The sequence below is a fragment of the Spirilliplanes yamanashiensis genome, assembly GCF_016863475.1.
In the GTDB taxonomy this organism is placed as follows: Bacteria; Actinomycetota; Actinomycetes; order Mycobacteriales; family Micromonosporaceae; genus Spirilliplanes; species Spirilliplanes yamanashiensis.
Genome location: NZ_BOOY01000043.1, coordinates 55,775 through 108,089, shown reverse-complemented (window position 1 = coordinate 108,089; position 52,315 = coordinate 55,775). Strand labels below are relative to the sequence as shown.

The 52,315-nt window shown below is 71.2% G+C and carries 56 protein-coding genes (1 of these 56 only partly in view); 28 read left to right on the top strand and 28 right to left on the bottom strand.

Translation table 11 applies throughout. The features are described 5' to 3' along the window. Positions 1–114 precede the first annotated feature (114 nt). From Sya03_RS30030 to Sya03_RS29985, 10 genes are all read left to right on the top strand, one after another. Positions 115–522 (top strand): four-helix bundle copper-binding protein, encoded by a 408-nt coding sequence (locus Sya03_RS30030; protein ID WP_239107953.1) that lies wholly within the window; start codon positions 115–117, stop codon positions 520–522. Positions 523–606: 84 nt separating this feature from the next. Then, positions 607–1,176: a DUF305 domain-containing protein gene (locus Sya03_RS30025; RefSeq protein WP_203941815.1), complete on the top strand. Its 570-nt coding sequence runs from the start codon at positions 607–609 to the stop codon at positions 1,174–1,176. Positions 1,177–1,593: 417 nt separating this feature from the next. Further along, entirely contained in the window at positions 1,594–1,935 is a 342-nt protein-coding gene (locus Sya03_RS30020; RefSeq protein WP_370872055.1) for an NADH-quinone oxidoreductase subunit A, read from the top strand. Continuing rightward, a complete protein-coding gene (locus Sya03_RS30015) occupies positions 1,926–3,542 on the top strand; it encodes a hypothetical protein (protein ID WP_203941814.1) in 1,617 nt (538 codons plus the stop codon). Before Sya03_RS30020 ends, Sya03_RS30015 begins: the two co-directional genes overlap by 10 nt. Next, complete coding sequence (locus Sya03_RS30010) at positions 3,535–4,476, top strand: NADH-quinone oxidoreductase subunit H (protein ID WP_203941813.1); 942 nt, start codon at positions 3,535–3,537, stop codon at positions 4,474–4,476. Before Sya03_RS30015 ends, Sya03_RS30010 begins: the two co-directional genes overlap by 8 nt. Before the next feature lie 10 nt (positions 4,477–4,486). Beyond that, positions 4,487–5,068: an NADH-quinone oxidoreductase subunit J gene (locus Sya03_RS30005; RefSeq protein ID WP_203941812.1), complete on the top strand. Its 582-nt coding sequence runs from the start codon at positions 4,487–4,489 to the stop codon at positions 5,066–5,068. Further along, the gene (locus Sya03_RS30000) at positions 5,065–5,382 is read left to right on the top strand and encodes an NADH-quinone oxidoreductase subunit NuoK (protein WP_203941811.1); all 318 of its coding nucleotides are present in this window, start codon (positions 5,065–5,067) and stop codon (positions 5,380–5,382) included. Before Sya03_RS30005 ends, Sya03_RS30000 begins: the two co-directional genes overlap by 4 nt. Continuing rightward, positions 5,379–7,244 carry a proton-conducting transporter transmembrane domain-containing protein gene (locus Sya03_RS29995; protein ID WP_203941810.1) on the top strand — a complete coding sequence of 622 codons (1,866 nt, stop codon included), beginning with the start codon at positions 5,379–5,381 and terminating at the stop codon, positions 7,242–7,244. Before Sya03_RS30000 ends, Sya03_RS29995 begins: the two co-directional genes overlap by 4 nt. A gap of 5 nt (positions 7,245–7,249) precedes the next feature. Then, positions 7,250–8,851, top strand: a complete 1,602-nt coding sequence (locus Sya03_RS29990; RefSeq protein ID WP_203941829.1) for a complex I subunit 4 family protein — start codon at positions 7,250–7,252, stop codon at positions 8,849–8,851. Further along, positions 8,848–10,311, top strand: a complete 1,464-nt coding sequence (locus tag Sya03_RS29985; RefSeq protein WP_203941809.1) for an NADH-quinone oxidoreductase subunit N — start codon at positions 8,848–8,850, stop codon at positions 10,309–10,311. The genes Sya03_RS29990 and Sya03_RS29985 overlap by 4 nt, the downstream gene beginning before the upstream one ends. Positions 10,312–10,439: 128 nt before the next feature. On the opposite strand, the gene Sya03_RS29980 is transcribed toward Sya03_RS29985, so the two are convergent. Then, the gene (locus Sya03_RS29980; RefSeq protein WP_203941808.1) at positions 10,440–11,069 is read right to left on the bottom strand and encodes a DUF305 domain-containing protein; all 630 of its coding nucleotides are present in this window, start codon (positions 11,067–11,069) and stop codon (positions 10,440–10,442) included. An 823-nt stretch (positions 11,070–11,892) separates the two neighbouring features. Here Sya03_RS29980 and Sya03_RS29975 point away from each other — a divergent pair. Together Sya03_RS29975 and Sya03_RS29970 are read left to right on the top strand one after the other, a co-directional pair. Further along, the gene (locus tag Sya03_RS29975; protein WP_203941807.1) at positions 11,893–12,324 is read left to right on the top strand and encodes a hypothetical protein; all 432 of its coding nucleotides are present in this window, start codon (positions 11,893–11,895) and stop codon (positions 12,322–12,324) included. A gap of 197 nt (positions 12,325–12,521) precedes the next feature. After that, a complete protein-coding gene (locus Sya03_RS29970; RefSeq protein WP_203941806.1) occupies positions 12,522–13,286 on the top strand; it encodes a nucleotidyltransferase domain-containing protein in 765 nt (254 codons plus the stop codon). Between the two features lie 11 nt (positions 13,287–13,297). On the opposite strand, the gene Sya03_RS29965 is transcribed toward Sya03_RS29970, so the two are convergent. Both Sya03_RS29965 and Sya03_RS29960 read right to left on the bottom strand, forming a co-directional pair. Beyond that, the gene (locus Sya03_RS29965) at positions 13,298–13,876 is read right to left on the bottom strand and encodes a TVP38/TMEM64 family protein (RefSeq protein WP_239107960.1); all 579 of its coding nucleotides are present in this window, start codon (positions 13,874–13,876) and stop codon (positions 13,298–13,300) included. Positions 13,877–13,989: 113 nt separating this feature from the next. Then, positions 13,990–15,258, bottom strand: coding sequence for a YibE/F family protein (locus tag Sya03_RS29960; RefSeq protein ID WP_203941804.1), 1,269 nt, complete (start codon positions 15,256–15,258; stop codon positions 13,990–13,992). A 125-nt stretch (positions 15,259–15,383) separates the two neighbouring features. On the opposite strand from Sya03_RS29960, the gene Sya03_RS31945 reads away from it, so the two are divergent. After that, a complete protein-coding gene (locus Sya03_RS31945) occupies positions 15,384–15,884 on the top strand; it encodes a cupredoxin domain-containing protein (protein ID WP_370872053.1) in 501 nt (166 codons plus the stop codon). Between the two features lie 74 nt (positions 15,885–15,958). Further along, positions 15,959–16,444, top strand: coding sequence for a Rieske (2Fe-2S) protein (locus tag Sya03_RS29950; protein ID WP_203941802.1), 486 nt, complete (start codon positions 15,959–15,961; stop codon positions 16,442–16,444). Here the strand turns inward: Sya03_RS29950 and Sya03_RS29945 are convergent. Together Sya03_RS29945 and Sya03_RS29940 are read right to left on the bottom strand one after the other, a co-directional pair. Next, positions 16,432–18,054: a cytochrome c biogenesis protein ResB gene (locus Sya03_RS29945; protein ID WP_370872052.1), complete on the bottom strand. Its 1,623-nt coding sequence runs from the start codon at positions 18,052–18,054 to the stop codon at positions 16,432–16,434. The genes Sya03_RS29950 and Sya03_RS29945 overlap by 13 nt on opposite strands. Before the next feature lie 112 nt (positions 18,055–18,166). After that, positions 18,167–19,159 carry a hypothetical protein gene (locus tag Sya03_RS29940; RefSeq protein WP_370872051.1) on the bottom strand — a complete coding sequence of 331 codons (993 nt, stop codon included), beginning with the start codon at positions 19,157–19,159 and terminating at the stop codon, positions 18,167–18,169. Between the two features lie 245 nt (positions 19,160–19,404). Here Sya03_RS29940 and Sya03_RS29935 point away from each other — a divergent pair, with 245 nt between their 5' ends. Together Sya03_RS29935 and Sya03_RS29930 are read left to right on the top strand one after the other, a co-directional pair. Beyond that, positions 19,405–19,836, top strand: a complete 432-nt coding sequence (locus Sya03_RS29935; RefSeq protein ID WP_203941800.1) for a DUF6153 family protein — start codon at positions 19,405–19,407, stop codon at positions 19,834–19,836. An 84-nt stretch (positions 19,837–19,920) separates the two neighbouring features. Next, complete coding sequence (locus Sya03_RS29930; protein WP_203941799.1) at positions 19,921–20,544, top strand: DUF305 domain-containing protein; 624 nt, start codon at positions 19,921–19,923, stop codon at positions 20,542–20,544. Positions 20,545–20,608: 64 nt separating this feature from the next. Here Sya03_RS29930 and Sya03_RS29925 read toward each other — a convergent pair whose 3' ends face one another. From Sya03_RS29925 to Sya03_RS29880, 10 genes are all read right to left on the bottom strand, one after another. Then, entirely contained in the window at positions 20,609–21,430 is an 822-nt protein-coding gene (locus Sya03_RS29925; RefSeq protein WP_239107950.1) for a F510_1955 family glycosylhydrolase, read from the bottom strand. A 134-nt stretch (positions 21,431–21,564) separates the two neighbouring features. Beyond that, a complete protein-coding gene (locus Sya03_RS29920; RefSeq protein WP_239107949.1) occupies positions 21,565–21,771 on the bottom strand; it encodes a cation transporter in 207 nt (68 codons plus the stop codon). Positions 21,772–21,797: 26 nt separating this feature from the next. Next, complete coding sequence (locus tag Sya03_RS29915; protein WP_203941798.1) at positions 21,798–22,868, bottom strand: urease accessory protein UreH domain-containing protein; 1,071 nt, start codon at positions 22,866–22,868, stop codon at positions 21,798–21,800. A gap of 18 nt (positions 22,869–22,886) precedes the next feature. After that, on the bottom strand, positions 22,887–23,672 hold the full coding sequence (locus Sya03_RS29910) for a cytochrome c biogenesis CcdA family protein (protein WP_203941797.1): 786 nt from the start codon (positions 23,670–23,672) through the stop codon (positions 22,887–22,889). Continuing rightward, entirely contained in the window at positions 23,665–24,261 is a 597-nt protein-coding gene (locus Sya03_RS29905; protein WP_203941796.1) for a TlpA family protein disulfide reductase, read from the bottom strand. The genes Sya03_RS29910 and Sya03_RS29905 overlap by 8 nt, the downstream gene beginning before the upstream one ends. Before the next feature lie 256 nt (positions 24,262–24,517). After that, positions 24,518–25,471, bottom strand: coding sequence for a M56 family metallopeptidase (locus Sya03_RS29900; protein WP_203941795.1), 954 nt, complete (start codon positions 25,469–25,471; stop codon positions 24,518–24,520). Beyond that, complete coding sequence (locus tag Sya03_RS29895; protein ID WP_239107948.1) at positions 25,468–25,836, bottom strand: BlaI/MecI/CopY family transcriptional regulator; 369 nt, start codon at positions 25,834–25,836, stop codon at positions 25,468–25,470. The genes Sya03_RS29900 and Sya03_RS29895 overlap by 4 nt, the downstream gene beginning before the upstream one ends. Positions 25,837–25,976: 140 nt before the next feature. Next, on the bottom strand, positions 25,977–27,851 hold the full coding sequence (gene asnB / locus Sya03_RS29890; protein ID WP_203941794.1) for an asparagine synthase (glutamine-hydrolyzing): 1,875 nt from the start codon (positions 27,849–27,851) through the stop codon (positions 25,977–25,979). 287 nt (positions 27,852–28,138) lie between these two features. Further along, positions 28,139–28,531 carry a hypothetical protein gene (locus tag Sya03_RS29885; RefSeq protein ID WP_203941793.1) on the bottom strand — a complete coding sequence of 131 codons (393 nt, stop codon included), beginning with the start codon at positions 28,529–28,531 and terminating at the stop codon, positions 28,139–28,141. 239 nt (positions 28,532–28,770) lie between these two features. Beyond that, entirely contained in the window at positions 28,771–29,364 is a 594-nt protein-coding gene (locus Sya03_RS29880) for a DUF305 domain-containing protein (RefSeq protein WP_203941792.1), read from the bottom strand. Between the two features lie 177 nt (positions 29,365–29,541). Here Sya03_RS29880 and Sya03_RS29875 point away from each other — a divergent pair, with 177 nt between their 5' ends. The 4 genes from Sya03_RS29875 (at position 29,542) to Sya03_RS29860 (ending at position 33,479) form a co-directional block, all read left to right on the top strand. Further along, positions 29,542–29,931: an ArsR/SmtB family transcription factor gene (locus Sya03_RS29875; protein ID WP_203941791.1), complete on the top strand. Its 390-nt coding sequence runs from the start codon at positions 29,542–29,544 to the stop codon at positions 29,929–29,931. A gap of 104 nt (positions 29,932–30,035) precedes the next feature. Further along, a complete protein-coding gene (locus Sya03_RS29870) occupies positions 30,036–30,242 on the top strand; it encodes a heavy-metal-associated domain-containing protein (protein WP_203941790.1) in 207 nt (68 codons plus the stop codon). Beyond that, positions 30,239–31,207, top strand: coding sequence for a DUF8832 domain-containing protein (locus tag Sya03_RS29865; protein WP_370872050.1), 969 nt, complete (start codon positions 30,239–30,241; stop codon positions 31,205–31,207). Before Sya03_RS29870 ends, Sya03_RS29865 begins: the two co-directional genes overlap by 4 nt. Before the next feature lie 10 nt (positions 31,208–31,217). Further along, the gene (locus Sya03_RS29860) at positions 31,218–33,479 is read left to right on the top strand and encodes a heavy metal translocating P-type ATPase (RefSeq protein WP_203941789.1); all 2,262 of its coding nucleotides are present in this window, start codon (positions 31,218–31,220) and stop codon (positions 33,477–33,479) included. An 82-nt stretch (positions 33,480–33,561) separates the two neighbouring features. Here the strand turns inward: Sya03_RS29860 and Sya03_RS29855 are convergent, their stop codons facing one another. Further along, a complete protein-coding gene (locus Sya03_RS29855; protein ID WP_203941788.1) occupies positions 33,562–33,861 on the bottom strand; it encodes a metal-sensitive transcriptional regulator in 300 nt (99 codons plus the stop codon). Positions 33,862–34,187: 326 nt separating this feature from the next. On the opposite strand from Sya03_RS29855, the gene Sya03_RS29850 reads away from it, so the two are divergent. Further along, positions 34,188–34,658 carry a DUF2752 domain-containing protein gene (locus Sya03_RS29850; protein WP_203941787.1) on the top strand — a complete coding sequence of 157 codons (471 nt, stop codon included), beginning with the start codon at positions 34,188–34,190 and terminating at the stop codon, positions 34,656–34,658. A 46-nt stretch (positions 34,659–34,704) separates the two neighbouring features. After that, positions 34,705–35,787, top strand: coding sequence for a hypothetical protein (locus Sya03_RS29845; RefSeq protein WP_203941786.1), 1,083 nt, complete (start codon positions 34,705–34,707; stop codon positions 35,785–35,787). A gap of 65 nt (positions 35,788–35,852) precedes the next feature. On the opposite strand, the gene Sya03_RS29840 is transcribed toward Sya03_RS29845, so the two are convergent. The 3 genes from Sya03_RS29840 to Sya03_RS29830 form a co-directional block, all read right to left on the bottom strand. Continuing rightward, complete coding sequence (locus Sya03_RS29840) at positions 35,853–37,091, bottom strand: GGDEF domain-containing protein (RefSeq protein ID WP_203941785.1); 1,239 nt, start codon at positions 37,089–37,091, stop codon at positions 35,853–35,855. A 207-nt stretch (positions 37,092–37,298) separates the two neighbouring features. Next, positions 37,299–37,568: a hypothetical protein gene (locus Sya03_RS29835; RefSeq protein WP_203941784.1), complete on the bottom strand. Its 270-nt coding sequence runs from the start codon at positions 37,566–37,568 to the stop codon at positions 37,299–37,301. Positions 37,569–37,782: 214 nt separating this feature from the next. Beyond that, positions 37,783–38,754 carry a hypothetical protein gene (locus Sya03_RS29830; RefSeq protein WP_203941783.1) on the bottom strand — a complete coding sequence of 324 codons (972 nt, stop codon included), beginning with the start codon at positions 38,752–38,754 and terminating at the stop codon, positions 37,783–37,785. Between the two features lie 754 nt (positions 38,755–39,508). Here Sya03_RS29830 and Sya03_RS29825 point away from each other — a divergent pair. The 5 genes from Sya03_RS29825 to Sya03_RS29805 all read left to right on the top strand — a co-directional run bounded on the left by Sya03_RS29825 (position 39,509) and on the right by Sya03_RS29805 (position 45,273). After that, positions 39,509–40,387: a L,D-transpeptidase gene (locus Sya03_RS29825; protein ID WP_239107946.1), complete on the top strand. Its 879-nt coding sequence runs from the start codon at positions 39,509–39,511 to the stop codon at positions 40,385–40,387. 268 nt (positions 40,388–40,655) lie between these two features. Beyond that, positions 40,656–41,183, top strand: coding sequence for a hypothetical protein (locus Sya03_RS29820; protein ID WP_203941782.1), 528 nt, complete (start codon positions 40,656–40,658; stop codon positions 41,181–41,183). Between the two features lie 603 nt (positions 41,184–41,786). Further along, complete coding sequence (locus Sya03_RS29815) at positions 41,787–42,503, top strand: DUF1775 domain-containing protein (RefSeq protein ID WP_203941781.1); 717 nt, start codon at positions 41,787–41,789, stop codon at positions 42,501–42,503. A 155-nt stretch (positions 42,504–42,658) separates the two neighbouring features. Beyond that, complete coding sequence (locus tag Sya03_RS29810; protein WP_203941780.1) at positions 42,659–43,576, top strand: cation diffusion facilitator family transporter; 918 nt, start codon at positions 42,659–42,661, stop codon at positions 43,574–43,576. A gap of 32 nt (positions 43,577–43,608) precedes the next feature. Then, positions 43,609–45,273: a copper resistance CopC/CopD family protein gene (locus tag Sya03_RS29805; protein ID WP_239107945.1), complete on the top strand. Its 1,665-nt coding sequence runs from the start codon at positions 43,609–43,611 to the stop codon at positions 45,271–45,273. On the opposite strand, the gene Sya03_RS29800 is transcribed toward Sya03_RS29805, so the two are convergent. Continuing rightward, on the bottom strand, positions 45,225–46,001 hold the full coding sequence (locus Sya03_RS29800; protein WP_203941779.1) for an SURF1 family cytochrome oxidase biogenesis protein: 777 nt from the start codon (positions 45,999–46,001) through the stop codon (positions 45,225–45,227). The two genes, Sya03_RS29805 and Sya03_RS29800, sit on opposite strands and share 49 nt — an antisense overlap. 154 nt (positions 46,002–46,155) lie before the next feature. Here Sya03_RS29800 and Sya03_RS31430 point away from each other — a divergent pair, with 154 nt between their 5' ends. Then, positions 46,156–46,962 (top strand): M23 family metallopeptidase, encoded by an 807-nt coding sequence (locus tag Sya03_RS31430; RefSeq protein WP_239107944.1) that lies wholly within the window; start codon positions 46,156–46,158, stop codon positions 46,960–46,962. A 129-nt stretch (positions 46,963–47,091) separates the two neighbouring features. On the opposite strand, the gene Sya03_RS29790 is transcribed toward Sya03_RS31430, so the two are convergent. From Sya03_RS29790 to Sya03_RS29755, 8 genes are all read right to left on the bottom strand, one after another. Next, a complete protein-coding gene (locus Sya03_RS29790) occupies positions 47,092–47,685 on the bottom strand; it encodes a hypothetical protein (protein ID WP_203941778.1) in 594 nt (197 codons plus the stop codon). An 80-nt stretch (positions 47,686–47,765) separates the two neighbouring features. Then, positions 47,766–48,722 (bottom strand): thioredoxin-disulfide reductase, encoded by a 957-nt coding sequence (gene trxB, locus Sya03_RS29785; protein WP_203941777.1) that lies wholly within the window; start codon positions 48,720–48,722, stop codon positions 47,766–47,768. 2 nt (positions 48,723–48,724) lie between these two features. Continuing rightward, positions 48,725–49,132: an arsenate reductase ArsC gene (locus Sya03_RS29780; RefSeq protein ID WP_203941776.1), complete on the bottom strand. Its 408-nt coding sequence runs from the start codon at positions 49,130–49,132 to the stop codon at positions 48,725–48,727. Continuing rightward, entirely contained in the window at positions 49,125–49,763 is a 639-nt protein-coding gene (locus Sya03_RS29775; protein ID WP_203941775.1) for an arsenate-mycothiol transferase ArsC, read from the bottom strand. The genes Sya03_RS29780 and Sya03_RS29775 overlap by 8 nt, the downstream gene beginning before the upstream one ends. Continuing rightward, complete coding sequence (locus Sya03_RS29770; RefSeq protein ID WP_203941774.1) at positions 49,760–50,506, bottom strand: aquaporin; 747 nt, start codon at positions 50,504–50,506, stop codon at positions 49,760–49,762. Before Sya03_RS29770 ends, Sya03_RS29775 begins: the two co-directional genes overlap by 4 nt. Before the next feature lie 63 nt (positions 50,507–50,569). After that, the gene (locus Sya03_RS29765) at positions 50,570–51,250 is read right to left on the bottom strand and encodes an arsenate reductase ArsC (RefSeq protein WP_203941773.1); all 681 of its coding nucleotides are present in this window, start codon (positions 51,248–51,250) and stop codon (positions 50,570–50,572) included. Beyond that, positions 51,247–51,933 (bottom strand): arsenate reductase/protein-tyrosine-phosphatase family protein, encoded by a 687-nt coding sequence (locus Sya03_RS29760; protein WP_203941772.1) that lies wholly within the window; start codon positions 51,931–51,933, stop codon positions 51,247–51,249. The genes Sya03_RS29765 and Sya03_RS29760 overlap by 4 nt, the downstream gene beginning before the upstream one ends. Positions 51,934–51,955: 22 nt before the next feature. Continuing rightward, positions 51,956–52,315, bottom strand: the 3' portion of a protein-coding gene (locus Sya03_RS29755) for an MFS transporter (RefSeq protein WP_239107943.1). It continues 885 nt past the right edge of the window; the window shows 360 of its 1,245 coding nt (coding positions 886–1,245); the start codon falls outside the window, past its right edge — the gene reads right to left on this strand; it ends in the stop codon at positions 51,956–51,958.

Genomic DNA, 52,315 nt, shown 5'->3' with positions numbered 1-52,315 from the left:
GAATGAAGTTTCCCTGACGCCGGCCGTTACTTGTCGTGGGGGTGGGGTAAGGCGGCCAACACCTACTAAGCGAAGTAGGAGCTGGCCCAGTTGGCCGTCATGAAGGAGGATCCCGTGAGTCACGTGTCCCAGATGCTCGACACCTACCCCGCCGATCTCGGTGGGGTCGACAAGCAGGCATTGGCCGAGTGCATCGAGGCCTGTTTCGCCTGTGCGCAGACGTGCACCGCCTGTGCGGACGCCTGCCTGAGTGAGGAGATGGTCGCCGAACTCGTCAAGTGCGTGCGGACGAACCTGGACTGTGCGGACGTGTGTGACACCACCGGGCGGGTGTTGTCGCGGCACACCGGGTACGACGCGAACGTCACCCGGGCGGTGCTCGAGGCCTGCGCGGCCGCGTGCAAGGCGTGCGGCGACGAGTGCGAGCGGCACGCCGGCATGCACGAGCACTGCCGGATCTGTGCCGAGGCGTGCCGTCGTTGCGAGCAGGCCTGCCTGACCCTGTTGAAGGCGCTGGGCTGACAGCGGTCCGTGCCGCAGGAACCGCAAGGCCCCACCCCCGGGGCAACCTGCGCTGATTGCCCTACGGAAACCCAGGAGTCCCCCATGTACGGACGAACGATGCGTGTACTGCGCGTGCTGGCGGCATCATTGGCCGCCGGCGTTCTACTGGTGCCCACTGCGGGCGCCGCCGCGACGCCAAGCCGGGACAGCCGACACGGCGACAGCCGTACGGTCCGCCACGACGTCACTTACATCGCCATGTTCCTGCCGCACCACCAGACCGCCGTGCAGATGGCCACCGTGGCGCGCGACAAGGCCACCAACCCGCAGGTGCGGCGCCTGGCGGCACACATCGTGGAGGAGCAGAGCCGTCAGATCGCGCAGATGCGGGCGTGGCTGCGCAAGCATGACGCCGAGCCGATGCCGCCGCCGGCGCCGGTGCGCGAGATGAACCGGCAGGACATCGACATGCTGCGTGACGCGCGCGGCGTCCAGGTCGACCGGCTGTTCCTCATGATGATGCGCCCGCACCACGCGCAAGGGGTGGCCGAGTCCGAGGACGAGGTCGAGCACGGTCGGAACGCCTTCGCCGTGAACCTCGCCCGCACGTCGGTGGCTGACCAGTCCCGCGAGATCGCCCTGATGAACGACCTGCTCGCCGCCCTGACCTGATCCTGCCCTGCACAAGCTCGCTGCCCGTCGCCGACACGTCACGGCGACGGGCAGCTGCCTCTACCCGTACCGGGTATGGGAATGGTATACGTGTAGTGCGCGTGTGGCGGCCCTTCGCCCACGGGGGAAGGGAACCATGTCCGGGGGTGTCGCAGGCGTCGTGGAGACAGGCAGGCCGACGCGTCGGCCTGCGCGGCCCCGCGGGAGCGGGCATTCAACGGAATGCTCCCCCGGATCGGGCGACCGCCGTTGGGTAGGACGTACGTGGGCGAGCCGCTCCGCGAATCAAGCTGGCCGGCGCCGTCAGGCTGCGCGCCTCCGCTGCGGCGATGTAAGTCGCCCGCAGCCACGGGAAGGACTTATGGCCTGGGGTGAGATAACTGGTCGACCTTGCCGCGGTCGGAAAGGGGAGTTACTGTGCCCGCTGTCCTGTCATTGCTCGCAGTCGCCGGCACGCTGGTCCTGGGCCTGTACGCCGCCTCGTTCGCCTGGGCGGCGGCGCGACGGCCGGCCGTCTCGCTGCCGTTCGAGTCCGGCATGCTGCCGCAGCAGCACGCGGCCTCCCGCTACCACGCCCGCTGGTATGCGGTGACGATTCTGTTCCTGGCCTTCGACATGGAAATGATCTTCATGTATCCGTGGGCGGTCGTCGTTGCCGACATGGGCGCGGGCGCCGTGGTGGAGATGTTCGGGTTCCTGGCCATCCTGCTCGTCGGTGTCGTCTACGTCTGGCGCGAGGGCGCACTCCGATGGACCTGACCCGCAGACTCCGTGGCTGGGCGCTCGCCCGTCCCCGGGTCCTCGTCGTCGACGGTGCCGGCAGCGACCCGCTGCGGTGGACCGTTGAGTCCGAGCTGGACCGACGTAGCTGGCCGTTAGCGCAGTCACCTGCCGAAACTGACCTCCTGCTGGTGCTCGGGACACCAGGGTCGCACCTGTCCGCCGCCGTCGACGTGCTGTGGGGACAAGTTCCCCAACCACGCCTCCGGCTCGACGTCACCGACGAGCACCAGATAGCAGGCCTCTTGGACACCGCTGTGCCGCTGCTGGCGCGGGCCGCCGAGAGCCCCGACGAGACCGTTCCTCAGGCCATGCCGGACGCCGACGGCTCCAGCGCGGCATCCGCCGACGACACGGCACACGATGCGATGGGCAAGGAGCGCTCGGCCGCCATGACCGCTGCCCACCATGGGGACGACGGCATGGATCACGCGGGGCATGAGGGCATGGGTCACGCTGGCCATGCCGGTCACGACGTGAGTGGTCACGGGAACCATGAACCGCAGAACGGTATGGAGCATGGGGGCATGGGCCACGAGGGCATGGGCCACGAGCGCCAACCCGGTGCGGCTGACGCCGGTCACGCCGGTCACACCAGTCATGCCGGTCACGGTGCGGGCGCTCACGGGAGGCCTGAGGTGCCCCGCGGTGAGCACGAGGGCGTAGTTCACCCGGCGCACGAGGACATGGGCCACGCGGCGCACGGCCACAGCGACCAGCCGGGCACCACCGCCACGGGCCACGTCGCTGACGATTCTTCCAAACTCCCGACCCACCGGACAACAGGCCATGACGCCGCGGACGCCCCGTCGCGCCGGCACGGTCCTGAACACTCCGAGCATGCGGCGCACCCGGCGGGCCAGGACCACGCCGGCCACTCAAGCGGCCACGCCATGGCGCACGATGCGCACGGTGGCGGCGGGCACGCGGGCCATGAAATGCATCACGGCGGTACGGTCGCCGGGCTGGCCATGGCTCAGACGGGACCGGATCGTGACGGCCTGCAATTGGATGTCCTGCGGGTGTCGCTGGGGCCGGTGCTACCGGGATGGCCGACCGGACTGGTGCTCCGCGCCGAGGTGCAGGGCGACGTGGTGGTAGCTGCGCAGCTGTCCTGGTTGGATGACCGGCGCGGCGGGAACGCCGGCGAACCGCGCCGAACAGCCCTGGACCGCCTCGCATCCTTCCTCACGGTCGCGGGGTGGATCACGGCTGCCCGTGACGCCCGGCGGGCACGGGACAGCCTCGGCTCGCCCGACTCCGGGCACCGGGGCGAGGCGGCCGAGCTGGCTCGGGCGGTCGCGCGACGGGTACGCCGTTCCAGGAGCCTGGCATGGACACTGGGCGGCGTCGGACGAGTCCAGCATGGGACAAACGGCGTCGCCGGTGACGAGATTCTGGATCGGATCCGGCGGTGGTGCGACGTCGCTGCCGGGGACGACGCCGGAGGCTTGACCGCCGTCCCGCTGGACGACGTGGCAGTGGCGCTGACGGGCGCGGAGCTTGGCACCGTCCGCCTGATCGTGGCGAGCGTCGAGCTGGGCCGGGCGGCGCCCGTCCCGAAGGCGGAGGCGACCCATGCCTGACATGTCCCCGCCGGAGGAGGCTCAGGGACCGGCGGTCCTGCTGGTCGTCGTGGTCGGCCTCGCCCTGGCGTGGCTGGTGGCCGGTGCGGACAGGTTCGCGGTGACCGGGGGACCGCTGCGTTCGTTCGTCGAGCCGGTCCGGTCCGGGGTGCGCCTGCTGCTGGAGCAGCGGCGGACCACGCTGGCGCCGGACAGGTTGCTGTGGCGGGTGGGATGCGTCGCGGTGCCCGTGCTGGCTTTGCTGTCGCTCGCCGTCGTGCCGATCGGCGGGCAGACACTGTGGTCCACCAGTGCCGATCTGGTGTGGTTCAACGCGATGGAGGCTCTGTTGTGGGCCGCCGTCTGGCTGGTGGGATGGGGGCCGAACGCTTTCCACGCCCTGACAGGCGGATACCGGTTCCTCGCTCAGGGTCTGGCCTACGAGCTGCCCCTGATGTTCTCCTTGATCACTGTGGGTGTGGCCGCGGGCTCCTTGCGCACGACGGACATCGTGGCGGCGCAAGCGGACCTTTGGTTCGTGGTGACGATGCCGGTGGCGTTCGTGACGTTCATGGTCACCGCAGCGGCCTTCGCGTTCTGGGGGCCGTTCGCCGCGCCGGTGGGTCCCGACATCGCCGGAGGCGTGCGTTCGGAGCTGTCCGGGGTCGATCGCTTGCTGTTCGAGCTGGGCCGCGCGGTCTTCCTCGGCGCCGCCGCGGCGATGGGCGCGGCGTTGTTTCTGGGAGGCGGGTCGGGGCCGTGGCTGCCCGGACCCGTGTGGCACCTGCTGAAGACGATCGCCGTCGTCGTGGCGCTCGTCGCGGTGGGCCGTCGGGTGCCCGTGCTGCGGCCCGACCGGACCGTCGAGGTGGCCTGGATGGTGCTCGTGCCGGCGACGGTGCTGCAGACGCTCGTCGTCGCGGTGCTGCTGATCTCCGGCTTCTACCCCGGCTGAGGAGGAGGCTGTGGTGACTGATCTGTCGGGATGGGCAGTGACGGCGGTGGCCGTCCTCGGCGTCTGCTCGGTGGCCTGCGGGATCGCGGTGTTCGTCGTCGACTCGATGGCCCGGGCCACCTTCGCGCTCCTGGCGTCGTTCCTCGCGGTCGCCGGTGTGCTGCTGGTCCTCGATCTTGTTTACCTCGCCGTGGTCACGGCCCTCATGATGACGATCGAGATGGCGATCATGGCCGTTTTCATGATCATGTTCATGATGAACCCGGCCGGCCTGATGCCGATGACGATGGTGCACAACGCCCGCGGTTCTGCGGTCGCCGGCGCGGGCGTGTTCGGGGTGCTGGTCGGGGGGATCTGGACGATCGACTGGCCGGTCCGGCGCGGCGCCGTTCCCGTCGATGCGACCCGCCAGCTCGGTGAGGCGATCATGGGCAGTCACATGCTGGTCATGCTGGTGACCGGCGTCGGTCTGTTCGCCACCATCCTGGCCGGCACGGTTCTGGCCACCGCCCGCGGCCGCTACGACCGCTTCGGCGCGGACCTCACCGGCGCCAAGCCTGACGATCCGATCCCGGGAGGGCTGCCCCGATGAGCGGTGATGTCGGGCTGCAGATCCTGCTGACGGTGGCGGCGGGACTGGTCGGCGTCGGGCTCTTCGGGGCCCTGTCCCAGCAGTCCATCGTCATGGTGATGATGGGCCTCGAGCTGGTGCTCAACGGTGTTCTCCTGGCCGCCGGTGCGGCGTGGTACTTCATCGCGCCGGACCTGCCCGACGGGCAGATGCTCGCGGTGATGGCGCTGGTGGTCATGGCGGTGGAGATGGCGATGGGCTTTGCCGTGACGGTGGCCATCTACCGCGCCCGGCAGGTCGACATGGTCGACGCGGCCCGGGATCTGCGCGGATGAGCGGCGCACGGACGGCCCTCGGGATCCTGGTGCTGCTGCCCGCGGCGCTGGGTGCCGTGCTGCTGCTCGCCGGTCGGCGCGCCGACCGGATCGCCGGGGCCACGGCGGTGTTCGCCACCGCGGGAGCGTTTGCTCTGGCGGTGATCGTCGCCGGCGCCCGGCCCGGCCTGTCGCTGCCCTTCCTCAGCGCCGTGCCGGGCGGAGAGCTCGGCTTCGCCGTCGACGGGCTCTCCGCGGTGCTGGTGCTGATGGTGACCACCGTCGCGGGGCTGATCACCGTGTTCGCCCTCGTCGACCTCGCCGCCACCGCCGCGCGCGCCCGGTTCTTCGGCTACTTCCTGCTGTTCATCGCCGCGATGCTCGGCACGGTCACGGCGACCACCCTGCCGGCCTTACTGCTGGCCTGGGAAGTGATGGGCGCAACGTCGTACGCGCTCATCGCCTACCGCTGGCAACACCAGGGCAGGGTCGGCGCGGGCACCCGCGCCTTCGTGACCACCCGCGCCGGGGACCTGGGGCTCTACGTCGCGGCCGGCGCGGCACTGGCCGGCACAGGGAACCTGTATCTGGGGGGACTGGCCACCGCGGACGGCGGCTGGGCTGATGCGGCTGCGGCCGGAGTGCTGATCGCGGCGCTCGGCAAGTCCGCGCAGCTGCCGTTCTCGGCCTGGCTGTCGGGCGCGATGGCAGGTCCGAGCCCGGTCAGCGCACTGCTGCACTCGGCCACGATGGTGGCGGCGGGCGGATACCTGTTGCTCCGCACTCAGCCGTTGTTGGCGGCGACCGGATGGGCGGCCGACGCGGCTGCCTGGGCCGGTGCGCTCACCGCCCTGGCTCTCGGCGCGGTGGCGGTCGCCCAGCGGGACCTCAAGCAGCTGCTCGCCGCCAGCACTGCGGCCCAGATCGGATTCGTCGTGCTGGCCGCCGGCGTCGGCGCCACCGCCGGCGGAACCGGGCAGCTGGTCGCGCACGCCGCCGTCAAGGCGGCACTCTTCGTGGCCGCCGGGGCCTGGCTCACCGCCTTGGGCAGCAAGTTGCTGGCGAGCCTGCGCGGCGCCGTCCGGCGGTATCCGGTACTCGGCGTGGCGGCCACCGCTGCCGCGTTCGCCCTGGCCGGCTTGCCGCCGCTGTCGCTGTGGGCGACGAAGGAGTCCATCCTCGCGGAGACCGACGACGCTGCGCTACGCATGGTCGGCCTGGCCGCTGCCGTGCTGTCGGCCGTCTACGCCGGCCGGATACTCGCCGTCGTCCTCGCGCGCCCGACCGGGGCGGAGCCACTCGACGCAGAGGAGGAGGGCACCCGCAGGGTCCCGGCCGGCGCGACGGTCGTCGCGGTGGTCCTGGCGATCGCGGCCGCCGGGTTCGGCGTCCTCGCCGTCCCGGCGGCGGCCCGCGTACTCGGCGACGTCCTCGGCGTCGAGGCACACCCCGCTGACGGCGGCGATCTGATCCTCGGCGGCATTCTGGCCGCCGTCGCGGCGGCGGCGACCGTCGCCGTCGGGCGGGCGCGGCCGGGCGCCTTCGACGCCCTCGACCGCAGCCCACTCGGCGCGTGGGCCGGTCTGGGCCGGCTGCTGTCGCCCCGTCCGGCGATGGCGGTCGCGCGCGCCGTGGCGTTCCTGGACGACCGGGTCGTCGACGCGGCGGTCCGGGGTGTGGCCCGGGGTGTGGCCCGGGTCGCCGTGGCGCTGGGCCGCGCGGACACCGACCTCGTCGACGGGGCGGTCCGCGCCACCGCCCGTGCCGTTCGGTGGGCCGGCGCGGCCGCGCGGCGTCCGCAGACCGGCCTGGTGCACCAGTACTACGTGCAAGCCGTCGCCGGCCTCGGCGTCCTGCTCGTCCTCCTCCTGGTGGTGAGGTGACCATGCTGTTGACCGTGGTGATATTTCTGCCTCTGGCCGCGGCAGGCGTGCTGCTGGCGATGCCGCGCCTGTCCGGTCGCGCCGCGGCGGCGGTGTGGCTGGCGGCCTCGAGCGCCGACCTGGCGCTGATCGGATGGATGTGGTGGCGTTACGACCCGGGGTCCGATGCGGCCGGCCTGGTCGACGGCATCGCCTACGAGGTCGACGTGCCCTGGATCCCGACCGTCGATGCCGGCTACCACGTCGGCGTCGACGGACTCTCCCTGCCGCTGCTGGCACTGACCGCGGTCCTCTTCCTGGCGTGCGCGGTCTGGTCCCTGCGCGAACCCGACCGGCCACGCACGTATGCGGCCCTGTTCCTGTTCCTGCAGACTGCCTGCCTCGGCACGTTCGCAGCCCTCGACCTGATCCTGTTCTTCGTGTTCTTCGACCTCACCATCGTGGGGATGTACTTCATCATCGCCGGGTGGGGCCACGGCAACGCCCGGCGCAGTGCCCTCAAGTTCTTCCTGTACACCTTCGTCGGTTCGCTCGCCCTGCTCGTCGGATTCATCGGACTGTTCCTCGGCAGTGACGACCGGACCTTCGACATGGTCACGCTCGCGAAGAACCCGCCGCTGACGGAATCACCCGTCGCCGCAGGTCTCGTGCTGCTCGCGATCGGGCTCGGACTTGCCGTCAAGACCCCGTTGTTCCCCTTCCACACCTGGCTGCCCGACGCGCACACCGACGCGCCGGCCGCCGGATCAGCGATCCTCGCCGGCGTGCTGCTCAAGCTCGGCACCTACGGGTTCGTGCGCATCGCGATGCCGATCCTGCCGGACGCCTGGCGCCGCTGGGCCATGGTCGCCGTCGTCGTCGGCGTGGTCAGCGTCCTCTGGGGAGCTTTCGTGGCGCTGGCCCAGACGGACCTCAAACGGATGATCGCCTACACCTCCGTCAACCACATGGGCTATGTGCTGCTGGGGCTCGGCGCCGCCGGCTTGGTGGGGCAGGCGGACGACGAAGCGCGCACCATCGCCACCGTCGGCGCGCTCTACCAGATGGTGAGCCACGGGCTGCTGACCGGGGCGCTGTTCCTCCTCACCGGATGGCTCTGGTCCCGCGGCCGTACGTATGCGTTCGACCGGTGGGGCGGCCTGGCCCGCCCTGCGCCCGTTTTCGCGGCCGCCCTCGCCGTGGCCGCGTTCGGGTCGCTCGGTCTGCCCGGCTTTTCCGGCTTCGTGGCCGAATTCCAAATCTTCACGGGTGCGTTGCAGGCGGCGCCCGTGGCCACCGTCCTCGCGGTCGCCGGCATCCTCGTCACCGCCGGGCTGTTTCTCCTCGCCCTGCAACGGCTCCTGACGGGCGCGACGGTCGAGCCCGCAACCGGCCACGGCGCGGACCACGCGCCGACCCGGACCGCGCCGCATGCCGTGGCGAGCGCCGCTACGGCCACGGCCGCCCGTACGCCGCCGCGCGTTCGCACAGAGGACCTGCACGGCCACGAACTGCTTCCGGTGGCGGCGCTCCTTGCCCTTGCGTTGATCCTCGGCCTCCTGCCCGGTGTGCTGCTCGACGTGTTCGAACCTGCAGCCAGAATGGTCACGCAGCTGGTGGCGCGATGAACGACATGACCGGCGCCGGAGACGACGCCCTGGCGCTGTTGCCCGAGCTGCTGCTGCTCATCGGCGCCGTCGGTGGACTTCTGCTCGGGCTGTGGACGCCGCAGCACCGGCAGTGGCGGGTCCGAGTCGTGGTGCTCGTCGCCTGCGTGGCCAGCGCCGTCACGGCCGCCGTCGGCCTCGCCGGAGAAGACCGGCGAGTGTTCGAGGACCTGTGGGTCATCGACACGACCACCGGCGTCGTCCGCATCACGGTCGCGCTTGCCGTGGCCGTCGCCGTGTGGCTCGTCTCGGCGTCGCTGTCCGGCCACCCGCGCGAGACCGAGGCGTACGTCCTCATGCTCCTCGGCGCGCTGGGCGCCGTCGCGCTGGCGGCGAGCGCCGACGTGCTGCTACTCGTGGCCGCGTATCTGCTGGCCAGCGTTCCGCTGTACGCCCTGGCCGGGTACACCAAGGACGCACGGGCCACCGAGGCGACGCTGAAGTACTACCTGATGGGCGCCTTCGCCGGCGTGTTGCTGCTGGTCGGCGCCGCGGCCCTCGTGCTCGCCGCCGGCAGCACCGGCTACGCCGACCTCGCGGCCGCGCTCCCTGAGGCGCCCGCCCCGCTGCTGGCGATCGCCGTCCTCGGCGTGTTCGCCGGAGTGGCATTCAAGGCGGGCGCCGTGCCGCTCCACTTCTGGGTGCCGGACGTCACGGCCGGGACCGCGCCGGCGATGGCGGCGTACATCACGACGATCCCCAAGCTCGGCGCGGTCGCCGCCGCGTTCCGGCTGGTCGACGAACCGTTCGCGGACGTGCCGCTCGACGTACCCCTGCTGGTCGCTGTCGTCGCCGCCCTCAGCATGACGCTGGGCAATCTGGCGGCCTTCGCGCAGACCGAGGTGCTGCGGCTGCTGGCCTACTCGACGGTCAGCCAAGTCGGGTATCTGTTCATGGTGGTCGCCGTCGCGGGGCGCACGGAGCTGGCCGTGCCGGCCCTGGCCGTCTACCTCGCCGGGTACGCGTTGACCAACCTGGGCGCCTTCGCCGCCGCAGCCGTGCTGGGGCACGCCCGCAGCATCGAGGAGTGGGCCGCCGCAGCGCGTCGGCGTCGTGCGCTGGTTGTCGGCCTGGTCGTATGCCTGTTGGGCCTGGTCGGCACACCACCCACCGCCGTCTTCGTCGGCAAGCTGGCGGTGTTCACCGCCGCGTGGGACGGCGGGCTCGCCTGGCTGGTGGTGCTGGCTGCGGTCAACACCGTCGCCAGCCTGTTCTACTACCTTCGCTGGATCGCACCGGCGACGGTGGCTGTTCCCACGGGCTCCCCGGCGGCCGACGGCAGCGGGGGCCACGAGGTCCGGACGATGACGACGCGGGAGCAGGCGCTCACGGCACCACCGGTCACGGTGCATGCCCTGGCGGCGGCGTCCCTCATCCTCGGCGTCGGTTCAGGAGCCTGGCTCGCCGTCGCTCTGCCGTGACGTTCGGCCGGCTGATGGCGTGCCCCGCCGGTGCTTCCTCCGGTGGGGCACGCCATCGACGATGCTACCGGCGTGGCCGTAAATCGCATGCCGGGAGACGAACTGCTCCGACCTGAGCCGGACGGATCTCATTCGTGCCCGGCCGACCCATCCGCATCCATCTCGGCGATCTTCCGCAGCTTCTCGAGCTGCTCCTCCTTGTTCTGGAGCATGTCGTCCGCCAGGGCCTTGGCCTCGGCGCTGGCGCCCGCGGTCTGCGCGTCACGGACCATCTTCAGAGATCCTTCGTGGTGCTTGACCATCATCTCGGCGAACATCATGTCGAACTCCATGCCGCTCATGGAGTCCAGCATGTCCATGTCCTTGTCGGTCATCGCGCCAGGCATGTCCATGCCGTCCGTGTCGCCGGACGCCGGCTTCCCCCACGCCGTCAGCAGGCCCTCGAGCGTCTGGGCCGTCTCGCTCTCCTTCTTCATCTCCTTCGCGAGGGCCTTCAGTTCAGACGTGTCGGCCTTCTTCTCGGCCAGCTCGCCCATCTCGGCCACCATCTTGTGATCAGGGATCATCATCTGCGCGAACGCCACATCGGCGTCGTTGAACGAGGCGGCGGCCTGCGAGGGCTGGCTGGCGCCGGCGGGCTCGGCGCCCTCGCCGGCCTCAGGGCCCGACGACGACGACCCACAGGCGGACAGAATGAGGGCAGCGCCCGCGGCACTTGCGGCGAGGGTGATACGGCGGACGACGGGGTTGTTGTACATGGAGGACGATTCCTTTCGGGGACCACGGATCTGATGGACGACGGGATGCCTTTCAGCCGGCCCGAGGCCTAGATCCGCGTCACCGCCAGGTCGGCAAGCGCCAACCCCACCGAGCGATGCCGGGGTACCGGCTCGGCCCCCGCGCCTCCAGGCGACAGGTCTCGCTCGATCGGTCGCGCGGCCCGGACCGCCCTCACATGTCCCTGCAACGAGGCGCCGGACGGTTGGACGGCGCGGCAGGCAGCCGTCATGTCCTCGCAGGTGGTCGTGCACCCGCAGCCGCCCGATCCGCTGTTGGACGCCCCTGGTTCCGCGACGGCGGCGACGGCCGCTGTCGCCTGATGGGCGCTTTCCGCCCCATCGGCGCCGTGGTGCACCGACCCGTGCATGGCGAGCAGCCCGATGACAAGCAGCAGAGCGGCCCCTAGCCGCCGTAGCCGTGCGCCGGACCACGCGACGACGCTCGGCGATCCCACAGACGCTGCTCTCACAGTGGTGTCATACGTTTCCGGCCCGCGGTCGGTTCAGCGCCGTGCTGCTTCGAGACTCGGCCCGGTCCCTCGCTCGCTCGCGACGGTGCCGGACATCCCTGAGGTCGGGACCGACGTGAAACGGCCAGTTCTGACGTTTGGGAGTTGGCGGCGCACCCGGAACGCACCAGTTCAGCGAGGCCTTCGGCCGGTCATTCATGATCGAGTGGTGAGTCGCACAGCTAGCGCGTTCCGTGGGGCGTGACCGCGCTCCGGTCTTGGTGCTGGTACGACCCGACACTTGGGCAGAATCTGACGGTCACCAACGCCCGTACCTCGGGTAGTTTCCCGGCATGGAGGGCACACCCCGCACACACCCGGACGTCAAACAGCTCATGGGGCTCATTTCCCTGTTGCCGCCCGTCGACGTCGAGACCCCAGGTGGGCCGCCGATCGATCCGGTGGGCTTCTGGGCGAAGTACAGCGACGCCCACCCTCAGAAGTACGGCGGATACATCGGCATGAAGTTGGCCGCCCACTTGGCCGCTGTCCAGCGCCGAGACGCCGGGTGGGAGGCCGTCCGGGACCTTTGTGGATACTGCCTGATGTTCTTCGACGTCGCCGACGAGGTGCAATGTGTCACGCTGCTGGACACAGTCGTAGGTGGCCGCTCCAGTGCAGTGAGGCCCGGCAGCCTCGGTCGTAGGTGGGCTGATTCGGTTTGCCAGGTCGCGTGGCGCCTCTTCGTGGCGATCCAGATCGAGCTACCTCGTGAGCTTCGATGACGCCCGGGCAAGGCGCAGACCGGCGTTGCCACCATGTTCGGCGATCAATGGCCAGCGCTGCGCGCACTCGACGCACGTAAGCGCGGGAGGTGTGTCGCCGCGCCGGTGGGTGTGGATCGCTCTGCATCGCATATGCGTTCAGGCCGGGGCCGGAACGCTGCGGCGGCGGCGCTCACCGATGAAGTGTGGGAGGTCTGGTGGTCGGAGAGTTGAACGACGGGGTGAAGCGAATGTGCACCGCGTTCCTGACGGTGGCCGACCGGCACGACCCCGGGCTGGTCGAGGGCCTCTACCTGCAGGGGTCCATCGCACTCGGCGACTACCGCCCACGTGTCAGCGACATCGACTTCGTGGCCGTGACAAGCCGGGCGCCGGACCCGCGGATCGTCCGCACTGTGCACGCCGAGCTCAGGCGCGCCGGTGCCAAACCCTACTTCGACGGCCTGTACGTCCGGTGGGACGACCTGCGGCGCGACCCCGGGCGGGTCCCGTCGGGTATCGCCGTCCACGAGTGGCGCGTCGACCCGGTGTCGCGCTTCGAGAGGCACCTGGTGACGTGGCACGTCCTCCAGCAGGGCGGGGTGGCGGTTCGCGGACCTTCGGTTCCCACCCTCGGCATCTACACCGACTGGCAGGAGCTCGCCGACACCACCCGGCGCAACCTCGGCGACTACTGGGAGCCGTGGCTGCGGCGCAAGGCGCGCGGGGCGGTCGGCCTGAGTCCATGGGCGGTGTCCTGGGGCGTGCTCGGTGTGGCACGGTTGCGGCACACGCTGGCCGCCGGGCGAGTCACGTCGAAGTCCGAGGCTGCGGAGTTCGCCCTCGGCGCCTACGACAAGCGCTGGCATCGCATCGTGCGAGAGGCGCTGCGGATCCGGGTGGGCGGAGCGCAGCTGTACCTGAATCCGTGGCGTCGCCGTGCGGACCTCGTTGGTTTCGTGGCTGAGGCGGTACGGGGATGACGACGCGTCGGTCAGCGTGTCGCCCGGCTCGCCGCCCGGGCGCCGAGGACTCCCGCTGCGGCGAGGCCGAGCGCTGCGACGGTCGAGAGGATGAAGGCAGGGGAGGCCGGGGTGAGCGCGTGGGCGCCCAACGTCGCAAAGACGATGGTGCTCGGCGCGATGCCTAAGGCGGTCGCCAGGAGGTACGCCGACCGCGGCACGGCCGTCGCGCCGAAGGCGTAGCTCACGAGTCCGAACGGAGCAATCGGCAGCAGCCGCAGCACGAGGACGCCGGTGATGCCACGTCGTTCGAGGAAGCTGTCGACGGCGGCGGCGCGGCGGCGCCCTCGGATGTAGTCGCGGCCCAGCCAACGCCCGATCTCGAAGGCGAGTACGGCCGCGACCAGGGCGCCGGCCATGACGTACAGAGCGCCGGTGGTCGCGCCGAAGAGCAGGCCCGCGCCGGCGGCGAGGACGCTGCGCGGCACGAGCGCGGACAGCAGCACCGCCACTGCGCCGATGACGGCGAAGGACGCCAGCGGGCCGGATGTGGGCAACGCCGTGGCCATCTCGGTGAGGTCGGGCAGCACCCCGGTCAACGCGGCGACCACCAAGCCGGCGAGACTCGCCAGGAGGAGCCCGAATCGGACCCGTGCGGCGGTCCTGCGGGGCTCCGCCGGTGGGCCGGCATCGTCGGGCGGTCTCAGCGGCGGGTCCGGTTCTGTCACTCCCAGGCTCCGTGGCGGGGCCGTTCGGCCAGCGCGGTCAGCGTGTCCGACCGGTCCGGGCGCCGTCGCTTGGCCGCGACGCGCTCCTTGCGCGCGGCCGGGCCGGCGGTCACGACTGCCGCGAGCGCAGTGGTGATGGGTACGGCGGCGATCAGCCCGAGGGTGGCGACCGCACTACGGACGATCTCCTGGGCGATGAACTCGCTCGTCAGCGTCTCGGAGACCGCCTGACCGCTGCCGACGATGAGCAACAGGACGGGCAGCGACGCCCCGGCGTAGGCCAGCACGATCGTGTTGACGGTGGAGGCGATGTGCGCCCGGCCCACCCGGGTGGCGGACCGGTAGAGCTGTAGGCGGGTCAGCGACGGATTGGCGTAACCGAGCTCCGAAACAGTGGCCGCCTGGGTCACCGTCACGTCGTCAAGGACGCCCAGGGAGCCGATGATGATGCCGGCCAGTAGCAGGCCATGCAGGTCGAGGCTTTCCTGGAACACGGACAGCGTGGTCGCCTCTTCGCTGCCGAATCCGGTCAGGTGGGCTGCGCCGGTGACGACGGTGCCCAGGATCCCGGTCAGGATGAGGCTGGCGAGCGTACCGAGCACGGCGACCGACGTCTGCACCGTCAGGCCGTGGGTCAGGTACAGGACGACGAACATGATGAGGGCTGCCCCGACCACGGCGACGAGCAGCGGCGGCTTGCCGACCTGAATGCCGGGCAGGACGAAGGTGAGCAGGATCGCGAAGCTGGCGGCGAGACCTGCCAGTGCGGCCAGCCCCCGCCACCGGCCGAACCCGATGATGGCGAGTGCGAAGGCGACGCCCACCCAGATCAGCGGTTCCCCGCGTTGCTGGTCGGCGATGTTGTACTCCACGGTCTCGGTCGTGTCGGCGGCGTTGAGGACCATCAGCACGACCTCGTCCCCCACGGAGACCTTCGGTAGTCCGGGCCCGGCCGGGAGGGGGGTGGGCACCTCGATCCCCCTGTCCGCTCCCTCGGTGATGCGCACCGTGACGGTGCCGCAGGGGCCGGTGGGCAGTCCCTCCGGCAGGTCGGGCGTCTCCTGGCAGACCTCCTCGACGATCGAGACGACCTGCCCGAACCGGCGCTCGGGACCGCCTCCTGTGTCTGGCTCGGGGACGTTGCGCGGCCACAGGACGACCGCGGCGATGACGGTGGCAGCGAAGAGGGGCAGCACGAGGATGGCCACCAGCCGGCGGACGCGCGGCGGCGCCGGCTTGGGGGTGTGGCTGTGCTCCGTACCCATGTCGTTCCTCCGTCGGCCCGGGGCCGGCTGTCAGCGCCGAACCGCCTGCCGGCCGTGCGCGTCGGTGTCCTGTCATTGAGCATGCTGCGAGGCGGGCGCGCGGGTGCCGATCCGCTGATGTCACCGTGGACTGCGCGTCGCCGGCAGCGCCGGCGGCCGCGGCGTTCCACCGATCGGGTGCCGTGGTGCGGCCGTCAGCAACTCCTAACGGGCATAGTAGTGCAGTGCTCAGTCGCGCCATCCAGGTCCGTGCCGTCCCGCCGACGCCAGGCGGTGTGGCCCGCCTGATTTGCGTCGGCGCTGTCGTCGCCGCTGTCGCGGCCTGCGAGTTGCCCGGTGCGGGGAAGCGGTCGGACGTGGGCCCGGACGGTGCGCCGACCGGCCCGGCCTCCGCCACGGTGGCGATCGGAGGCGCGGACTACGGGACCCCTACGGTGCCCGCCGGGTCCGTGATCACCGTGGTCAACAACGACCTGGTGTCGCACACCTTGACCGGCGACGGCTTTTCGTCCGGTGAGCTGGCACCCGGCGCCTCGAGCACCGTGGCCGCCCCGCGCGGACCCGGTGAGTACCGGATCTTCTGCGACGTGCATCCCCAGATGGCCGGTGTGCTGCGGGTGGTGTGACCACGGCGAGGGTCCGGTTGTCGGCCGTCGCTACCCTCGCCCCGGGCGATGGCCCCCACGGAAGGGGAGAACTGATGGAAAATGCGCTGGACGTCGCGCGCGGGCTCCCGTGTGCCTCTCGGCGCGCGGTGCTCGGATCCGTCGGGGGGCTGGGCGTGCTCTTCGCGGTGAGTGCCTGCTCATCGGGCGAGACCACTGAGCCGGGCCCGCCTGGCGACGACACCGCATCGGGGCCGACCCGGCTGCCGAGCAGCGGGCCGAGCGTGGATCCGGCCTCCCGGCAGGAGCTGATCGAGGCCGCCGCCGTGCCCGTCGGCGGCGGCACGGTCGCAAAGGGCGTTCTGGTCGTGCAGCCGATCGCCGGCAGATTCCGGGCGTTCGAAGCCGCGTGCCCGCACCAGGGCATCCGCCTCGGCCCACCGAGACAAGGGGTCATCACCTGTCCCGCGCATTCGTCCCGGTTCCGCGAGCGGGACGGCGCCCTGCTCGAAGGGCCTGCCACCCGCGGGCTGACCAAGGTTCCCGTTGTCGTCGACGGCGGCGTCGTCTACCGGATCTGACCCGGCGGGGCCGTTGCCGCATCGTCCACGGCGCGGACGAGTCCGTTGAATTCGTCGGCGAACCCGGCCTGCTCGGTGCGGGGCAACCCGCCTGCCTCGACGAGGGTGCGGTGGCAGTCCGCCCCGTCGGCCGGCCCGATCCGGAACCAGACGCGCCGGCGGCGCCCCATCAGGGACAGCGTCATACCGAGCAGGGCCAGGGTCGCGCCGGCCAGCACCACGGGCTGGGCGGGATCATGCCGGACGGAGATCGCGATCCACTGCCGGGTGCCCACGAATTCGACCGTCGTGCCGTCGTCGAGGCTCACCTTCTCCCCGCGCCGCACGAGCCGGGGTTCGCCGACCTGAGCCAGCTTTCCCCGGTCGATCTGCCGTCGGTCGAGCTGATAGACCGATTTCGGGAGGCCGACGTCCAGTCCGAGGTCGCCCCGGTACGTCCAGAGCATGAGTGCCGGGTTCCGCTCCGCAGGGAACTGCGAGCGGGTGAACGGCGGTGCGTCCGGCGCGGTGGGCAGGTACAGCCCTTCGAACGCCACTTGAGCGGCCGGTTCCCGTGTGCTGGTGCGTGGGTCGTCGTTGACGTCCGGGAACATTGCGACGCCCTCGCTGGTGATCATGCCGTCCGTGGGCAGGAACGCGGCGGTCTGCGTCTGTGCCCGCCCGTACCGGTCGGTGTAGCGCAGGACGGGGGCGTAGCCGTGACCGAGCAGGTAGACCGTGGCGGGTCCCAGTCGCAGGGGTGCGTTGACGGTGAAGTTCGCCGTGCGTGCCGGACCCAGGCCCTCGACCGTGACGGCGGCGTCGAACGACCGTGGTTGGCCGCTGGGCTGGTAGGTGGCGGTGAACTCGTCGAGCTGGAGGCAGAATCCCGGTAGGTCCGTCGCGGCGACGCGCGCGCCGAAGCCGGCGTCGTCGAACTGTTGCGGCGTGTTGCAGAACGCCGTGTCGCGGCCGGCCACGAGGACGCGGTTGCCGTGCCACCCGTACCACGACCCGAACGCCAGACCGGCCAGGACCGCCAGCAGGGACAGGTGGAACAGCAGGTTGCCCGCCTCCTTGAGGTAGCCCTTCTCCGCGCTCACCGTCCACGACCCGTCGGGATGTTCCCTCAGCACGGTGCGGAAGCGGGCGGCGCGCAGGACCCCGGCGGCGGTCCGAGCCGTCGTGGCCGGTTCCGTGGGGTGCGGCCGGGCCGCGGCGTACGCGGGCAGCCGTTCGAGCCGGCGGGGGGCGTCCGGGGGAGCGGACCGCAGCGCCCGGGCGTGCTCGATGAGCCGGGGGAGCACGCATCCGACGAGCGAGGTGAACAGCAGCAGGTAGACGGCCGAGAACCACGGCGACGCGTACACGTCGAAGCCGCCGAGCCGGTCGAGCCACGGTGCCAGCTCGGGATGTGCGGCGAAGTAGCGCCCCACGGCCTCGCGGTTCACAGTGCGCTGCGGGAGAACGGAACCGGGTACCGCGGCCAGGGCGAGCAGGAAGAGCAGGACGAGCGCGGTGCGCATGCTGGTCAGCTGGCGCCACGTGTTTCGCAGCAGCGCCCGCGGTCGCCTTGGTCCGCCGGTCCGGGATCTGCGCCGCGGCGACGTCGTGGGGAGAAGCGCCGTCAACGTCCGCTCGTCCTCTCCCGGCCGGGTGCGACGGCGAGCGAGGACGCCGTCAATCTCCTAAGCAGGGTAGTAGAGGAGTTTCGCGGCCGGGGTTCGGGGTCCGGGGAGGGGCCTACCCCGGCGACTGCCCGCCGGTGGGAGGAGCGGCGGCCGGCTGCGGTGTCACGAGCTGCGCGGCGACCGTCCGGCACACCCCGGCGCCATAGTCGAGGCCCCGCCCGCCGGGGTAGCGCATGAGGACCGCCAGGACCCACTCGTCGGCCACGGCGAGGCAGTTCAGGTGCCACTTGCCATCGGCGTTGATCAGGGTCCAACCGTTCTTGATGGCGATGGGCTCGCGGCCCGTGATGGCCTTCGGCAGGCCGTCGATGATGCCCCACCGGCCGCCGCCACGCCGGGCCTGCTGGTCCTCCGGTGCCGTCGTGCCGCGCACCTTGCTCATTTGGTCGAGGACCCACTCCGTCCAGCGGCTGCCGGCGGCCGTGCCGTTCTTGACGCACTCGCCGAGGCGGACCGCGTCGCGAGCGGACATGCGCGTGTAACTCCACCACCCGCGGTCGCCCAGTCCGCGGGGGCCCGCGATCTTCGTGTCCGTCAGCCGGCACATCCGGATCATGCGGGAGACGACGGCGTCCCGCCCCCCGGCGACGTACAGGCTCTGCGCCGCACTGTCGTCGCTGTCCCGGATGGCGGTGCGGCCCTGCGCCAGGCGCTGCCGGCTCGGCTCAGTGTCCCGGTCGGCCGAGCGCCGGAGGAAGTCCGCCACGATCCAGATTTTGATCATGGATTCGGTCGAGTTGGTCGCGCGGATGTTGGGCGAGCCGGTGATCTCGCCCGTGCGCCGGTCGAGCAGCGCCCAGGTGAGGAACCCGTCGACCTTCACCCGCACCGGGCGTGCGGCCAGCGTCGGCGGCGCGGGCCTCGCGGCTCGGGGCTCGGCGGTGGCGACGGCCACTCCCGGCCTTCCGGGAGTCTGGCTCGCGGACGGAACCGTACGGGTGCCGGTGGCGTCCGTATCCGGTTGCGCGAAAACCAGAGACGTCGTGAGGAGGCTGCTGAGTCCCACCGCCACTCCGCTGAGAACGACGTAGCCGCGTCGTCGCATCGCGTGCCGAACCTCCTTGGGACCGGACGGTCGGTTGTCGGCCGGCCTCTGCTCGTATGCCCCTGCCTTGCCGATGTCACTCGTACCGGTGCCTGGCGTGTAGACGGATTGTAGAGGACAAATCCTACATAAACTGCACAGAGCGTCGCATGTCGGCCGAAGGCATTCCGGTGAGGTGGTGGGCGGGTGGTCCGTTTGCTCTTGTACCGTTGCTTGCGGCATCGGCGGAACGGAGGTGGTAGCGCGTGCAGGGCTGCGCCCGAGCTGCGTTCCGCCTCGTCCTGCTCCTGGCGGTCACCTTCGGCGTGTTCGGCATGCACACCGTGGGCCACGTCGGCACGGCGCACGCCGCCATGCCTCAGGGGTCGCACTCCGTCGATGTCCCGCCGACAGAAATCCCTGCCATGGCGATGCCGGTTGAGCCGGTGTTGTCGGCCGCGGGGAGTGTGTCCGCCGGTGGCGGATCCCTCATGCTCGACCCCACCGCCATCTGCCTGGCTGTTCTTTCGGCCGTCGGAGTACTGGCACTGATGCGGCTCGCGCGGCGTCGCCGCGCCGGCCGGGTCCTGCCCGGCCGGGCCGCCGGCCGGAGTCAGGCGGGTTCAACCTCGGAGCGGGCGCCGCCGGGCAGGCGGGTCGGACTCGTCGTCGCTCAGCTGTCGGTGTTGCGCGTATAGGTCGGCTGCATCGCACGGGACCGGAACCCGGCTCCCGTCGCCGCGGACGACCGATCGCCAACCGACAGAGAGGTTCACCACACCATGAAGCGCACCACCGTGCGTGGCGCCGTGCTGGGCGCCATCGCCACCGCAACGCTGCTCCTGACCGCCGCTTGTGGCGGGGACGACATGGCCGGCATGGGGCACGGCTCCGGGGCCACCACCGGGGCGGCACCCAGCGCGCCGGCGTCCGGCGCCGCCTCCAACAACGCGGACGTGCAGTTCGCCCAGATGATGATCGTTCACCACCAGCAGGCCCTGGAGATGGCGGCCATGGCGGAGACCCGCGCCTCCGACGCGGAGCTCAAGAAGATCGCGACCGACATCAAGAACGCCCAGGAGCCGGAGATTCAGAAGATGACCGGCTGGCTCACTGCGTGGGGCCAGCCCACTGCCGCCGCCGGCGGTCACAACATGCCGGGGATGACCGGCATGCCGGGTGAGATGTCCGAGGAGGACATGGCGAAGTTGGAAGCCGCCAAGGGCGTCGAGTTCGACCGTGAGTTCGCCCGGATGATGATCGCCCACCACAACGGCGCGATCGAGATGGCGCGCACAGAGGAGTCTCAGGGCGGCAACGCCGAGGCGAAGGCTCTCGCCACCGAGATCGCAACGGCGCAGACCGCCGAGGTGGCGACCCTGCAGAAGATTCTCGACCGGCTCTGACAGCCGCGACGGGGCCGGGAGCCGGAACAGCCGGCCTCCGGCCCCGTCGGAGTTCTGGAACCTCTCAGGGCCGAGGGTAGAGCTGGGTCCACTTCTGGCCGCCGTCCGAGCTGTGCAGGACGCCGCGGTCGGCCACCGCCACGTACAGGTTCTCCCCGTCCGCGGCGAACGCGGTAGCGGTGCCGGGAACCGAGCCGCGGGTCGACCAGGCGCGAGCGGAATCCGTCGAGTGGCGCACCGTTCCGTCGACGGCGACGGCCCACAGGGCGCCCGTCGCGGTCCAGTCGAGCAGCAGAGCCGGCTCCCCTGTGGCCGTCCAGGTGCGTCCACCGTCGGCAGAGCGCGCCAGGCCCTGCTCGGTGGTGGCCAGGAGACCATCGGCGTCCGCCGGGTCGACAGCGAAGTCGCGCAGGGGCGTGGTGGAACGGGTCTCCCACGTCGTCTTGTCGGCGCTCACGAGCAGCTCCCCGGTCGTGGAGTTGTAGCCGTAGACCAGGCCGTGGCGGTACCGCAGCGCGTGGAAGTCCGCGCCGCCGCGCAGCGACAGTTCACGCCACGAAACGCCGCCGTCGGTCGACTCCAACAGACCCAGATGCGCCGGTCCGCCGGCGTGCGAGGCCGGATGCCCGGAGGCCAGGAAGTGGTTCGGGCCCACGACGGTGAATCCCATGGTGTCCTGCTCACCGGTTCCCACGCGCGTCGCCGCCGCGGCGGTGGGCAGCTGGTAGAGGCCGGTGTGCGCCGCCGCGTACAGCAGGCCGTTGGCGGGGTTGATCCCGAGGCCGTGGACGTGGGCGAGGTCGACCGCCGCCTCGCCGCCGGGTCCCTCCTCAGCCCGGCCGGCGAACCAGACGATCGCCGCCACGCCGATCGCGACGGCAGCCACCGCGGCGATCACGACGGCCAGGACCGTGTGATTCCCGAACGGGCGGCGTGCCGGTGCCGGCCTACGAGTCTTAGCTGAGCTCATCGTTCCTCACGATCGGATGGAGACCGCACGTGCGCGGACTCGCCATGGTTTCAGTGGGAGGCGGGGCGGGCGGTGTAGCCGAGTTCCACGACCGCCGAGACGACATCGTCAGGGGTGATCACAGCGGGATCCAGTCGCACGGTCAGGATTCGGCGCCGGACGGCGGTCTGGGCCGACCGCACGCCGGCGAGGTCCTCAAGCGTGTCGTCGATGAGCATCCCGCAGCTGGCGCAGTGCATCCCGTCGACGACGAACATGTGTGTCACGGTCGTCCCCATCTCGATCAGCTTCCCTGCGTCTCGACGGCGGTGATCTGGCCGCTGTACATGCCCATGGCACACGAGTACAGCAGGTCCCCTGGGGCGAGGACGCCGAGATCGATCCGGGTGTCTCCATTCGTCGGCAGCGTCCATTGCCGGTTCATCGACTCGATGACGAAGGCCCGGACGCACCCGCGGGCACCCTGGGCGCGCACCACGAGGGTGGTGGGCACACCTGCTCGCGCTGTGACCGTTTCCGGCTGGTACGACTCGGCGTCCGCGACGACGACGATCTCCTGTCGCCCGTCGGCTCCGGTGCTCGCCGTGGCCGGCGCTGGAGCGGATGCCGTGTCGCGGTCAGGGCCGATCTGCCAATTGCGAGCTGCGAGCGGTGAGTCCACGACGGTGAGGCCGCCGTTGACGGTGAACAGCCCGGTCGCCAGCAGGACCAGGCCTGTGGCGGCCGCCAGCCGTCCGTGCCAGGCGCCGACCGCGCGCCGCGCGGCGTACCCCAGCAGTGCGAACAGCGGGGCGGTGCCGAGCACGAAGACGGCCATGATGAGCGCGCCACGCCCGGCCGAGCCGGATGCGAGGGCCAGGGCCTGCACGGAGACGGTAACGCCGCACGGCACCAGGACCGTGGCGAACCCCAGCACGGCCGGGGCGAACGCCGCCTCGGAGCGGGCGCGGCCGCGCACCAGGCGGAGCCAAGACGTGGGCGGTGTGACCGTCAGCCGCCGGAAGGGTCCGACGCCGAGCTGGGCCAATCCGAAGGCGACGATGACCGCGCCGGCGGAGATCTGCATCCACGCCCGCGCCGTCGGGGACAGCTGCACGGCCGCTCCGACGGCCCCGAGCAGCGCCCCGAGCATCGTGTGCGACGCCAGTTTGCCCGCCAGGAACGCAGTCACCGGGAGGAGGTCGTCCGCCGTGCGTGTACGACGGTCAGCGGACCGCGAGCGAGTCGGGGAAGCGGCTGAGGCCGTATGGGGGTGCTGTCGCGCGACGAGTCCCGCGAGCAGCCCTCCCTGCACCGCCGCGCAGGAGATGCCGCCGGCGAACAAGCCGGTGATGAGTACGGCGGTCAAGCTCACTGAGGAGACCTCCCATGGTCAGATGCCGATCTGGCCGGGTCCGATGGTGGCCCGGAGCCAGTTGACGAACAGGGTCCACCCGCCGCTCACCAGTGCCAGGCCCACGGCGATGAGCAACGCGCCGCCGATCCGGGTGATCAGCGGACCGCGATTGCGGATGAAGGCCGCGGTTCGCAGAAGGAAGCCGTACCCGGCGGCGAATCCCAGGAATGGCAGGCCCAGACCGAGCGAGTAGGCGGCGGCGAGGACGGCGCCGCGCCCGGCGGAGGCGTTCACCGCCGCCAGGCCGAGCACGGCAGTCAGCGTCGGGGACAGGCACGGGGTCCAGGACAGGGCGAACACGGCCCCGAGGAGCGGGGCGCCCGCGAGGCCGGCACGCGGCAACCAGCTGAGGCGCAGCGTGCCGGCCAGCCCCGGAAGGAAGCCCAGGAAGGCCACCCCGAGGGCGATGGTCAGCAGCCCGGCGCCGATCTCGATGGCACGCGCGTGGACGAGGAGTGCGCGGCCCAGAGCGCCGAAGGCGGAGCTGATGAGCACGAACACCGCGGTGAACCCGCAGACGAACAGGGCGGTACCGGCGAGCGCGCGGCTGCGCTCCGTGCGGACCACAGTGGCGCCGGGCGCAGCGGCGCGTGCGCCGGGCCCCATGCCGGCGCCTGTGATGCCCGTGACGTACGAGAGGTAGCCCGGCACCAGCGGCAGCATGCAGGGCGAGAAGAAGCTGACGAGGCCCGCGAGGGCTGCGACCGCGATGCCGCCAATCATCGGGCCGGACACGGCGACGCCGGCGAACGCCTCACCCACCGGTGGGGCCGCTCTCGGTAGCGATCCCCCGGATGGCCGATTCCAGCTCATCCTGGGTGACGACCTTGCGGAACGCCGTCGCAACCCGTCCGGACCTGTCGAGAATCACGGTGGTGGGCACCACGGTGGGCGGCACGTCGCGGAAGGCGAGGGCAACGCGGCCGGCCGGGTCGAAGACGCTCGGGTACGGCACCCTGAAGTCCGTGGAGAACGACGTGGCTGCATCGCGGGTGTCGCGCACGTTCACGCCGAGGAACGCGACGCCCTCCTCCTCGGTGGCCTCGTACGCGGCCACGAGGTCCGGGGTTTCGACCCGGCACGGCGCGCACCAGGAGCCCCACCAGTTGACGACGACAACCTTGCCGCGCAGAGACAACAGGTCGAAGGGCGTGCCGTCGAGCAACTCGCCGGTAACCGGCTGCGGCGTGGTGCGTTCAGGTGGCGGGTAGAGCTGCGACACCGGCGCCCCGGCGGCGAGGTCGGCCGTTCCGGCGGCCGGGGTCGGCGCCGCGTCGCCGCAACCGGCGAGGGCGAGGGCTGCGGCGATCGCGGCTGCCGTACACGCCCCACGGGAGCGGCTCGAGATCATGACACACCTCCTCGGCGACGTGTGCACTCTACTAAGCCGGTTAGTAGGCCGTCGGGTCAGGTACCGCCCGAGCGTCGCCGCCAGCGCAGCGTCCGGGCTGGCGTCGCGGAGTAGTAGGTGGCGGAGTCAATACCGGTGGAGACTCGGGTCGACGGCAGCGACACCGGCTCGTCGGGCGCGGGTGTCCGGCGTCGACCGGCGCCCGATCAGGACCGTGGACAGGCGGAGCGCAACCTCAAGGTGCCCTCGCAACCGTTCACAACGGGAGCACCGCACACACGTTCAGCGACGGGAACAGCCACGACGCCGCCAGCGTGAGCGCCGGGGCCGCAGCCATGGCAGCGATGCCCGTGCCGATCAGCCATCGCTGGACAATGCTCAGCCTGTCCGGCGGGTCGAGCAGCCGCCCGAGCCGGGCCACTGCATCCCCGCCGGTCGCGGCCAACGCCCCGGCCGGAACCTGCGGCGACGTGGCGCCGGCCATCGCTACGAGAGCCCGTGCGAGGTTGATGGGGCGGTGGTTAGCCACGGCCACCTCGTCGGCCCGCATCTCGACGAGCCGGCCCAGCTGGTCGGCGGCGACGTGGAACAGTGGCAGCCAGGGGAATGCCGCCCGGAGGACCCGCACGCCGCTGAGCAGAATGTCGTGCCGGCCGGCGGCATGTGCCCGTTCGTGGGCGAGCACGGCGGCCAGCTCCTCGTCGCGCAGCGTGGCCACGGCGCCGGTCGTGATCACCACCCGCCGGTGGTGGCCAGCCACCATGTAGGCCGCCGGCTCGGCGCAGGTGACCACCGTCGCGCCCAGCTCAGGGGCGTCCCTGCCGGCGAGCCGCAGCATCTGCAGATGCCGGTGACGGTGAGCGCGCTGCTTGCGGACGAAGCCTACGCCCGACACCAGGAGGCGGCCGGCCAGTGCCCCGGTCACGAGCACCATAGTGGCAGCGGCCAGCTGCCCGGCTGCTCCGTACTCGCCTCGGGCGGCCTGCACACACCAGCGCCATGCCACGCACACCGCCGCCGCGCCGGGATGCGGCGGCACCAGCAGGGCGGCCGTCGCGGCCAGCACGGCTGAGACGACCCCGGCCAGCATCGCGTACCAGGCGGCGATGCCGAGCTTCGGGGACCGGTACACCCATCGGGCCCTGCCGAGGACGCGCGGAGCGACGGACGCGAGCACGACCGCGAACAGCAGTAGGTGCCAGGCCATCATGTCGGATCGTCGCTGCCTTCGTAGGCGGCAAGCGCCTGTCGCAACGCCGCCGTCTCCGAGTCGCTCATCTTCTCGACGAACCGCACCAGCGCCTCGGCAGGATCTCCCGCGCCGTCGAGGGCGTGCCGGAGCTGGCGGGCCCCGTACTCCTCGCGGGTCACTGTCGGGTCGTACCGGTAGGCGCGCCCGTCGGGTTCCCGGCGGAGCCAGCCCTTCTTGTAGAGGTTGTCCATCACGGTCTGCACCGTGGTGTACGCCGGCCGCCGGGAGGCGAGATCATCCAGGATGTCGCGCACCGTCGCGGATCCGGACCGCCGCCACAGGCTGTCCATGATCGCCGCCTCGAGATCGCCGAACGCACGCACTGCCGCACCTCTTCCCCAGCTTGACGGGAAGCATAGGCGACGGCGATCGCGGGCCGGAGGCCACGACGGTGCGCTGCCGGCAACTGCACCTCCGTGCACCCGCCCGGCGGAGCGGCGGCACCCACGAGGGAGCAGGCGGCTCACCGGGTTAGTCCGTCCGCGACGAAGATCTCGTGCCAGAGACAGAACATGACCACAGTCCAGATCCGGCGGGCGTGATCGACCTCGCCGCGTCGGTGCTCGGCCAGCAGGCGCTGCGCGTACCCCAGGTCCAGCAGGTCACCGGCCTGCGAGCGGTTCATCAGCGCCGCGGCCCACTCCCCGATGGGCCCGCGCAGCCACAGACGGGTCGGCGTCGGGAAGCCGAGCTTGCGCCGATCGACCACCGACGCGGGCACGACGCCCTCGAGGGCCCGGCGCAGGGCGACCTTCGTGGTGCGTTCGCCCGGCGGCAGCTTCATCACGGTGGGGACGCGGGCGGCCGCGCCGAACACGTGCGAGTCGAGAAAGGGGACGCGTAGCTCCAGGGAGTGCGCCATCGACATCCTGTCGGCCTTGGTCAGGATGTCGCCCGGCAGCCAGGTGCGCAGGTCGACGAACTGCATCGTGGCGACGTCGTCGAGGTGCTCGGCCGCCGCGTAGACCGGCGCGGTGACCTCGGTGTACGGCGCCGCGGGGCCGCGCATGAGGGTCGCCTTGTCGGCGTCGGTGAAGATGCGCGCGTTGCCGAAGTAGCGCTGCTCGATGGGCGTGGTCGCGCGGTCGAGGAAGCTTCTCCCCTTGACCCCCTCCGGGATGACCTGCGCCACGGCCTTGAGGCCGCTCTGCAGTCGCTGCGGCAGACGCCGTACCGGGGCGAGCGACGCCGGCTCGCGGTAGATCTCGTAGCCGCCGAACAGCTCGTCGGCGCCCTCGCCGGACAGGACCACCGTGACGTGTCGTGCCGCCGCGCGTGCCAGGAAGAACAGCGGGATCAGCGCAGGATCGGCGACCGGATCGTCGAGGTGCCACGCGATCACCGGCAAGGCCTCGAGAACGTCCTCGTCGCTCACCATGGTGGCGAAGTGGCGGACCCCCATCTCCTCGGCGGCCACCGACGCCGCCTCGACCTCCGAGAACCCCGTGGCCTCGAATCCGACGGTGAAGGTCTTGATGTCGGGCTTCACCTCACGGGCCAGCGCGACGACGGCTGTGGAGTCGATGCCGCTGGAGAGGAACGCGCCGACCGGCACGTCGGCGACCATGTGTGCGCGAACGCTGTCCCGCAGCGCGTCGCGGATGTCCCGCACCACGTCGCCGGCTGCCGGGGGAGTGGCCGCAGGCGGATCGAAGATCGGCACGGACCAGCCGTGCACCTCGACGGACGCGCCGGGCCGGTACACGAGCCGTTCGCCGGCGGCGAGCCGGCGGACGTCGCCGTGCATGGTGTACGGCTCGGGCACGTACTGCAGCGTCAGGTAGTACGAGAGGGCGGCGGTGTCGATGCCCGCGGTCTCGACCACCGGCATCAGGGCCTTCTTCTCGCTCGACAGCCACAGGCCCGCCTCGGTCTCAGCGAAGAACAGGGGCTTGATCCCGAAGGGGTCCCGGCCGGCGTGCAGAACCCCTTCCGTCGCGTCCCAGGCGACGAAGCTGAACATGCCGCGCAGCCGGTCCAGCCCGGCCGGGCCCCATACGTCCAGCGCCGCCGCCAGAACCTCCGCGTCGCCCTCGGTGGCGAACTTGCAACCGTGCTCGAGCGCGAGTTCCTCGCGCAGCGCCCGGAAGTTGTAGATCTCGCCGTTGCAGACGACGGTCCAGCGTGGGTCGCCGACGGAGTGCGGCGGGTAGTTCAGGGGCTGCTGGCTGCCGTGGGTGTCGATGATGGCGAGGCGCTGGAACCCGAAGGTGCACGGCCCGACGGTCAGGTCGACGGCGTCGTCGGGGCCGCGGTGGTGCAGGGTCGCCCGCATGGCACCGAAAAGGCGGGGGTCCGGGGCGGTGCCGCCGCCGACGAATACCACAAATCCACACATGAGGAGTGCTCCAACAGATTGTTCACGGTCACGTCCGACGGCGCGCTTTCCGATGCGTTCGGCGTGCAGGAAGAAGGCATGCCGCGGAGAAATCCGTCATGCTGCTCTGGCACGCGTGCCGGCGCGTCGACGAGATTTGTCTGGCGGCCATAACAATCGTCACCGACGTCAGCGGGTCGTGCATGATGTTTGCGCTGAACGGCGACGAATGGAATGGAGAAACGGCCTAACGGAAACCGCGCCGAAGGTCGAGTCGGCGGCTTGTTCCGATCGGGCGGCGTCGACCCCTATGTCCGGAACACGGACAGGTCGGCCAGCCGCAGGCCTACGGACGCGAAGGTCGCCGACGCGGCCGCGGAGACCCCTGGTGGGGCGAGGACGTCCGTCACGGTAATCTCGCGCACCGTCGACGGGCCCGCCCACAACCCGGCCTGCTGCACCGCCATCGTGGCGACGGTGAGGCAGTCCTCCTCGGTGGGCCGCTCGGACCCACCGAAAATGGCGAGCGTGCTGGCGGGGGTGGTCTCTAGGTGCGTCCGCGGCGCGTCTGCATCGTCGGCGTGGGCATGTGCCGCGGCTGTCGCCGCGGTGCCCTCCCGGGGGGTGCCGCTGAAGTGCAAGCCGGCGAGACCGCAGAGCAGGAGCGCGGCGAGCAGCAGCAGACGAACCGCCCGAGTCATCTGCACACCATCACCACCGCTTCGTTCGCTGGCCGCTGCCGCCAACACGGTGGCGGTCGTCTCCTAGGCGGCATAGTACATCGGTGGCGGGGTCGGCGTGCGACCGTCCCGCCGATGCATGAAGGTGCCTGGAAACGGCATTGAGCCGAGAAATGCGTCGGCCGCCGGCCCGGGGTGAGTGGTCGGCGGCCGGCCGAAAACGCGCTTTCGTGCGGCGCGGTAGGAAACCGCGCGAAGGACTACTTGCGGAGCTGGTCGCGCAGCGTGTTCATTTCCTCGACGTCCTTGAGCTGCTCGTCGCGGATCTTCTGCTGGAGCGCCTTGGCCTCGCCGCCGGCGCTGGCCGACATGGCGATGTCGGTCATCATGATCGCGGCCATGTGGTGGCTGCTCAGTACGTCGAGCCACTTGAGGTCGAACTCCTCGCCGGACAGGCTGCGGAGTTCGGTCATCTCCTGGTCGCCGAACCTGGCCAGCGGGGGCTGCATGGGCTGCGGCGCCATGCCGCCGCTGCCGGCGATGGCCTGGAGTTTCGGCAGATCGGCCTGCTGGCTGGTCATGGAGCGCTGGGCGATCTCCTTGACCTCGGGCGTCGTGGCCTTCTCGGCGCCGAGCTTGGTGATCTCCATGCCTTCTTCGTGATGGGGGACCATCATGGCGGCGAACATGGCGTCCGTCATCGAGGCGGCGGCGCTCTGGCTCGGGGCCGCCGCTCCGGTGGTGGCGGTCGAGCCGGCGCTGTCGGCGTCGCCACCGCCGCAGCCGCTGAGTGTCAGGGCGAGGGAGGTGGCTGCCGCGAACAGGCTGAGCGTGTACATCCTGCGCATGCGCATGGCGGGGTCCTTCTCGGGTGGTGGTATCCATCGGGGGTGGTCGTGCTGGTGCGCCGGGTCCGGAGACGTGCCGGTGGGACGCTGTCGTCCGTTCTGTTGTCGTGTGCCGGAGTCTCGGCGGACAGCCGGATACCCGTACGGGTGTGCGCGTAACATGCTGCGTCGAAGGGGGTGGCTGTGTCGGAGCACCGGTCGGCCGGCGGGCATTCGCATCCGGTCGACGCCGAGCGCGTCGAGGCTGCGCGGCAGCGGCTCATCTCCCCGGAGGACGCCGCCCGGCTGTCGTCCCTGCTGGGCCTTCTCGCGGACCCGGTCCGCGCGCGGATCCTGTACGCGCTCGACACGGTCGAGGAGCTCTGTGTCGGCGATCTCGCACTGGCCCTGGAGGCGTCTGAGGATTCGGTCGGCTACGGCCTGCGCATTCTCCGCACCGCGGGCCTGGTGACCGGCCGTAAGGCCGGCCGGATCGTCTACTACCGGCTTGCCGACGATTTTCCCCAGCCCTTGCGGGAGCACTGCCTCAGGCGTCTGGTGGAGCTGACGCGCGCGCCGCTCGACGAGGACTGATCTGCGCCGTGTGTGACTGTCGTCTCCTGCCAGGGCTTGATACCCCTGGGGGGTAGGGGTAGAGTGTTCATCGGAAGTTCCGCCACGTCCTGAGGAGTGCACCAATGGCGACGCAGACCTACACCGTGACCGGCATGACGTGCTCGCACTGCGTCAACTCCGTCGGCACTGAGATCAAGCAGCTCCCCGGCGTGACCGACGTGGAGGTCGATCTGGCCACCGGTCAGGTGACCGTCACCAGCGAGCAGCCCCTCGACGACGCGGCGGTGGAGGCCGCGGTCGACGAGGCGGGCTACGCCGTGGCGAGGTGACCGTGCGAACCCCGATCAAGCTGGGTGCGTACATGCTGGGCCTCGCGGCGGTGTTCGGTACGTCCGTCGGGCTCGGCAGTGTGGCCGGGCCCGACCGGACGCCGCCCGCGGCGCACGGCATGCCCGCCGCGCAGCACAGTGCCACCGCCGCTCCGTCTGGAGGCGCTGGCGCAGATGCCCATCTGCCCGTCGGCCTGCAGGTCATCCAGGACGGCTACCGACTGGCCCCCGAGTCGCCCGAATTGTCGGCGGGTGAGCCGCAGCAGTTCCGCTTCCGGATCCTCGGTCCCGACGGCACACCGGTGACCCGGTACACCGCGACCCATGAAAAGGACCTGCACCTCATCGTCGTGCGTCGCGACCTCGCCCACTTTCAGCACGTGCACCCGCAGCTCGGCACCGACGGCACCTGGTCGACCGCGCTGGCCGTTGCGGCGCCCGGGCAGTACCGGGTGTTCGCGGATTTCCGACCGGCCGGCCGGGAGTCAGCCCTCACCCTGGGCGTCGACGTTGCGGCACCGGGCGAGTTGCGCCCAGTCCCGCTGCCCGAGCCGGCGCGGACCGCGACCGTCGACGGCTACACCGTGACACTCGACGGCGACCTGGTCCCCGGCACGTCGTCGAAGGTGACGCTGTCGGTCAGCAGGGACGGAGCGCCGGTCACCGACCTCGAGCCGTACCTGGGCGCGTACGGCCACCTGGTGGCGCTGCGCGACGGGGACCTCGCGTACCTGCACGTGCACCCGGACGGCGCGCCCGGTGACGGTCGCACCGCACCGGGACCGGGCATCACCTTCTACACCGAGGTGCCGTCCGTGGGGACGTACCGCCTGTACCTGGACTTCCAGCACGCGGGGAAGGTCCGTACCGCCGAGTTCACGGTTCCCGCGACGGCGCAGACCGCCACGACGCCGCCCGCCCCCTCCGGGGAGCAGCACGGGGAGGGTGATCAGACCCATGGGTAAGGAGAGCACGATGGCATCCGTCACCAGGCCGTTGCAGACGGCCGTCGAGCAGATCGAGCTGTCGATCGGCGGCATGACGTGCGCCTCCTGCGCCTCGCGCATCGAGAAAAAGCTCAACCGCATGGACGGCGTCACCGCAACGGTCAACTACGCCACCGAGAAGGCGAGCGTGAACTTCGCCGACGGCGTGACGCCCGCCGACCTGATCGCCACCGTCGAGAAGACCGGGTACACCGCCCAGCTCCCGCCGCCGCCGAAGCCCGCCGGTGACGACCCGGCGGAGCAGGCGCACCCGGTCGACGAGCTGCGCAGCCTGCGCACCCGGCTCTGGGTGTCCGTCGCGCTGACGGTGCCGGTGGTGGCGATGGCCATGGTTCCGGCGCTGCAGTTCACCTACTGGCAGTGGCTGTCGCTGACGCTGGCCGCCCCGGTGGTGGTCTACGGCGGCCTGCCGTTCCACCGGGCGGCCTGGACCAACCTGCGACACGGCGCTGCCACCATGGACACGCTCATCTCCATGGGCACGCTGGCGGCGTTCCTCTGGTCGCTGTGGGCGCTGTTCTTCGGTACGGCCGGCATGCCCGGCATGACACACCCGTTCAGCCTCGACATCGGCCGCACCGACGGCGCGGCGAACATCTACCTCGAGGCCGCCGCCGGTGTCACGATGTTCATCCTGGCCGGCCGATACTTCGAGGCCCGGTCGAAGCGCCGGGCGGGCGCCGCGTTGCGCGCGCTGCTAGAGCTGGGCGCCAAGGACGTGGCGGTCCTGCGGGACGGCGTCGAGGTTCGCCTGCCGGTCGGGGACCTGTCCGTCGGGGACCGGTTCGTGGTGCGGCCGGGCGAGAAGATCGCCACGGACGGCGAGGTCGAGGACGGCTCCTCGGCCGTCGACGCCAGCATGCTGACCGGTGAGTCCGTGCCGGTCGAGGTGCGGCCCGGCGACACCGTCGTCGGCGCGACCGTCAACGCGGGCGGGCGTCTCGTCGTGCGCGCCACCCGGGTGGGCGCGGACACGCAGCTCGCACAGATGGCCAAGCTGGTGGAGCAGGCGCAGACCGGCAAGGCCGCGGTCCAGCGCCTCGCCGACCGGATCTCGGGCGTCTTCGTCCCGATCGTCATCGCGCTCGCGATCGGCACCCTCGGTTGGTGGATCGGCACCGGGGCCGGGCTCACGGCGGCTTTCACCGCCGCGGTCGCCGTCCTGATCATCGCCTGCCCGTGCGCCCTCGGCCTGGCGACGCCCACCGCGCTCCTGGTCGGCACCGGCCGCGGTGCCCAGCTCGGCATCCTCATCAAGGGGCCGGAGGTCCTGGAGTCGACGCGCAAGGTCGACACCGTGGTGCTCGACAAGACCGGGACCGTCACGACCGGCCGGATGACGCTCGTCGACGTGGCGGTGGCGGACGGTCAGGACCGGGACGAGGTCCTGCGACTCGCTGGGGCCGTGGAAGCGGCCTCCGAGCATCCGATCGCGCAGGCGGTCGCCACCGCCGCCGCGGCCGCGGGGCGGCTGCCGGAGGTCGCCGGTTTCGGCAACGTCGAGGGCCTCGGCGTACGGGGGACCGTGCAGGGGCGGGACGTCGTGGTCGGCCGGCGGCGACTGCTCGAGCAGTCCGGCCTGGACGTACCGGCCGAGATCCGGGAGGCCATGTCGGCGGCGGAGTCCCGGGGGCGTACCGCGATCGTCGTCGGCTGGGACGGGATCGCCCGCGGTGTGCTCGCGGTCGCGGACGTCGTCAAGCCGACGAGCCGGCAGGCCGTCGCGGCTCTGCGGGGGCTTGGTCTCACGCCGGTCCTGCTCACCGGCGACAACGAGACCGTGGCCCGCGCGGTGGCCGCGGAGGTCGACATCGCCGAGGTCATCGCCGAGGTGCTCCCGGCGGACAAGGTGGACGTCGTGAAGCGCCTGCAGGCGGACGGGAAGGTCGTCGCGATGGTCGGCGACGGGGTCAACGACGCCGCCGCGCTGGCTCAGGCCGACCTGGGCCTGGCCATGGGGACGGGAACCGATGTGGCCATCGAGGCATCGGACCTGACGCTGGTGCGCGGCGATCTGATGGCCGCAGTCGACGCCATCCGGCTGTCCCGGCGCACCTTGCGGATCATCAAGAGCAACCTGTTCTGGGCCTTCGCCTACAACGTCGCCGCGCTGCCGTTGGCCGCGGCCGGGATGCTCAACCCGATGATCGCCGGCGCGGCCATGGCCTTCTCGTCGGTGTTCGTCGTTGCCAACAGCCTGCGGCTGCGCCGGTTCACCACGGCGCAGTAACGGCGAGTTGGGCTCAGGTGCCGTCGCCGACCGTGGTCGGCGACGGCACCAGGCCGTTGTGAGGACTGTCGCACCGCCCCGGTCAGGAGCGCACCAGGCGGGCGATCGCGGCCGTCGCCTCTTTGATCTTCGCGTCGGGGTTGCCGTCGGCTGCGGCCTGCACGACGCAGTGCCGCAGGTGATCTTCGAGCAAGCCGACGGCGACCGCCTGCAGGGCCTTGGTGGCCGCCGAGATCTGCGTCAGGACGTCGATGCAGTAGGTGTCCTCATCGACCATTCGCTGCAGACCGCGCACCTGCCCTTCGACACGACGAAGCCGCCCCATGAGCGCCTGCTTCTCGGCGGAATAGCCGTGCGGCCCCAGCGTCGCCTCTTCACTCATACGGCAACGATACCCGGGCAGGGTAATGGCGTCATCGACTGTGGGCAGGTCACCTACGGCAGGCGCTGCCCCCGGTGCCGGCTGGCGCGCCGGACCGCTGACCTTGGCGGCGTCATGGACGTGCGCGCGCCTATCTCCTAAGATGCATAGTAGTGACCGGGGGCCTGCTCCGCGGTGCCGTCTGGAGGATTGCTGGTGCTGCACGGGATCATGGGCCTGGCCGGTGGCCCAGGACGGCTGACGCGCGATGGAACGCGCTCGAGCAGGTCGGGGTGGGGCGTCGAGCCTCACCACCCTCGCCGCAGCGTGTTGGGGGAGATGACCCGATGACCGCACAGCACGTCCAGACGCGGCCTCCGGCGGGGCGCCGTCGATTCACGCCGCTCTGGGCCCTCGCCGCGCCGTTGACCTGGTTCGCGTTCGTGCTGGCCTTCGACCCGACGGACAGCGAGCCCGATCCGGCGGGGCGCTGTGTCTGGCACATGCTCTTCGGCATCGACGGGCCGACGTGCGGCATCACGCGGATGACCTGGTACTTGTTGCACGGTGACCTGGTGAACGCCGCCCGGATGCATCTCGCGTTCCTGCTCGGTATCCCGTTCCTGGCGTATGCGTGGATCTGGTGGATCGGCGTCTCGGTGTTCGGCAAGAGGTTGCCCATGCCGACGTCGAGGAAGACCGTCGTCACCATCCTTGCGGCCTACGCCGTCTTGTTCGTGCTGTACGCCACCGTGCTGCGGAACCTGCCGTGGGCACCGTTCACCTGGTTCTACGTGCCCGACATCGCCCAGCAGTGACAGGTGGATCGCCGACAGAACGGCGACGGTACCCAGGGGAGTGCTGATGAGCGGCACCTCGGCCGAGTCGGTGCTGGTCCGTTCTCGCTTCGTCAGCCGCCCCTTGCGGGCCGCGCGGCCGATCGACGATGCGGTCACGAATGTCTTCAGCATGTGGCTGATCGGCGCCCTCTTCGCCGACGGCTGGGCGCATGTCAACGTGCCCGCACTGGAGAGCTTCTTCACACCATGGCACCTGGCTCTCTACAGCGGATTCCTGGCGTTGGCCGGCTGGATCGCATGGCTGAGCCGACCGGCGCGTCGGCTTCAGCCCCCGGTCGGATACACCCTCGGAGCGGTCGGCGTCATCGTGTTCGGCGTGGGAGGCGCAGCCGACCTGACGTGGCACCAGATCTTCGGGGTCGAGGCAGGTGTCGACGCTCTCGTCAGTCCCAGTCACCTCATCCTGCTGGCCGGCGCCCTGCTGATCGTCACGAGCCCTCTACGCTCCGCCTGGTGGGGCCGCGGCGAGCCGTCCGCGGCATCGGCTGCCACGCAGCTTCCAGGACTCGTCGCCCTGGTGTTGGCGACAGCGCTGGCAGCGTTCTTCCTTGCCTATGCATCGGTATTCACCGCGGCCGACGCCACGCAGGCTGTGACGACGATTCCGGAAGGGCAGCCCGGCCACGAGGCGGGCGAGCTTCCGGCTCTGCTAGGGCTGACTCGCTACGTGATCACCACGGCTCTGATCGTCATTCCGCTGCTTCTGCTCTTCCGGCGGGGCCCGATACGTTTCGGTGGCGTCACGGCCCTGGTCGGTGCGGTCGCGTGGCTCTCGGTCGCCATGGTCGGCCTGCCGCATGCGCAGGTTCTCGCTACCGCCGTTGTCACCGTCGCGGCAGTTGCCGCCGATCTCCTCCTCGTCGCAATCGACCGCAGGCGCGGGCCCGAAGCCCGTCATCGGTTGGCCCTCGCCGGCGCCCTGCTGCCCGGGCTGCTGTGGCCGGCTCACCTGGCGGGACTGGCCGTCGCCGAAGGGATCAGCTGGCCCGTCGAGCTCTGGACAGGAATTGTCGCAGTGACGGCGTTGACCGGCGTCGCACTCGCACTGTTGACGCAGCCCGGTCGGCGCCTCCTGACTGCCGGATAGGACACGCGGCGCGGCGCCGACCCTGAATCGATGCCGGCCATGAATCGCTGGACGGCATCGCCGCGTCAGGGATTGGTCATGCTCGACGCGCCCGCGGGCTCGCCCTGTCCCAGCAATGAACGCACGACGCGGTTCCGGCCCTGAGCTTTCGCGGCGTAGAGGGCGGCGTCGGCGGCCTCGACAAGCGCCTCGGCGTCCGGAACGTGCAGGGTGAAGTCGGCGATCCCGATGCTGGTGGTGACGCCGCCGATGTGCGCCTCCACCTGTTCGCGGATCCGCTCGGCGACGATCTGCGCACCGCCGGCGTCAGTCTCGGGCAGCAGTAACGCGAATTCGTCCCCGCCTGTGCGGAACGGCAGATCCTCGGGTCGTGCATCGCTCAACAGCAGGCCCATCTTGGCCAGTACGCGATCGCCCTCACGGTGACCGAGGGTGTCGTTGACCGCCTTGAACCCATCCAGGTCGATCAGGGCCAGCGACAGGGAGCGCCCGTGCCGGCGGGCCAGCTCGACGCGGCGATGCAATTCCTCGTGGAACTCGCGGTGATTACGCAGGCCGGTGAGCCCGTCCGTCGTGGAATCCTGGATGGCGCGGTTCAGCCGGGTGCTGTAGCCCCGCGCTCCGACGAGGTAGAAGATCGCGAGCCCGAGCGGTAGGCCGAGGCCGAGCGTGCCGAGCAGCGTCCACCGCAGGGCGCTCAACTGCTGCCGCAGATCGGAGGTCGACCGGACGACTTCGAAGGCGTGGGTGGCAGCGTCGAGGGTGACGGGCACGGTCACGACGGCTGACAGGCCGTCCGCGCTGAGGCGGGTGTCCGAGGCCAGGGATCCGGTGACCTGTTGCACCGTCCGCGCCGCTGAGTCGTCCACCCGTTCCCCGACCGAACGGCCGGGATCTGTGCCGGTGATGGCGGGCGCGCGCACGGCGTCCGTCGGAGCCGGCATCGGATGTCCGGCGTTCATGGGCGCGGCGGACATCCCCGGCATCGAATGGGGCATGTCGGCTTGCGGTGTCGTACCTGCAGGAGTGTGTCCCTGCCGGCCCACGGCGGTCACCGTCGAGTCGGGGGCGATCAAGGCGACCCGGAGCACGCCCGGCCGAGCGGCGACGTGGTTGAGCAGCTCCTTGACCGGACCTTGCCGGTCATGTGCCGGGGACGCCTCGTAGAGGCCCCTGATGACCTTTGCGTCCGCTTCGTGACCGGCGGCCAGTTGCGTCAATGCGCGGTTGGTCAGCGCCCGGTCGACGGCCACATACTGCACCCCGCCGACGACCACCATCGTGATGAACAGCGTGATCATCATGCGGACAGCGACCTTGGTCCGCTTGCCGGCCATTCGAGTCACGGCGCCCCCCTTTCGCGGCCACCAGTGACATCGGTCGCGCATCCGGTCAGCTGAGGGGTCCTCTCGTCGGTTCGGTGCGAACGATAAAGGTCAGAGGAATGGAGGCCGTCGACGCGGCCCTGTTCAGTGCCGGCCATTGCGCATCCATTGAGCGCGTTGCCGCGTTCAGTCCTCGTACCGGGGTTCGACGATGGCCGGATGCATGCGGTTGTTCGTCTGATGCTGATCGTCCGGCGAAGCTTCCGGCCGGGTACCGGTGCCGCCCGCCCACGGCTCGAGGTGCTCCAGAACCGGTCGTGCTGCCACTTCGCCCACAGCCGGTCGACGTGGGAGTGCAGGACCCGAATCGAACTTGTCCTCGAACGAGGTGTGCCAGTTGACGATCGTCCCGCCGACGTAGCCATGGAGGGCGTCGTGCGGTTGCTGTCCGGGCACTTGGCCGGGCCCTCGGAGGGTGCCACGATAGCGGCGGCGTGGATCGACTCCCGGGGAATCCTGCCCGACGGCCCGGTGCGCTGGTCAGTCGGCGATGACGAGGCTGCGTTACGTCCGGCGGACGGCGAACCACGTCGGGTAACGACGATTCACGCGGCGCTGCGTGCACCGCTGTCGTGCCGGGACAGATGCGTTCGTGATGCGCCTGGCCGCCTCAGGGCAGCGGCAGCACGGCCGCCGGCCCGACGTGGACGAGGCTGCCCGAGTCAGGGTCGGAAGGGTTGGAGTAGTTGCCCGCGCCGAAGATCCAGCCCTGCTCCTCCGTCACCGTCACATCGCCGACCTTGCTGCCGACGTAGTGCATCCTGCCGACGGGGTACTGCGACTGGCGGCCCACGTCGACAAACTTGTCGTCGAGGTAGACCTCGACGCGGTCCTGCTGGTACACCCGCATCTCGACCTTGACCCACCGGTCCAGATACGGGGCCAGGTCCAGCAAGGGATCGCTGATGCGGCCCTCGCCCCAGTACGCGAGGTCCAGGAATTGTCGCCCGTCCCGGTTGTAGACCACCACCCACCAGGATGGGTCGCTCGTGTGGTTGCCATCGCTCGTGGCGTAGCCCTCCTTGAGCTGCGCCAGATTGATCCAGCCACGTTCTGTGAGGCGCAGCTCCGCCGAGCTGATGTACTGGTAGACGATATAGCGGCCGGAAACGTCCTTCGGCGAGCCGTCTTGCTGGCTGAACGGTTCGGTACCCACGGGCCAGCTGTCGGCGCTGAACGACTTGTACAGCTTGCGTTGCGTCGCGGTGTCGCCCGGTGAGTGCCGCAGCCGGATCGTGTGGTCGCCTCCGGCGGGCGGCGCCGGCAGTCCGTCCTGTCGGGCGGACACGACCGATGGACGGCCGTAGTCGTCCTCCTGGCCCTGGCCGTAGTGGGACCACTGCCGGGCGAGTGCGGTCGCGGTCGGGTTGTCGTCCTCCGCTGTGCCGAGCGGGACGGCGCCGAGGTCGGTACGCCACCAGCCCGCGGCGGACGGGGGAGGCGGCGCCGACGGTGCTTCCCCCTCGACAGCTGGACCGACCAGCGACACGGCCGCCAGAACGGCGGCGCCGAGGGCGGCCCCGGTGTGACCCGGGTTCGACATGAGGGAGCCCTCCGCTTCCTGGCCTGCGTGGCTGTCCACACCCTGTCTACGCCGCCTCGGGCGGTCGAGCGCAGGTCAATCGACGTAGTGCAACCGCAGGGGCGGCGCCGGCCGCTGTGAGCTGCAGCCCGTCCTGCGGGCGTCCGTGATGGGTTGGATCGCGGCGGACTTGGCTTCAGTCGGAGTATGGCGCCACGACCGACGTCGGCAGCGCGGGCGACGGTCGAGCGGTTGCCGGCGCCCGCGCGGCGCTTCACGACCGGTCAGGCGTAGCTGCCACCCGGCGAAGGAGCTGGGCGTTGATCGCGCCCGATGGTGGACGCGGACATCAGGACCGCGCCGACCGCCGACCGACGGGCGGCTGAGGGTGACCCCGTCCAGGAGAGTACGCAGGCCGTGGAGGGGGCTCGGCACCACGTTGTAGCCGGCGGCCCAGGCCAGGTCCGCACAGTGCGGCGGACACCGCCGCGTCGCCGCACCGCTGGCGAATGGCGGGGCACGGAGCCGCAGCCGTGCGGTAAATGTCCTAGGACGCTTTAGGTGGTGTGACGGCGCGCCAATATCGGCATCCGACCCACCACGCCCCTGCAACCAAACGGCAGTGTGCGGCGGCGACGGATGGTCCGGCTCGATCAGGCAGGCGTGCCGGGCGCCTATCACGCCCGCGATGAGCACGCCGTGGATTTTGTCCCCACGACAAGACGTCGGAGCGAACCTCTGAACCAGCTGAGACCGGTGCCGATAGGGGAGCGAATGGACGTCAGGGTGCCGCACGGAGACCGAGGTTCTTGCAATGTCTGCAGCTAGCGTCGCCAGGGCCGTCGCCGGGATCGCCGCAGCCGTGATCGGCATCGGTGGAGTGGGGTACGCGCTCGACGCACCGGCGATGATCGTCGCAGCCGCTGGGGACAGCACCGCCACGCCCGGCACTGCCGGCGGAACCGACGCTTCGGCGCCGGAAGGCCGGTCCTTCGTCGTCGTCGCAGGGCCGAAGAAGCCTTCCAAACGCACCGCCACCGACCGTTCGGGCGGTCCTCGGTCCGTCGCCGAGCGGTCCACGCCCGTTCGTCCCTGTGCCCCGAGCCGCCGGCAGCGGGACGTCGAAAGGTCGTTGTCGACCCTGCCGGATTACAGCGCGGTCGTGGTCGACGGGAAGCAGTCGCCGGGTGACTGCGCGGTGATTCGGCGATTCCAGCAGCGCTTCGGCATTCAACCGGCCGCCGGCCAGTCCGATGACACAACGGCCGGTGTCGCGGGCCGCATCGCGACCAGCTCAACACCTGACGAACAGGAGAAGTGCGCCGCGGGAGATGGGGTGACCGCCTGTGTCGACCTCACCCAGCAGACGGCCTGGGTTGTCCGAGATGGAAAGGTTGTCGTGGGTCCGACGGTGGTGCGGACCGGCTTCCGTGGGTATGCGACACCCGCGGGAACGTATCGCATCAACAAGCGCGACCTGCGGGAGTGGTCCGACCCATACGAGGTGTGGTTGCCGTACTGGCAGCGGTTCGTGGGCGGCATCGGCTTTCATGCGACCACGACATACATCCACGACGCGACGCTCGGCTCCCACGGCTGCGTGAACCTGCTCCACGCTGACGCGGTCGCGATGTGGGACGCCCTGCAGCTCGGCGCTACCGTGCACACGTTCGGCAGGCGCCCCGGTACCTGATCCGGCCAGGCGAGATACCGATTCGCAGTCGGCAACCGTGCTCCCCGCCGGGACGCCACCGCGGAGCCGTCGATCGAGACCCGCCACAGACGTGGGCTTGCTCGACGAACCTCGTCGCGCATGACGCCGAGGTCTTAGCAGAGCACCCCCGTCAGGCCGTCATCGGCCCGAGTGCCGGTTGTGCCGCCGCGCATGAGCACCACGACCGCACCGGACACCGCACCGGCGCGGGCGTTGACGCGCCGCCAGCCCCGGCGTGTGATGAACCATGACCAGCGCCGTCGCCGCGCGGGTTCTGGGCGTCGAGGTACCCGACGCCGGCCCGGTGTTCCTCGCCGCCCTCGCCCTGCACATCCTGGCCGGCCTCGTCGCGGTCGTCACCGGGACGGTGGCCGCCCTGGCCCGCAAACGCCGCGGCCGCCACCCACGCGCCGGGACCGCGTTCCTGACGGCGGTGGCCGTCATCGTCGCCACCGCCACCGTCATGGCCGCCATCCGGTGGCAGCACAACCGGCACCTGCTCGCCGTCGCCGCCGTCACCGCCGCCCTCGCCGCCACCGGCTGGACGGCCCGCCGCCGCCGATGGCAACGCTGGATGCTGTGGCACGGGGTCGCGATGAGCGGCGCGTTCGTCGCGGTGCTGACCGGCTTCTACGTCGACAACGGCCCACAGCTGCCGGTCTGGAACCGGTTGCCGCCCTTGGCGTTCTGGTTTCTGCCCGCCGCTGTCGGAGTGCCGCTGACCTGGCGGGCGCTCGTGCGCAACGGCGCCATGCCCGGCCGCCGTACACGATGACGGCGACATCGGCAGTTGACGTCGTCGATGACGTTCCGCGGCCTGAGCGTCGTTCGTCACGACCGTCCCCCGGAGCGAGGGACTCGGCTACGAAGACGCGGCTGTAGGCCGACGTGGCCTCACCTCCGGAGCGAAGACACATCCTGCGCCCGGTCCCGCTGGAGTTCGACTCGTTGCTCTCGTTCCGTCACATGATGTTTGCGGTCCGAGAGTTCCAACTGCACCAAGCGGTGATCGACCACGACGCTGCGCATACCTACACCTATTGCGCATACCTACACCTATATCGATCCCGGGCGGTGTCGGCCGGCATCCACGAGCAGAGGTCGCTGTGGGCCGCCGCGGGTGCAGCCTGGGCGAGATATCGAGGTGAAGGACGGCGCGATGCCGGCTGTGGCGGCGGCACGCTGCAAGACAGTCACATGGTCAGCTCTAGGAACGGATGTCAGAGTTGCTCCGGTTGTCGCTGTGCACCAGGGCGCGGTGCCGCACGAAACTATGGAACTTCGGGGAACTTGTCGCGCAGCTGCGGCGACTCTCCGAACGGGGGATCCGTGTGTCGGGTCCCCACCTATCACCGAGAACTACACGAAACGGGACAGCATGACGACGACACGGCGACGCATCGCCCACTTCTCGGCCGCCGGCATTCTCGGAGTCACGGCGACCCTCATCGCCGCCGCTCCGGCAGCGGCCCACACGGGCGTCACCGTGCAGCCCGCCCGAGCCGGCGCCGAGAACGCCCTCGCCACGGCGAACGCGGAGGCGGAGTCGGACAGCGCCGGTGTGACGAAGGTCCAGATTTTCCTGCCGCAGGGCATCGCCCCGGGCGACATCACGCTGGAGAGTGCCCCGAAGGGCTGGAAGCTGACGACCGACGCGGACAGCTACACCGTTGCCGGCCCGGCCCTCGCGGTCGGCAAGGACGCTCAGCACAAGGTGCGGATCCGTCAGCTGCCCACGTCGGCCACCATCAGCTTCCGGGTGCTGCAGACCTACGACGACGGGCGCACCGACCGGTGGATCGAGATTCCGTCCAAGGCGAATCCGGAGCCCGAGAACCCGGCCCCGACCGTGAAGCTCGCGGGCGGCTCCGACACGCCTCCATCCGCCGCGCCGACCTCGGCCGCCCCGTCGCCCTCCGCCGCGGCCACGGCGTCCGCGCCGGCTCCGGCGCCGACCTCCGCCGCCACGGCGCTGGATCCGGTGAGCGACGAGGCAGGCAGCTCGCTGGCCTGGTTGTGGTGGGTGCTCGCGGTCCTGCTGGTCGCGGGCGCCGGCGCGGCGATCGCGATACGGCAGCGGCGCAAGTCCGCATAGCCGGCGCGGCACCGCTGGGGATCGTGAGGGAGCTCCCTCACGATCCCTTTCTGGTGTGAGGGCCCGATGGGAATGGTTCCCAGGGTCAAGTTTGCATACATTGCAATGTCAGCATATGTTGGTGGCTGCAGCTGGACCGGAAGAAGGGTGTCGTCATGGGTGCCGGCCATGATCACGGGGCGCGCAGCGCCGGCGAGAAGCACGCCGGGCGGCTGTGGGCGGCGTTCGCCGTCCTTGCCGTCTTCATGGTCCTCGAGGTCGTCGGCGGCCTGATCAGCGGCTCGCTGGCGCTGCTGTCCGACGCCGGCCACATGTTCACCGACGTGCTCGGCATCGGCATGGCGCTCGCGGCCATCTACGCCGTCAAGCGTGCCGCCCGCGGCACCGGGAATCCGCAGCGCACGTTCGGCGCGTACCGGCTGGAGGTGCTCGCCGCGCTCGCCAACGCCGCGCTGCTGCTCGGCGTGGCGGTGTGGGTCTGCGTCGAGGCCGTGCGCCGTTTCACCGAGCCCCCCGAGGTGCTGGCCGGACCGATGCTCGCGATCGCCATCGCGGGTCTCCTCGCCAACCTGGTCGCCTTCGCGCTGCTGCGGGCGGGCAGCAAGGAGAGCCTCAACGTGCGCGGCGCCTACCTGGAGGTGCTGGGCGACATCCTCGGCTCCGTCGGGGCCATCGCGGCCGCCGTTGTCATCGCCACCACCGGCTGGCGCTACGCCGACCCGATCATCGCGGTGGCCATGGCCGTGCTCATCGTGCCCCGCACGCTGGCCTTGGCGCGCTCCGCCGTCCGCATCCTCATCCAGGCGGCCCCTGAGCACGTCGACGTCGCGGCGGTCCAACGGACGCTGCAGGACGTGCCCGGAGTCGCCGCGGTGCACGACCTTCACCTCTGGACCCTGACCTCCGGCATGGACGTGGCCCAGGCCCACCTCGCGCTGCAGCCGGAGGCCGACGTCGCCGACGTGCTCGCCGCGGCCCGGACCGCGCTGCACGACGGCTACGACATCGACCACGCCACCCTGCAGCTCGAGCCCGCCGGAGCCGGGGGAACATGCCACCCAGCCGGGTGGTGAACCTTTCCGCCGTGAAATCCGAACTAGCTTAGGTGAGGTTCGGGCGGAGAAGCTGCGCGTTCCTGGGAGCGCTCGTCGCGGCGGTCACGGCGGTTGTCCTGCCCGCCGCGCCGGCCAGCGCCCACGCCGCCGTGGTCGCGGCCAACCCGCTGCAGTCGGCGGTGCTCGGATACTCGCCGACCGCCGTGACGGTCACCTTCAGCGAGCCGATCAGCCTGATACCCGGGCGCACGCTCGTGCTCGCCCCGGACGGCAAGCGGATCCTCGACGGGGATCCCGTCGTCGAGGGCACGACTCTGAAGATCCCGATCCGGGTGGCGGACCGGCCGCTGGGCACCTACGTGATCAGCTACCGGGTGGTGTCGGCGGACAGCCACCCCATCGCCGGCGGCTACACCTTCTCCGTCGGCGCGCCCTCGGCCACGGCCCCGACCGCCCCGTCGGACGACGTCCACCGCAGCGTCGAGGCCGCGATCCCGGTGGCCAAGTACATCGGCTACCTCGGGTTGGTCCTCCTGATCGGCCCCGCCATGTTACTGGCGCTGCTGTGGCCGCGGCGGATGTCCCGCACGGGCCCCACCCGGCTCGTCAGGGTGGGAGCCCTGGCGGTCGCCGTGGCGACGCTCGCCGGACTCTGGCTGCAGGCGCCCTACAGCAGCGGCGCCTCCGCCGTGAACGTCTCCGTCACCGAACTCCGGCAGGTCCTCGCGTCCACCTACGGCGTCGCCCTGTCCGTCCGGCTCGCAGTCCTCGTCGCCCTAGCCGTCCTCCTGCCGCCGGTTCTCGCCGGGCGGACCGGCCGCGCTCGGGGGAGCGCCGTGGTCCTGCTGGGTATCGCGGGACTGGCCACGTGGCCGCTGTCCGGGCACGCCGGCGCCTCGCCGCTGCCCCCGATCAGTGTCCTCTCGGCCGTCGTGCACATCGCGGCGATGTCCGTCTGGCTCGGTGGCCTCGTCACCCTGATCGCATTCCTGTTGCCGAAGGCGCATCCGCGCGTGCTCGGCGTGATCCTGCCCGTGTGGTCCCGCTGGGCGACCGTTGCGGTCGTCTGGCTGGTCGGCGGCGGCGTGGTGCAGGCCCTGATCGAGGTCCGGTCCGCCGGCCAGCTGGTGGGCACCGACTACGGCCGGTTCCTGCTGGCCAAGACCGGGTTGCTGGCCGCCCTGCTCGGCGCGGCCGCCGTCGCGCACCGGATGGTGCGCCGGCGGACCGCCGTGTCCGCCGACGGACCGCGGCTGCTGCGCCGCACCGTGGGCTTCGAGGCCGCCACGGCGGCGGTCGTGCTGGCGGTGAGCGCGATGCTCGTCCAGACGACGCCCGCCCGCAGCGCCGACGTCCAGGCCGCCGCCGCCGCGAAGTGGAAGGGCGTCGCGCAGACCCTCACCACGGACCTGTTCACGCTGCAGTACGACATCTACCCGGTGCAGCTCGGCGAGAACAACACCGTGCACGCGTACATCTACACCGCCGCCGGCAAGCCGATCCCGGCGGCCGAATGGAAGCTCACCGCGGCGCAGCCGACCGCGGGCATCGAGCCGGTCACCACGCTGATGCTGGGCCTGGAACCGCACCACGGCACCGGTGCCGTCACATTCCCGGTGCCCGGCGAGTGGGAGATCAAGTTCACGGTCCGTATCTCCGACATCGATCAGGCCACGGTCGCGACGACCGTGTCGGTGCCGGCCGCGGCACCCTGATCGCGGGTCTCCCGGCGGGCCGCCCACCAGAAGCCGACCGGCACGAGCGCCGCGAACAACCACCACTGGACGGCGTAGGCGCCGCTCTGCCAGGCGTTCTGGGTCCGGATCGGGATCGGCGTCAGCTGCCCGCCCGCGGCCGGCGTCTGCTCGGTCAGCAGGACGTACCCGTTCAGCACAGGGTAGGGAAGGTGATCTTCGAGCTGCGTGGCCGAGATGCGGCGCACCTCCAGGCGGCCGTCCCGCCGATCGACGGCGCGCGGACGGGTCTCGGACAGATGAACCCGTCCGACGACGGTGACGGGCCCCGTCGGAGGCGGCGGGATGGTGGGCCGGGCCAGCGCGTCACCCGGTATGGCCTCGATCCAACCGCGATCGACCAGCACGGCGCTGCCGTCGTCGAGCACCAGGGGCGTCACCACCTCGAACCCAACCCGGGCGTTGACCGTGCGGCCGCGGGCGAGGATCTCGTTCGCGGCGTCGTAGCGCCCGGTCGCGGTGATCCGGGCCCACTCGCTTCCGGGCGGCGCCGCGCCGTCTCCGCGCGGCAGTACCGCCGCCACCGGAGCGGGTGTCGCCTGACCGCCCGCCTCGACGCGCTCGTTCGAGGCCCTGCGGTCCTGATAGCGGTCCCACTGCCAGTTGCCCAGCAGCACCATGGCCGCCGCCGCGAGCACCCCGACGACTGCGTAGCCGAGCCACCGGCGGCTGAGCAGGAATCCGTACACGCCGTGACGCTAGCGGACGGTTCCTGAACGGTGGCTGGGACGGTAGCGGTCCGGTGAGCGTGGCGCGGATGCCGCCGCCGGCGCTCAATGCCGCCGCCGGCGGGCCGACAGGCAGAGGTCAGCACGCCATCGGACGGTCAGGAGGGCACCCGTCGTGCAACAGTCGACCGCCCGCGGTACGACCGCGCCGGGCCGGCACCGCCGCGTTCCCGGCCCGGGCCGGCACCGCGCCGTGGCCGACGCCGCCGCATGGCACCGCCCGGCTGCGACGACGGCGGCCGTGCTCCTCGGAGCCGGTGCGCTGGCCGCCGCGGTGGCGCCGCTGACCGGCCAGGAGACTGCGCGCACGCTCGCCGGCCACGTGGTCGGCCAGGCGCACGTCGAGCCGGTGCTGCGCAACGCCGTCCTGCCGATCACGGGGGCGACCCCGGGCGCGGCCGTCGGCTCCGCGTCGCCGTCACCGTCCGCCGCCGCTTCCGGCAGCGCCGCGCGGCTGTCCGGCGCCCGCCCCGCGGCAGCGGCGGTCCGGCGCACGGCGTCGCCGCAGCCCGCGCCCCGGTGGGTCGACCCGATGCCGGCCGGCGAGGTGACGTCCTGCTTCGGTCCGCGCTGGGGACGACAGCACGCGGGCGTCGACCTCGCGGCCGCGGCCGGCACGCCGGTCACCGCTGCCGCCGCCGGCGTGGTCGTCTCCGCGGGAGCCAACTACGGCGGTTACGGCATCTCCGTGCTGCTCCAGCACCCGAACGGCTACCTCACCCACTACGCCCACCTCTCCGCGACCTCCGTGCAGCCGGGACAGCAGGTGCAGGCCGGTCAGCAGCTCGGCGCGGAGGGCTCGACCGGCAACTCCACCGGCCCGCACCTGCACTTCGAGGTGCACCAGGGCACCTGGAAGAACACCGTCGACCCGACCGACTGGCTGCGTGCCCGCGGCATCGACGTGGGCTGCGGCGCCTGACCGGCAAGACGTTGCCCTGGCACCATCTCAAGGCCGCCGAGGGCTTGCTGCGGCCGCAAGCCGCTGGGTGGCAGCCTTGACGACCCGCGGCCTGCCCATCGACATGGCGTGGTGGCGTGCTGAGTGGTCCTACGGACGCGCAGCGCCTGCACGCCGCCCCTCTGGCCGAGGGCAGGGAAGGGCGTGGTTGCGCACCAGCGCCCACCATGTCAGCGGGATACCGACGGCGGCGGGCAGAAACCAGAACGCCAGCGGAGGAAGCCGGTCCCAGACCGGCAGCTGTGGGCCGTTGTCGAGGTAGAAGCCGGTCAGCAGGGCGATGAAGGCGCCGCTCATCGTGATGCCGTGCCACAGCATCCAGCGCCGCCACCGGCGGCGGCGGGCCAGCCAGCCGACGGTGGCAAGGACCGCAGTGACGGTCGAGACGGCGAGCAGGTGCCGGTTGTGCTGCCACCGGATCGCGGACATGACGGTGGCGGTGACGACGATGACGGCCACGGCCGTGAGGAACACGGTCCCGGCCCGCGGATGCCGGCCGCGACGTTTGCGGGACAGGGCGGCGAGTGTCCCGGCGATGACGGCGACAAGGCCGGCGCCGACGTGCGCGGCGACAGCGGCGAGGAACACCGGACCGGCGTCGGGGACCCGGATGCCGAGGACCGTGACGGTCGGCTCGTCGGCCACAGCTTGCAGGACTGCTGCCAGCACGGTGCGGCTGGTCATGCCTAATCACACGCCCCGGCCGGCGGCACGTCAACGCCCGCACCGACGGGTGTCCGGTGCGGGCGTTGTGCGAGGGTGGGTCAGGCTTCGACGAACGAGGCGATGAAGCGCTCGGCGTCGAGCGCGGCGGCACAACCGGTGCCGGAGGCGGTGATGGCCTGACGGTACGTGTGGTCGACCAGGTCACCGGCGGCGAACACGCCGGGGACGTTGGTGCGGGTGCTCGGGTGGGCGACCTTGACGTAGCCCTCGTCGTCCATCTCGACCTGGCCCTTGAACAGCTCACTACGGGGGTCGTGACCGATCGCCACGAACACGCCGGTGACGTCGAGCGTCTTGGTCTCGCCGGTCTGGATGTTCTTCAGCCGGGCACCCACGACCTTGCCGTCCTCGCCGAGGATCTCCTCGACGACGCTGTTCCACTCCACCTTGATCTTCTCGTTGTTCAGCGCGCGGGCGGCCATCACCTTGCTGGCGCGGAACGAGTCGCGGCGGTGCACGATGGTCACCGTCTCGGCGAAGCGGGTGAGGAAGGTGGCCTCCTCCATGGCGGAGTCGCCGCCGCCCACCACGATGATGTGCTGGTTGCGGAAGAAGAAGCCGTCACAGGTGGCACACGAGGACACGCCGTGGCCGAGCAGCTCCTGCTCGCCGGGCACGCCCAGCGGCCGCCAGGCGGAACCGGTGGACAGGATGACGGCGCGGGCGAAGTACTCGGTCTGGCCCACGTACACCGTCTTCAGCGCCTCGGCGCCGGGCTCGGTGGCGCCGACCAGGTCGACGCGGGTCACGTCGTCGGTGATGAACTCGGCGCCGAAGCGCTCGGCCTGCTTGCGCATGGCGTCCATCAACTCCGGGCCCATGATGCCGTCGGGGTGGCCCGGGAAGTTCTCCACCTCGGTGGTGGTCATCAGCGCACCGCCGGACTGGACGCCCTCGATGACCAGCGGCTTCAGGTTGGCCCGCGCGGCGTACAGCGCCGCCGTGTAACCGGACGGCCCCGAGCCGATGATGATCAGATTACGGACCTCCTTCATGGTCAGCCCGCCGGGACCAGGTCGGCGAGCAGCTTCTCGATCCGGCCCTTGATCTCGTCGCGGATCAGCCGGACCGACTCGACGCCCTTGCCGGCCGGGTCTTCGAGCTTCCAGTCCTCGTAGCGCTTGCCCGGGAAGTACGGGCACGCGTCGCCGCAGCCCATGGTCACGATGACGTCGGAGGACTCGACGGTGTCGTACTCGAGGATCTTCGGCTTCTGGTCGGTGATGTCGATGCCCACCTCGGCCATCGCCTCGACGGCCGCGGGGTTGATCGTCTCGGCCGGGGCCGAGCCGGCCGAGCGGACCTCGACGCGGTCGCCGGCGAGGTGGCGCAGCCAGCCGGCGGCCATCTGGGAGCGGCCGGCGTTGTGGACGCAGACGAACAGGACGGACGGCTTCTCACTCATGGGTGGCTCCTGACGGGATGATGGTGAGCTGGTCGAGGAGGGCTTGGACGCGGCGGTCGACGGTGTCGCGGACCTGGCGGACGCCGTCGAGGTCGCTGCCCGGTGGGTGCGGCAGGTCCCACACCTCGTACCGCGGGCCGGGCAGCCGGGGGACGGCGTCGCCACCGCCGGCGATGACGACCACGTCGGCCGCGCGCAGGATGTCGTCGGTGAGCGGCTTGGGGTATGCGCCGTTCAGGTTGACGCCCAGTTCGGCCAGGACCGTGGCCGCCGAGGCCGACGGCGCCGGGTCGGGCTTCGACCCGGCGGAGTGCACCCGGACCGCTCCCCGGCCGTGGTGCGCCATGAGGGCGGCGCCCATCTGGGACCGGCCGGCGTTGTGGATGCAGACGAACAGCACCTCGGGCGCCTGCTTGGCGAGGCGGCCGGTGTGCTGTGCGAGGGCGGTGAGGCGGTCGGCGGCGAACCGCTCGGCCAGCTCGGGCAGCCGCGGGTCGGCGTGGGCGGTGCGGTGCAGCGCGACGTAGGAGTCGGCGGCGTAGCGGGCGACGGTGTCGGCGTCGATGACGCCGTCGAACCGGGCGGTGAGCGTCGTCGTGATGGCCCCGAGCTGGGCGTCGAGGTCGGTCATCCCCGGCCCCGGGCCTGCTCGGCGGAGTCGTGCGGGACGACGACGTCGTCCGCGCCGGCGCCCGCGTTCGGATACAGCGCCACGATCAGCCCGATGCCGGCGAGCAGGCCGACGAGCTGGGCGCCGACGTACGCGGGCACCGACGCCGGGGCGATGCCGGCGAACGTGTCGGTGAACGCCCGCCCGACCGTGACGGCAGGGTTCGCGAAGCTCGTGGATGACGTGAACCAGTACGCCGCGCCGATGTATGCGCCGACCGCGGCCGGGGCGACGGCGGCCCGGCCGGACCGGACGAGCGCGAAGATGAGCAGCAGCAGGCCGGTGGTGGCGACGACCTCGCCCAGCCACAGGTGCGCGCCCGAGCGCTCCTTGCCGGACAGCGTCACGGCGGCCAGGTCGAACATGAGGTTCGCCAGCACCGATCCGGCGATGCCGCCGAGGGTCTGCGCGACGGCGTACCCGGCCAGGTCCCGGCCGGTCAGGCCGGTGCCGTGGCGACGGCCGAGCCACCAGTCGGCGGCGGACACGACGGGGTTGAAGTGCGCCCCGGACACCGGGCCGAAGGTGAGGATCAGCGCGCCGAGCGCGAGCGCCGTGGCGATCGAGTTCTGCAGCAGCTGCAGGCCGACGTCGTCCGGGGACAGCTCGGTGGCCATGATGCCGGAGCCGACAACGGCGGTGACCAGCAGCGCGGTGCCGACGTACTCGGCGAGCAGGCGCCGCCAGGGCGCAACGGTGTTCATGAGGTTCGGGTTCTCCAGGGTGCTGCGGCCGGCAGCCTGTTGCCGCCGGCCGTCGACGGGATGTCAGGAGCGGGCGGGTACGCCCAGCTCGTCGAGCAGCGCACGGACGCGGCGTTCGAGGTCGTCGCGGATCGGGCGCACCGCGGGCAGGTCCAGCCCGGCCGGGTCGTCGAGGTCCCAGTCGGTGTACCGGGTGCCGGGGAAGATAGGGCAGGCGTCGCCGCAGCCCATCGTGACGACGACGTCGGCGGCGCGCACCACCTCGTCGGTCCACGGCTTCGGGTATTCACCGGTGATGTCGATGCCGCGCTCCGCCATGGCCGCGGCCGCGGACGGGTTGATGTCGAGCCCCGGCTCGGACCCGCCGGACCAGGCGATCGCGGCGTCACGGGCGAGGTGGGTGAAGAATCCCAGGGCCATCTGCGAGCGGCCGGCGTTGTGGGTGCACAGGAACAGCACGACCGGCTTGCCGTCGCGGTGGTGACCCTCCACCCGGGCCAGAGCCTGCAGCCGCTGGCGGGCGAAGCGTTCGGCCAGCAGCGGCAGGAAGTGCGGGATGCTGCCGACCGTGGCGAACTGCGTGTAGCTGGAGTGCAGGAACCGCTCGATGGTCTCGGCGCCGAAGATGCCGTCGAAGTCGGCGGCCAGCCGGGTGGCGGCGGTGGTGAGGGCGAGCTGCTGGTCGATGGACAGCTCGGAGTGCGCCCAGGACGGATCGGTGAGGTTGGCGGTGAGGTCGGTCATGACGGTTCTCCCGCGAGCGAGGGGGCCAGGCGCTCGATGCGCCCGGCGAGGTCGGTGTAGGCGGTTTCGAACGCCGCGTCGGTGCCGGCCCGGACCGGGTCGGGCACCGACCAGTGCAACTGCGGCCGGGCCGCGCTGCTGGTCAGGTCTTCGTGGGCGGAATCGCACACGGCGATGACCAGGTCCCCGTCATGGACGATGTCGCTGACGTGGGCGGTGCCGTGCGGGTCGAGCCGTAGGCCGTGCCGATGTGCGACAGCGACCGCCTTGGGATGCACCCGCGGCGCCGGGTGCGTGCCGGCTGAGGCGGTCGGCCGCTGGGTGCGCTGCGTCCACAGGGCGGCGGCCAGCTGGGAACGAGCCGAGTTGTGCGTGCAGACGAACACCACTCGCCGCGCTTCTGGCATCCTCGGCGGTTGCAGCGACGCCAGGACGTCCGGCCGCAGCCGCAGGTAGGTGCGGCGCCGGTCGGCCTCCGACCGGGTGCGCTCCAGCAGCCCGGCGTCGGCGAGGACCTTGACGTGGTGCGCGACCAAGTTCGTCGGCAGGCTCAGGTCGCGGGCGATCTCGCCGGGCGAGGAGTCGCCCAGGCAGAGCGCGTCCACGATCGCCAGCCGCGCCGGGTCCCCGAGCGCGGCGTGAATTCGCGCCCGCACCCGCACCGAGGTCTGTTCAGCGTCCATTGACTCAATGCTGGCTGAACTACTAGGTCGGGAGCAAGGCCGTGCCCGAAGTGTTCATCTGCTCGTCATGAGCGCCGGCGGCGAGGGCGATGGCCGCGACCGCGCAGCAGACCGCAGCCGCGATCATCACCACGCCGTACGTCCGGGTGGCGGCCGCCGCGGCCGCCGCCGCGAGTGGTGCCGCCGCCTTGGCGAGGGTCATCGGGACGACGAGAATCCCGGCGAGCGTGGCGTACCGGCGAGTGTCGTAGCGCTGGGCGAGCAGGACCGGCTTGGCGATGGTGGCCACGCCGAAGCCCAGACCGAAGCCGATGACGGCGCCGATCGCTCCGCCGACGGTGGCGCCGACGAACGGGAGCAGTAGCGCGGCGAGCGCTTGGAT

Excerpts from the sequence above, each read along its gene's own strand:
- Sya03_RS29850 (WP_203941787.1), top strand. The coding sequence starts at position 34,188 with ATGACCGCACAGCACGTCCAGACGCGGCCTCCGGCGGGGCGCCGTCGA.
- Sya03_RS30025 (WP_203941815.1), top strand. The coding sequence starts at position 607 with ATGTACGGACGAACGATGCGTGTACTGCGCGTGCTGGCGGCATCATTG.
- Sya03_RS29815 (WP_203941781.1), top strand. The coding sequence starts at position 41,787 with ATGACGACGACACGGCGACGCATCGCCCACTTCTCGGCCGCCGGCATT.
- trxB (WP_203941777.1), bottom strand. The coding sequence starts at position 48,722 with ATGAAGGAGGTCCGTAATCTGATCATCATCGGCTCGGGGCCGTCCGGT.
- Sya03_RS29840 (WP_203941785.1), bottom strand. The coding sequence starts at position 37,091 with ATGATGATCACGCTGTTCATCACGATGGTGGTCGTCGGCGGGGTGCAG.
- Sya03_RS29980 (WP_203941808.1), bottom strand. The coding sequence starts at position 11,069 with ATGTACAACAACCCCGTCGTCCGCCGTATCACCCTCGCCGCAAGTGCC.
- Sya03_RS29780 (WP_203941776.1), bottom strand. The coding sequence starts at position 49,132 with ATGAGTGAGAAGCCGTCCGTCCTGTTCGTCTGCGTCCACAACGCCGGC.
- Sya03_RS29760 (WP_203941772.1), bottom strand. The coding sequence starts at position 51,933 with ATGGACGCTGAACAGACCTCGGTGCGGGTGCGGGCGCGAATTCACGCC.
- Sya03_RS29810 (WP_203941780.1), top strand. The coding sequence starts at position 42,659 with ATGGGTGCCGGCCATGATCACGGGGCGCGCAGCGCCGGCGAGAAGCAC.
- Sya03_RS29855 (WP_203941788.1), bottom strand. The coding sequence starts at position 33,861 with ATGAGTGAAGAGGCGACGCTGGGGCCGCACGGCTATTCCGCCGAGAAG.
- Sya03_RS29930 (WP_203941799.1), top strand. The coding sequence starts at position 19,921 with ATGAAGCGCACCACCGTGCGTGGCGCCGTGCTGGGCGCCATCGCCACC.
- Sya03_RS29900 (WP_203941795.1), bottom strand. The coding sequence starts at position 25,471 with ATGATGGCCTGGCACCTACTGCTGTTCGCGGTCGTGCTCGCGTCCGTC.
- Sya03_RS30010 (WP_203941813.1), top strand. The coding sequence starts at position 3,535 with ATGCCTGACATGTCCCCGCCGGAGGAGGCTCAGGGACCGGCGGTCCTG.
- Sya03_RS29775 (WP_203941775.1), bottom strand. The coding sequence starts at position 49,763 with ATGACCGACCTCGACGCCCAGCTCGGGGCCATCACGACGACGCTCACC.
- Sya03_RS29885 (WP_203941793.1), bottom strand. The coding sequence starts at position 28,531 with ATGACTCGGGCGGTTCGTCTGCTGCTGCTCGCCGCGCTCCTGCTCTGC.
- Sya03_RS29880 (WP_203941792.1), bottom strand. The coding sequence starts at position 29,364 with ATGCGCATGCGCAGGATGTACACGCTCAGCCTGTTCGCGGCAGCCACC.
- Sya03_RS29960 (WP_203941804.1), bottom strand. The coding sequence starts at position 15,258 with ATGGGTACGGAGCACAGCCACACCCCCAAGCCGGCGCCGCCGCGCGTC.
- Sya03_RS29770 (WP_203941774.1), bottom strand. The coding sequence starts at position 50,506 with ATGAACACCGTTGCGCCCTGGCGGCGCCTGCTCGCCGAGTACGTCGGC.
- Sya03_RS29765 (WP_203941773.1), bottom strand. The coding sequence starts at position 51,250 with ATGACCGACCTCACCGCCAACCTCACCGATCCGTCCTGGGCGCACTCC.
- Sya03_RS29845 (WP_203941786.1), top strand. The coding sequence starts at position 34,705 with ATGAGCGGCACCTCGGCCGAGTCGGTGCTGGTCCGTTCTCGCTTCGTC.
- Sya03_RS30000 (WP_203941811.1), top strand. The coding sequence starts at position 5,065 with ATGAGCGGTGATGTCGGGCTGCAGATCCTGCTGACGGTGGCGGCGGGA.
- Sya03_RS29790 (WP_203941778.1), bottom strand. The coding sequence starts at position 47,685 with ATGACCAGCCGCACCGTGCTGGCAGCAGTCCTGCAAGCTGTGGCCGAC.
- Sya03_RS29985 (WP_203941809.1), top strand. The coding sequence starts at position 8,848 with ATGAACGACATGACCGGCGCCGGAGACGACGCCCTGGCGCTGTTGCCC.
- Sya03_RS29825 (WP_239107946.1), top strand. The coding sequence starts at position 39,509 with ATGTCTGCAGCTAGCGTCGCCAGGGCCGTCGCCGGGATCGCCGCAGCC.
- Sya03_RS29860 (WP_203941789.1), top strand. The coding sequence starts at position 31,218 with ATGGCATCCGTCACCAGGCCGTTGCAGACGGCCGTCGAGCAGATCGAG.
- Sya03_RS29820 (WP_203941782.1), top strand. The coding sequence starts at position 40,656 with ATGACCAGCGCCGTCGCCGCGCGGGTTCTGGGCGTCGAGGTACCCGAC.
- Sya03_RS29940 (WP_370872051.1), bottom strand. The coding sequence starts at position 19,159 with ATGCGACGACGCGGCTACGTCGTTCTCAGCGGAGTGGCGGTGGGACTC.
- Sya03_RS30015 (WP_203941814.1), top strand. The coding sequence starts at position 1,926 with ATGGACCTGACCCGCAGACTCCGTGGCTGGGCGCTCGCCCGTCCCCGG.
- Sya03_RS29870 (WP_203941790.1), top strand. The coding sequence starts at position 30,036 with ATGGCGACGCAGACCTACACCGTGACCGGCATGACGTGCTCGCACTGC.
- Sya03_RS29920 (WP_239107949.1), bottom strand. The coding sequence starts at position 21,771 with ATGTTCGTCGTCGACGGGATGCACTGCGCCAGCTGCGGGATGCTCATC.
- Sya03_RS29905 (WP_203941796.1), bottom strand. The coding sequence starts at position 24,261 with ATGATCTCGAGCCGCTCCCGTGGGGCGTGTACGGCAGCCGCGATCGCC.
- Sya03_RS29975 (WP_203941807.1), top strand. The coding sequence starts at position 11,893 with ATGGAGGGCACACCCCGCACACACCCGGACGTCAAACAGCTCATGGGG.
- Sya03_RS29950 (WP_203941802.1), top strand. The coding sequence starts at position 15,959 with ATGGAAAATGCGCTGGACGTCGCGCGCGGGCTCCCGTGTGCCTCTCGG.
- asnB (WP_203941794.1), bottom strand. The coding sequence starts at position 27,851 with ATGTGTGGATTTGTGGTATTCGTCGGCGGCGGCACCGCCCCGGACCCC.
- Sya03_RS29995 (WP_203941810.1), top strand. The coding sequence starts at position 5,379 with ATGAGCGGCGCACGGACGGCCCTCGGGATCCTGGTGCTGCTGCCCGCG.